Source organism: Neisseria sp. 74A18, assembly GCF_001308005.1.
In the GTDB taxonomy this organism is placed as follows: domain Bacteria; phylum Pseudomonadota; class Gammaproteobacteria; order Burkholderiales; family Neisseriaceae; genus Neisseria; species Neisseria dumasiana.
In genome coordinates, this window is record NZ_LGZA01000011.1 from 1 (window position 1) to 57065 (window position 57065).

At 50.9% G+C, this 57065-nt stretch carries 58 protein-coding genes and 1 other RNA gene (1 of these 59 running past the window's edge); 32 read left to right on the forward strand and 27 right to left on the reverse strand.

Annotated elements, in window-relative coordinates:
• On the reverse strand, positions 1–342 hold a 342-nt coding region (locus tag AKG43_RS05040), incomplete at its 3' end, for a transposase (RefSeq protein WP_197273120.1).
• A 21-nt stretch (positions 343–363) separates the two neighbouring features.
• Positions 364–585: a hypothetical protein gene (locus AKG43_RS05045; RefSeq protein WP_054599478.1), complete on the reverse strand. Its 222-nt coding sequence runs from the start codon at positions 583–585 to the stop codon at positions 364–366.
• 443 nt (positions 586–1028) lie between these two features.
• On the opposite strand from AKG43_RS05045, the gene AKG43_RS13225 reads away from it, so the two are divergent.
• Positions 1029–1214, forward strand: coding sequence for a lipoprotein signal peptidase (locus AKG43_RS13225; RefSeq protein ID WP_231718116.1), 186 nt, complete (start codon positions 1029–1031; stop codon positions 1212–1214).
• A gap of 328 nt (positions 1215–1542) precedes the next feature.
• Here the strand turns inward: AKG43_RS13225 and gltX are convergent, their stop codons facing one another.
• On the reverse strand, positions 1543–2937 hold the full coding sequence (gene gltX, locus AKG43_RS05050) for a glutamate--tRNA ligase (protein ID WP_054599479.1): 1395 nt from the start codon (positions 2935–2937) through the stop codon (positions 1543–1545).
• 283 nt (positions 2938–3220) lie between these two features.
• Here gltX and AKG43_RS05055 point away from each other — a divergent pair, with 283 nt between their 5' ends.
• Entirely contained in the window at positions 3221–3958 is a 738-nt protein-coding gene (locus AKG43_RS05055) for a Slam-dependent surface lipoprotein (protein WP_054599480.1), read from the forward strand.
• Between the two features lie 176 nt (positions 3959–4134).
• A complete protein-coding gene (gene lysS / locus AKG43_RS05060; RefSeq protein WP_054599526.1) occupies positions 4135–5646 on the forward strand; it encodes a lysine--tRNA ligase in 1512 nt (503 codons plus the stop codon).
• Between the two features lie 184 nt (positions 5647–5830).
• Here the strand turns inward: lysS and AKG43_RS05065 are convergent, their stop codons facing one another.
• Positions 5831–6697, reverse strand: a complete 867-nt coding sequence (locus AKG43_RS05065; protein WP_054599481.1) for a Rossmann-like and DUF2520 domain-containing protein — start codon at positions 6695–6697, stop codon at positions 5831–5833.
• A gap of 85 nt (positions 6698–6782) precedes the next feature.
• Between AKG43_RS05065 and minC the strand changes: the two genes are divergently transcribed.
• The 11 genes from minC (at position 6783) to waaA (ending at position 16152) form a co-directional block, all read left to right on the forward strand.
• Positions 6783–7511, forward strand: coding sequence for a septum site-determining protein MinC (gene minC / locus AKG43_RS05070; RefSeq protein ID WP_054599482.1), 729 nt, complete (start codon positions 6783–6785; stop codon positions 7509–7511).
• 29 nt (positions 7512–7540) lie between these two features.
• The gene (minD, locus tag AKG43_RS05075; RefSeq protein ID WP_054599483.1) at positions 7541–8353 is read left to right on the forward strand and encodes a septum site-determining protein MinD; all 813 of its coding nucleotides are present in this window, start codon (positions 7541–7543) and stop codon (positions 8351–8353) included.
• A 3-nt stretch (positions 8354–8356) separates the two neighbouring features.
• Positions 8357–8620 carry a cell division topological specificity factor MinE gene (gene minE, locus AKG43_RS05080; RefSeq protein ID WP_054599484.1) on the forward strand — a complete coding sequence of 88 codons (264 nt, stop codon included), beginning with the start codon at positions 8357–8359 and terminating at the stop codon, positions 8618–8620.
• Positions 8621–8623: 3 nt separating this feature from the next.
• A complete protein-coding gene (locus AKG43_RS05085) occupies positions 8624–9556 on the forward strand; it encodes a hydrogen peroxide-inducible genes activator (RefSeq protein ID WP_054599485.1) in 933 nt (310 codons plus the stop codon).
• A 215-nt stretch (positions 9557–9771) separates the two neighbouring features.
• On the forward strand, positions 9772–11973 hold the full coding sequence (locus tag AKG43_RS05090) for a UvrD-helicase domain-containing protein (protein ID WP_054599527.1): 2202 nt from the start codon (positions 9772–9774) through the stop codon (positions 11971–11973).
• A gap of 277 nt (positions 11974–12250) precedes the next feature.
• Complete coding sequence (locus AKG43_RS05095; RefSeq protein ID WP_197273121.1) at positions 12251–12763, forward strand: Panacea domain-containing protein; 513 nt, start codon at positions 12251–12253, stop codon at positions 12761–12763.
• On the forward strand, positions 12756–13619 hold the full coding sequence (locus tag AKG43_RS05100) for a hypothetical protein (protein ID WP_054599486.1): 864 nt from the start codon (positions 12756–12758) through the stop codon (positions 13617–13619). The genes AKG43_RS05095 and AKG43_RS05100 overlap by 8 nt, the downstream gene beginning before the upstream one ends.
• Positions 13620–13657: 38 nt before the next feature.
• The gene (locus AKG43_RS12965) at positions 13658–13798 is read left to right on the forward strand and encodes a hypothetical protein (RefSeq protein ID WP_197273122.1); all 141 of its coding nucleotides are present in this window, start codon (positions 13658–13660) and stop codon (positions 13796–13798) included.
• A complete protein-coding gene (locus tag AKG43_RS05105) occupies positions 13791–13982 on the forward strand; it encodes a hypothetical protein (RefSeq protein ID WP_054599487.1) in 192 nt (63 codons plus the stop codon). Before AKG43_RS12965 ends, AKG43_RS05105 begins: the two co-directional genes overlap by 8 nt.
• Positions 13983–14203: 221 nt before the next feature.
• Complete coding sequence (locus AKG43_RS05110; RefSeq protein ID WP_054599488.1) at positions 14204–14788, forward strand: 5-formyltetrahydrofolate cyclo-ligase; 585 nt, start codon at positions 14204–14206, stop codon at positions 14786–14788.
• Between the two features lie 107 nt (positions 14789–14895).
• Entirely contained in the window at positions 14896–16152 is a 1257-nt protein-coding gene (waaA, locus tag AKG43_RS05115) for a lipid IV(A) 3-deoxy-D-manno-octulosonic acid transferase (RefSeq protein ID WP_054599489.1), read from the forward strand.
• Between the two features lie 307 nt (positions 16153–16459).
• Here the strand turns inward: waaA and AKG43_RS05120 are convergent, their stop codons facing one another.
• A complete protein-coding gene (locus AKG43_RS05120) occupies positions 16460–16666 on the reverse strand; it encodes a glycine zipper 2TM domain-containing protein (protein ID WP_054599490.1) in 207 nt (68 codons plus the stop codon).
• Between the two features lie 171 nt (positions 16667–16837).
• Between AKG43_RS05120 and AKG43_RS05125 the strand changes: the two genes are divergently transcribed.
• The 3 genes from AKG43_RS05125 (at position 16838) to AKG43_RS05135 (ending at position 19504) form a co-directional block, all read left to right on the forward strand.
• Positions 16838–17284 (forward strand): CopD family copper resistance protein, encoded by a 447-nt coding sequence (locus AKG43_RS05125; RefSeq protein ID WP_054599491.1) that lies wholly within the window; start codon positions 16838–16840, stop codon positions 17282–17284.
• 187 nt (positions 17285–17471) lie between these two features.
• A complete protein-coding gene (locus AKG43_RS05130; protein WP_054599492.1) occupies positions 17472–18449 on the forward strand; it encodes a TerC family protein in 978 nt (325 codons plus the stop codon).
• Positions 18450–18685: 236 nt separating this feature from the next.
• Positions 18686–19504 (forward strand): factor H binding protein domain-containing protein, encoded by an 819-nt coding sequence (locus AKG43_RS05135; RefSeq protein WP_054599493.1) that lies wholly within the window; start codon positions 18686–18688, stop codon positions 19502–19504.
• A 301-nt stretch (positions 19505–19805) separates the two neighbouring features.
• Here the strand turns inward: AKG43_RS05135 and AKG43_RS05140 are convergent, their stop codons facing one another.
• From AKG43_RS05140 to AKG43_RS05175, 8 genes are all read right to left on the reverse strand, one after another.
• Positions 19806–20381: an L-threonylcarbamoyladenylate synthase gene (locus AKG43_RS05140; protein WP_054599494.1), complete on the reverse strand. Its 576-nt coding sequence runs from the start codon at positions 20379–20381 to the stop codon at positions 19806–19808.
• Between the two features lie 205 nt (positions 20382–20586).
• Positions 20587–21858, reverse strand: coding sequence for a phosphoribosylamine--glycine ligase (gene purD / locus AKG43_RS05145; protein ID WP_054599495.1), 1272 nt, complete (start codon positions 21856–21858; stop codon positions 20587–20589).
• 407 nt (positions 21859–22265) lie between these two features.
• Positions 22266–22889 carry a YigZ family protein gene (locus AKG43_RS05150; protein ID WP_054599496.1) on the reverse strand — a complete coding sequence of 208 codons (624 nt, stop codon included), beginning with the start codon at positions 22887–22889 and terminating at the stop codon, positions 22266–22268.
• 1 nt (position 22890) lies between these two features.
• Complete coding sequence (locus AKG43_RS05155; RefSeq protein ID WP_054599497.1) at positions 22891–23943, reverse strand: low specificity L-threonine aldolase; 1053 nt, start codon at positions 23941–23943, stop codon at positions 22891–22893.
• A 64-nt stretch (positions 23944–24007) separates the two neighbouring features.
• Positions 24008–24940, reverse strand: coding sequence for an electron transfer flavoprotein subunit alpha/FixB family protein (locus AKG43_RS05160; protein ID WP_054599498.1), 933 nt, complete (start codon positions 24938–24940; stop codon positions 24008–24010).
• Positions 24941–24953: 13 nt separating this feature from the next.
• Positions 24954–25703, reverse strand: a complete 750-nt coding sequence (locus tag AKG43_RS05165; protein ID WP_054599499.1) for an electron transfer flavoprotein subunit beta/FixA family protein — start codon at positions 25701–25703, stop codon at positions 24954–24956.
• Positions 25704–25873: 170 nt separating this feature from the next.
• Positions 25874–26848: a lipopolysaccharide heptosyltransferase I gene (gene waaC / locus AKG43_RS05170; protein WP_054599500.1), complete on the reverse strand. Its 975-nt coding sequence runs from the start codon at positions 26846–26848 to the stop codon at positions 25874–25876.
• Between the two features lie 60 nt (positions 26849–26908).
• Positions 26909–27544 carry a nicotinamidase gene (locus AKG43_RS05175; protein ID WP_054599501.1) on the reverse strand — a complete coding sequence of 212 codons (636 nt, stop codon included), beginning with the start codon at positions 27542–27544 and terminating at the stop codon, positions 26909–26911.
• 323 nt (positions 27545–27867) lie between these two features.
• On the opposite strand from AKG43_RS05175, the gene tsaA reads away from it, so the two are divergent.
• Positions 27868–28542: a tRNA (N6-threonylcarbamoyladenosine(37)-N6)-methyltransferase TrmO gene (gene tsaA / locus AKG43_RS05180; protein WP_054599502.1), complete on the forward strand. Its 675-nt coding sequence runs from the start codon at positions 27868–27870 to the stop codon at positions 28540–28542.
• Positions 28543–28695: 153 nt separating this feature from the next.
• The gene (locus AKG43_RS05185; RefSeq protein ID WP_054599503.1) at positions 28696–29217 is read left to right on the forward strand and encodes a superoxide dismutase family protein; all 522 of its coding nucleotides are present in this window, start codon (positions 28696–28698) and stop codon (positions 29215–29217) included.
• Positions 29218–29594: 377 nt separating this feature from the next.
• Here the strand turns inward: AKG43_RS05185 and dksA are convergent, their stop codons facing one another.
• The 3 genes from dksA to proC form a co-directional block, all read right to left on the reverse strand.
• Positions 29595–30011, reverse strand: a complete 417-nt coding sequence (dksA, locus tag AKG43_RS05190; protein ID WP_054599504.1) for an RNA polymerase-binding protein DksA — start codon at positions 30009–30011, stop codon at positions 29595–29597.
• Positions 30012–30211: 200 nt separating this feature from the next.
• The gene (locus AKG43_RS05195) at positions 30212–30769 is read right to left on the reverse strand and encodes a YggT family protein (protein WP_054599505.1); all 558 of its coding nucleotides are present in this window, start codon (positions 30767–30769) and stop codon (positions 30212–30214) included.
• 1 nt (position 30770) lies between these two features.
• Positions 30771–31568, reverse strand: a complete 798-nt coding sequence (gene proC / locus AKG43_RS05200; RefSeq protein WP_054599506.1) for a pyrroline-5-carboxylate reductase — start codon at positions 31566–31568, stop codon at positions 30771–30773.
• A gap of 250 nt (positions 31569–31818) precedes the next feature.
• Between proC and AKG43_RS05205 the strand changes: the two genes are divergently transcribed.
• Both AKG43_RS05205 and AKG43_RS05210 read left to right on the forward strand, forming a co-directional pair.
• Complete coding sequence (locus AKG43_RS05205; RefSeq protein ID WP_054599507.1) at positions 31819–33681, forward strand: ribonuclease catalytic domain-containing protein; 1863 nt, start codon at positions 31819–31821, stop codon at positions 33679–33681.
• Between the two features lie 144 nt (positions 33682–33825).
• Positions 33826–35001 (forward strand): phosphoglycerate kinase, encoded by a 1176-nt coding sequence (locus tag AKG43_RS05210; RefSeq protein WP_054599508.1) that lies wholly within the window; start codon positions 33826–33828, stop codon positions 34999–35001.
• On the opposite strand, the gene AKG43_RS13230 is transcribed toward AKG43_RS05210, so the two are convergent.
• Positions 34910–35149 (reverse strand): hypothetical protein, encoded by a 240-nt coding sequence (locus AKG43_RS13230; protein ID WP_231718115.1) that lies wholly within the window; start codon positions 35147–35149, stop codon positions 34910–34912. The two genes, AKG43_RS05210 and AKG43_RS13230, sit on opposite strands and share 92 nt — an antisense overlap.
• A gap of 203 nt (positions 35150–35352) precedes the next feature.
• On the opposite strand from AKG43_RS13230, the gene rsgA reads away from it, so the two are divergent.
• The gene (rsgA, locus tag AKG43_RS05215) at positions 35353–36219 is read left to right on the forward strand and encodes a ribosome small subunit-dependent GTPase A (protein WP_054599509.1); all 867 of its coding nucleotides are present in this window, start codon (positions 35353–35355) and stop codon (positions 36217–36219) included.
• Between the two features lie 102 nt (positions 36220–36321).
• Complete coding sequence (gene truC / locus AKG43_RS05220; RefSeq protein ID WP_054599510.1) at positions 36322–37050, forward strand: tRNA pseudouridine(65) synthase TruC; 729 nt, start codon at positions 36322–36324, stop codon at positions 37048–37050.
• Between the two features lie 159 nt (positions 37051–37209).
• On the opposite strand, the gene rnpB is transcribed toward truC, so the two are convergent.
• Positions 37210–37570: RNase P RNA component class A (rnpB, locus tag AKG43_RS05310), an RNA gene on the reverse strand.
• A gap of 130 nt (positions 37571–37700) precedes the next feature.
• On the opposite strand from rnpB, the gene AKG43_RS05225 reads away from it, so the two are divergent.
• The 4 genes from AKG43_RS05225 (at position 37701) to AKG43_RS05240 (ending at position 41709) form a co-directional block, all read left to right on the forward strand.
• Entirely contained in the window at positions 37701–38180 is a 480-nt protein-coding gene (locus tag AKG43_RS05225) for a hypothetical protein (protein WP_054599511.1), read from the forward strand.
• 115 nt (positions 38181–38295) lie between these two features.
• Entirely contained in the window at positions 38296–40425 is a 2130-nt protein-coding gene (gene dinG, locus AKG43_RS05230; RefSeq protein WP_054599512.1) for an ATP-dependent DNA helicase DinG, read from the forward strand.
• A 173-nt stretch (positions 40426–40598) separates the two neighbouring features.
• Entirely contained in the window at positions 40599–40829 is a 231-nt protein-coding gene (locus AKG43_RS05235) for an exodeoxyribonuclease VII small subunit (RefSeq protein ID WP_054599513.1), read from the forward strand.
• On the forward strand, positions 40813–41709 hold the full coding sequence (locus AKG43_RS05240) for a polyprenyl synthetase family protein (protein ID WP_054599514.1): 897 nt from the start codon (positions 40813–40815) through the stop codon (positions 41707–41709). The genes AKG43_RS05235 and AKG43_RS05240 overlap by 17 nt, the downstream gene beginning before the upstream one ends.
• Before the next feature lie 142 nt (positions 41710–41851).
• On the opposite strand, the gene AKG43_RS05245 is transcribed toward AKG43_RS05240, so the two are convergent.
• Genes AKG43_RS05245 through AKG43_RS05255 form a run of 3 tightly spaced genes read right to left on the reverse strand, consistent with a single transcriptional unit; the run spans position 41852 to position 45099 of the window.
• Positions 41852–42379 carry a hypothetical protein gene (locus AKG43_RS05245; RefSeq protein WP_054599515.1) on the reverse strand — a complete coding sequence of 176 codons (528 nt, stop codon included), beginning with the start codon at positions 42377–42379 and terminating at the stop codon, positions 41852–41854.
• 59 nt (positions 42380–42438) lie between these two features.
• On the reverse strand, positions 42439–42963 hold the full coding sequence (locus AKG43_RS05250; protein ID WP_054599516.1) for a hypothetical protein: 525 nt from the start codon (positions 42961–42963) through the stop codon (positions 42439–42441).
• Positions 42964–43017: 54 nt separating this feature from the next.
• Positions 43018–45099, reverse strand: a complete 2082-nt coding sequence (locus tag AKG43_RS05255) for a hypothetical protein (RefSeq protein WP_054599517.1) — start codon at positions 45097–45099, stop codon at positions 43018–43020.
• Between the two features lie 25 nt (positions 45100–45124).
• On the opposite strand from AKG43_RS05255, the gene AKG43_RS13235 reads away from it, so the two are divergent.
• From AKG43_RS13235 to AKG43_RS05265, 3 genes are all read left to right on the forward strand, one after another.
• Positions 45125–45286 (forward strand): lipoprotein signal peptidase, encoded by a 162-nt coding sequence (locus AKG43_RS13235; RefSeq protein WP_231718117.1) that lies wholly within the window; start codon positions 45125–45127, stop codon positions 45284–45286.
• A gap of 143 nt (positions 45287–45429) precedes the next feature.
• Complete coding sequence (mutS, locus tag AKG43_RS05260; RefSeq protein WP_054599518.1) at positions 45430–48003, forward strand: DNA mismatch repair protein MutS; 2574 nt, start codon at positions 45430–45432, stop codon at positions 48001–48003.
• A 244-nt stretch (positions 48004–48247) separates the two neighbouring features.
• Positions 48248–49228: a glycosyltransferase gene (locus tag AKG43_RS05265; protein WP_082402985.1), complete on the forward strand. Its 981-nt coding sequence runs from the start codon at positions 48248–48250 to the stop codon at positions 49226–49228.
• A gap of 92 nt (positions 49229–49320) precedes the next feature.
• Here AKG43_RS05265 and AKG43_RS05270 read toward each other — a convergent pair whose 3' ends face one another.
• Complete coding sequence (locus AKG43_RS05270; RefSeq protein WP_054599519.1) at positions 49321–50271, reverse strand: D-2-hydroxyacid dehydrogenase; 951 nt, start codon at positions 50269–50271, stop codon at positions 49321–49323.
• Between the two features lie 253 nt (positions 50272–50524).
• On the opposite strand from AKG43_RS05270, the gene AKG43_RS05275 reads away from it, so the two are divergent.
• Entirely contained in the window at positions 50525–50773 is a 249-nt protein-coding gene (locus tag AKG43_RS05275) for a DUF2061 domain-containing protein (RefSeq protein ID WP_054599520.1), read from the forward strand.
• Between the two features lie 206 nt (positions 50774–50979).
• Positions 50980–51306, forward strand: a complete 327-nt coding sequence (locus tag AKG43_RS05280; protein ID WP_054599521.1) for an FKBP-type peptidyl-prolyl cis-trans isomerase — start codon at positions 50980–50982, stop codon at positions 51304–51306.
• 94 nt (positions 51307–51400) lie between these two features.
• Here the strand turns inward: AKG43_RS05280 and murA are convergent, their stop codons facing one another.
• The 5 genes from murA to AKG43_RS12225 form a co-directional block, all read right to left on the reverse strand.
• The gene (gene murA / locus AKG43_RS05285) at positions 51401–52651 is read right to left on the reverse strand and encodes a UDP-N-acetylglucosamine 1-carboxyvinyltransferase (protein ID WP_054599522.1); all 1251 of its coding nucleotides are present in this window, start codon (positions 52649–52651) and stop codon (positions 51401–51403) included.
• A 421-nt stretch (positions 52652–53072) separates the two neighbouring features.
• Positions 53073–53954: a PoNe immunity protein domain-containing protein gene (locus AKG43_RS05290; protein ID WP_054599523.1), complete on the reverse strand. Its 882-nt coding sequence runs from the start codon at positions 53952–53954 to the stop codon at positions 53073–53075.
• 171 nt (positions 53955–54125) lie between these two features.
• Positions 54126–55007: a PoNe immunity protein domain-containing protein gene (locus AKG43_RS05295; RefSeq protein ID WP_054599524.1), complete on the reverse strand. Its 882-nt coding sequence runs from the start codon at positions 55005–55007 to the stop codon at positions 54126–54128.
• Positions 55008–55019: 12 nt separating this feature from the next.
• Positions 55020–56342: a hypothetical protein gene (locus tag AKG43_RS05300; protein WP_054599525.1), complete on the reverse strand. Its 1323-nt coding sequence runs from the start codon at positions 56340–56342 to the stop codon at positions 55020–55022.
• The coding region annotated (locus AKG43_RS12225; protein WP_082402986.1) for a type VI secretion system Vgr family protein crosses the window boundary (this coding region is incomplete at its 5' end): on the reverse strand, positions 56335–57065 show 731 of its 2027 nt. Its footprint extends 1296 nt past the window's final position. The genes AKG43_RS12225 and AKG43_RS05300, both read right to left, overlap by 8 nt.

The following is a 57065-nucleotide window of genomic DNA, read 5'->3' on the forward strand; positions in this document are numbered from 1 at the left end:
ACTTTCCTTTCGGGCATTATTCACTACAACCGTATAAACCTTACCTCCACGTTTAAGGATACCGAAAACCACCACTTTACCTGCTGCTCCCCTACCGCGCTTTCCTTTACGCTTACCGCCGAAATAGCTCTCATCCAATTCTATAGTGCCCTCAAAAACCTGATCTGCTTCCAAAGCCAAATGATGGCTGATAACAAGACGGATTTTACGGTAGAAGAGAATAGCCGTATTGGGCTGAATACCCAAGATATCGGCAGCAGAACGTGCGGTTACTTCCAATACAAAATATTCAAGCAGTTTTCTTTGCAGACTCTTCTTTAACTTACAGTGGGTTATCTTCATTTTGGCAGCCTATCATGACTGCTAATCTACGTCAGCCCCTAAATCTAATATATCAGCAGCAATTTCTGGAGTTTCTCCAAATCCAAACCATTTCACTTCTTCATTAACAATGAAATCAATTGTATATCCTGAATTTCCATTAAATAATTGTGCATAATAGTTTATGAACGAAGACTCCTCCGGGAAAAAAGTCCATATCATTTTTGCAATTTGGGTATAAATTTCTTCCACATACTTATCCATTTTATTTTCCTATTGGTTTGTTATTGAGAATCTGGTTTCTTTCTATAACGTTATTTTCTGCAAAACTTATTACAAAGCCATCAGGCCGTTTGCTATTACCTTTATACCGGTCTTCTACTGTGCCATTCAATTTCTTATTCATAGGAGTGGAATTAATGGCTTCCATCGAGCCACCGAATATGGATGTAATCAGATGCCTGCCACAATCGCCCTCTTTACGACATAAGCCACCCCAAAATACGCTGTTGATATGTATTTTTACTTCAAGGATATACCTTTAAATCAGCACTAACTTTTTTACCCACCTTTGTACATCGGTTGAATACTGGTGGTCTATCTGATTCCATTGGTTTGTATTGCTTGGTTATGATGTGTAATGGAGACAGGCCCTTAAATTCGAATCTCAAGCGCAACACTCCGGCGGAGACCTTCATACTCATACCCTGAGACCTTTGCAAAACTCCCATCTGCGGCGCATTTCTGCGTTGTGCGCTGCTCGCTCGTTTGCCTATCTGTATGATATGTCTGCACTCGCTGCGCTGCTACGCCTTGAACTGCATCCACATCTGAGGGTTTTGCAAAGGTCTCACCCTCTCAAAAAAAATTCTCTAAATTCCCACTCATATTAAGCCTGAGGAATTTAGAGAATTTTTGTTCATGAACAGCTTTTACACACCGGCGCTTTCAAACACCTCGAAAAACACTTCGACCATAACCCTTTTAAGAACTTTGTGATCTACTTGAACTGCTCATCAAACCGAGACCTTTACAAAATCACTGCCTACGGCGCATTTCTGTGCTGGGTGCTACTCCCCGGTTTGCTTATCGTGTGATATGCCTGTGCCCGCTGTGCTGCTGCACCTTGAACTGCATCCATATTCGGTGTTTTCAAAGGTTTCAAACTGTTTTGACGCAAAATGCCATGAAGAACAAACCCGAATCAGTTTTACCTTAATTTCAGCTACGGATACGTTTTAACACTTCTTCTTTGCCGATTAATGCCAGCACGGCATCCACGCTCGGGGTTTTGGCTGTTCCGCACACGGCCAAACGCAGCGGCATGCCGAGTTTGCCCATTTTGATGTTTTCTTCATCGCAGAAAGGCTTGAACAGGTCGTGGATGGATTCGGCATTCCAATCGCCCAGGCCTTCGAGTTTGTCGGCAAAGCGCAGCATGCGCGCGGGAGCCTCTTCGTCCCAATGTTTTTGTACGTCGGCTTCGGCGGGTGTGCCTTTTTGGTAGAAATAAATGCATTCGTCAGCCAGTGTGTTCAAGTCTTGAGCACGGTCTTTAACCAAAGCCAACACGTCTTCCAAAGCGGGTTTGTCGGTAACGTCGACACCGCGCACGGCCAAGCGGGGTTTAACCAATTCTGCCAATTCTTCATTGGGCGTGATTTTGATGTGCTCGCCGTTAATCCAGCAGAGCTTTTTCAAATCCATGCGGCTGGGCGACGGGGAAACGTCTTTCAAATCAAACCATTCGACAAACTGCTTCATGGTAAAAAATTCGTCGTCGCCATGCGCCCAACCCAAACGGGCGAGATAGTTCAACATGGCTTCGGGCAGGATGCCCATCGCGCCGAAATCGGTAATCGCCACGGTGTCGCCGCTGCGTTTGGAGATTTTCTTACCCTGTTCGTTCAAAATCATCGGCAGATGCGCGTATTCGGGCAGGGTGGCGCCCATTGCTTTTAAGATATTGATTTGCTTGGGCGTATTGTTCACATGGTCGTCGCCACGGATAACATGGGTAACACCCATATCGTAATCGTCCACCACCACGCAGAAGTTATAGGTGGGCGTGCCGTCGGCGCGGGCGATAATCAGGTCGTCCAAGGCTTCGTTGGGAATGCTGATTTGGCCTTTAACCAAATCGTTCCATGTGGTTGTACCGTCAATCGGGGTTTTGAAACGCACCACCGGCTCCACGCCTTCGGGTACGGATGGTAGGGTTTTGCCGGCTTCGGGCCGCCAGCGGCGATCGTAAGTGGCCGTGCCTTCTTTTTCAGCTTTTTCGCGCATGGCTTCCAGCTCTTCTTTGCTGCAATAGCAATGGTAGGCATGGCCTTTTTCGAGCAGCTCGGCAATTACTTCTTTATAGCGGTCGAAACGGCGGGTTTGATAAACCACGTTATCGGCATTGTCGTAGTTGAGTCCGACCCAATTCATGCCGTCGAGAATAATATTGACCGACTCGGCGGTAGAACGCTCCAAATCGGTGTCTTCGATGCGCAACAGAAATTCGCCTTTGTGTTTTCTGGCAAACGCCCATGAAAATAGGGCGGTACGCACGCCGCCGATATGCAGATAACCGGTGGGGCTGGGGGCAAAACGGGTACGGACAGTCATGGTTTCGGCTCCGAAAATAGAGAAAGGCGTTATTGTATAGAGGGGTGGGGAATTATGCTACTTTGCAGATTAAGAGAAACCATTTAAATAAGTCGAATTGCACACATGTAAAGATATGCATCAATAAAATCACATAAAAATAAAAATTTTAAAAATTTTCTTGTTTTATTAAGATTAATTAATAAAATACAAAATGTTAACAAATAGGTGATGTTTGTTAAACTTTGAAACGCTTGGATAAGGCAGAAAATATATTTAGTGACCTATCATAAGGAACACAAAAATGAACTTGAAAAAATCATTATTTTTGAGCATGCTGACGTTGGGCTTGGCTGCATGCGGTAGTGGAGGAGGTGGAAGCCCCACCGTTAGCGTTACTTCTACAAATAAACCTAAAGAAGTAAAACCTGTGGAGTTGGGAGGGTTTGCCACATTTGTTAACGCAGATTTAACGTCTAAATCTCAAATGATAACCGGCCCCGGTAATATCAATACTTTGGTTGTCGATGGTAAGTCTATTGAGTTGGTGCCGGAAAACTTTATTACGCCTGTTTTACATTTGAGTAGTCAGTCTGAGGAAAGGGTTATCGGTAATAATTTAAAGTATGCACGTTATGGCTTTTATGAAACGAAAAATAACGGCAAACTGCTTGATAGCTATGTTTTTTATCAAGGGCAAATTACTCCTGAAAAAAGCGTTCCTTCAAAAGGAGCAGCAACGTATAAGGGTATCGCCATCTATGACAGCCTAAAAGTTCACAAAGCAAAAGGAGAAGCTGAATTTAATGTTAATTTTCAGCAAGGTACCATTAACGGCGTGATCTCCTCAGAAAATAAACTGTTCGATCCAGTCAATTTAAGCGGCACCATTACAGGCAACCGCTTTTCCACAGGTAATGTAGATGATGTGAATACTACTATGTCAGGAGCTTTCTACGGGCCAAATGCAGAAGAAATTTCCGGTAGATTTGACATTCTCAATAAAGTAGCAAGCGGTACTTTCGGAGCATCAAAACAATAAGCTCCTATGCTTTATATTTATCAAGGCCGTCTGAAACATTTCAGACGGCCTTTTCCATAGAAAAAACCGTTGAAACCGCGTAAAATACCGCTCCAAACAGCTAACTTACAGGCCGTTTTAGCGAAGCTCGCAAAGTTCGCTTTCAGACGGCCTGCTTATTTTTGGAAAACAACACCATGAGCGAACAGAACAACCCACAAACCGAGCCGCAGCTTGATGAAAACCAAATCATCGCCCTGCGCCGCGAAAAATTAAACGAACTGCGCAAACACGGCACCGCCTTCCCCAACCAATACAAGCGCGATGCCTTTGCCGGCGATTTGCAAGCGCAATACGGTTCGCTGGAAAAAGCCGAGCTTGACCCGCAGGAAATCCCTGTTAAAGTGGCCGGCCGCATGATGCTGCAACGCGCCATGGGTAAAGCCAGCTTCGCCACCATCCAAGACGTGAGCGGCCAGATTCAAGTGTATGTGAACAACCAAGGCGTGGGCGAAGACGTGCACAACGCCTTCAAACATTGGGATTTGGGCGACATCATCGGCGTGGAAGGCACGCTGTTCAAAACCAACCACGGCGAACTGACCGTACGCGCATCCAAGCTGCATTTGCTCACCAAATCGCTGCGCCCGCTGCCCGACAAACACAAAGGCCTGACCGACCAAGAGCAGAAATACCGCCAGCGTTACGCCGATCTGATTACCAACCAAGATTCGCGCGACACCTTTATCAAGCGCAGCAAAATCATCCAAGCCGTGCGCAACTATATGGTCAACGAGCGTTATCTCGAAGTGGAAACCCCGATGATGCACCCGATTCCCGGCGGTGCTACGGCCAAGCCCTTCGTTACCCACCACAACGCGCTCGACATGCCGCTTTACCTGCGCATCGCCCCCGAACTGTATCTGAAACGCTTGGTTGTGGGCGGTTTGGAGCGCGTGTTTGAAATCAACCGCAGCTTCCGCAACGAAGGCATGAGCACCCGCCACAACCCCGAATTCACCATGATGGAATTCTACGAAGCGTTCTGCACTTACGAGCGCATGATGGAAATGACCGAAGGCGTGATCCGCCATGCCGCCAAAGAAGTGTGCGGCACCGCCAAAGTGAGCTACAACGGCAAAGAAGTGGATTTGGAAAGCCCGTTCGAGCGTTTGACCATTCTCGAAGCCATCAAAAAATACAATCCGCAATATACCGATGAGCAGTTGAACGATGCCGAATGGCTGAAAAAAGAAATCGTGAAACACGGCGAAAAAATCCCGCCGTCGCCCGGTATCGGCAGCCTGCAACTGGCCTTGTTTGAAGGCTGTGCAGAAAGCAAACTGTGGAACCCGACGTTTATCATCGACTATCCGGTGGAAGTGTCGCCGCTGGCGCGCGCATCCGACACCAAACCCGGCCTGACCGACCGCTTCGAGCTGTTTATCGTCGGCCGCGAGTTGGCCAACGGCTATTCGGAGCTGAACGACCCCGAAGACCAAGCCGCCCGCTTTAAAGCGCAAGTAGCGCAGAAAGATGCCGGCGACGACGAAGCCATGCACTACGATGCCGACTACATCCGCGCCATGGAATACGGCCTGCCTCCCACCGGCGGCAGCGGCATCGGCTTGGACCGCTTAGTGATGCTGCTCACCGATGCGCCGTCTATCCGCGACGTGATTCTGTTCCCGCAAATGCGGCCGGAATAAGGTTTGCGTTTGGTATGTAAACAGGTCTAAACCTTTTCACCCTGCCATGCAGATGTGCAGGCATATATAGCAAATAAACGTTATCTCTGCTGCCGCGTTGCTGCCCCTTGCCGTATTACTCATACTGTTTGCGCTAGGGCGCCAGCAACGCCGTAGTAAAATTTAAGTTGATTGACTATAACGCTTACGCCTGCCCATACCTTCCCAACACAGCCCGCAGGCTCGAAACCGCCTGTTCGCTTAAACGCGGGGCGCCCAGCTCCAGCGTAGCAGCAGCCAAAGCCAGATAAAACGCCCTCTCTTTATCATTCATACCGGCCAAATGACTATCAACCGTAGAATCGTCTCCCCGTACAATCGGGCCGGTTAATGCATTCTCGGGTGTAAGTCCGGAAAGATTGCCGACACTCTGCCGCATCAAACCCGCCACCAAATCACGCGTTAAATACTCCGGCAAATCCAGCGGTGCCAGCAGGTTTTGGGCAAAAGCCGCCAGTGTTACCGAAAAATTAGATGCTGCCGACAATGCCGCATGGTAGCGCGCCTTATGTTCAGACGGCATCACGAAAGGCCTCAAGCCCGCAGCCTCGGCCAACCCGCGCAACACCGTCATCGCCCGATCACTCTCAGCCTCTAATGCACACAAACTGCCCCGCAACGAGCGCACGGCGTTTTCTACGTCTGCAAACGCGAAAACAGGGTGTAAACTGCCGACTGTCGCTCCGCATTTGACAACGGCATCCAATACCCCTATTGTTTTCGCACCGCTGAAATGTACAACCACAGTTTCCCTGTTCAGCCAACCCAACCGTGCAACGGCTGAAGCCGTTTCCTGCAACGCATTGTCCGGCGTGCACACCAGCACCACATCGGCCGGCGGCAGGTCTCTAACATGGGGAACTATGTCCACACTTCCACAGTCTGCCAAAACAGCCGCACCGGCTCGGCGGGAAACCACCGCAACCGGTTGCCATTTACCGCTTTTCGCAAGCACGGCGGCAAACGTGCGCCCTACGCGCCCCGCACCGACAATATGGAAGCTTTTTTTCATTTCAGACGGCCCTAACAGATTGAATAGCTAAGGTTAACACGGTAAACTTATAACCATTAAATTTTTTTATGACTGTCTTACTAAAATGAAACCAGCTTTTGAAGTTAAATCAGCACGTCTCGACGTGCTTTCCGTGCAGCTGCATACTGCAGATTTAGGGGAATTGGAAGAATTTTTACAGCAGCGGGTGAGCCAGCACAAAGAGCTCGACAGCATGCTGTTTTTATTAGACCTGCAGGAATTCAGCAACCCGGGCGAATTGAGCATTGCCGGCGTTGTATCGCTTTTTGCCCGTTACGGTTTGCAGATTATCGGCCTGCGCCATGAAAACGAAGCTTGGGCACCCCATGCCCAAGCCTACCATTTGGCCTTCAGCCGCAACGACAGCAAACTGGCCGACCCCCAGCCCAAACCCGCAGCGCAACCGGCAGCAGCCGCACCTGCGGCCGAATCCGTGCAGGCCACCGTGATCAGCAAACCTACCGTACTGATCAACACGCCCATCCGCACCGGCCAGCAAGTGTATGCGGAAAACGCCGATTTAATCGTAACCGGCATCGTTAACGAAGGGGCGGAAATCATTGCCGACGGCAACATCCACGTTTACGGCACCATGCGCGGGCGCGCATTGGCCGGCGCCACCGGCAACCGCGACGCACGGATATTCATCCAATCCATGCAGGCCGAATTGGTATCGGTAGCAGGCATTTACCGCAACTTCGACCAAAGCCTGCCCGACCACCTGAACAAAAAAGCCGTGCAGGTATCGCTTCAAGACAACCGTTTGGTTATCAGCGCCATAGACGGCCAATAACCGTTTTTGATTTTAAAAAAGGAAACATCGTGGCAAAAATTATTGTAGTAACTTCAGGCAAAGGCGGCGTAGGCAAAACCACTACCAGTGCCAGCATTGCCTCCGGTTTGGCTCTCCGCGGTCATAAAACCGCGGTTATCGACTTCGACGTGGGCTTGCGCAACCTCGACCTGATTATGGGCTGCGAACGCCGCGTCGTATACGATTTAATCAATGTTATCCAAGGCGAAGCCTCCCTGACCCAAGCGCTGATTAAAGACAAACACTGCGACGACCTCTTCATTCTGCCCGCCTCTCAAACCCGCGATAAAGATGCCTTGAACCGCGAAGGCGTAGGCAAAGTATTGAAAGAACTCACCGAAGACATGGGCTTTGAATACGTTATCTGCGACTCTCCCGCCGGTATCGAACAAGGTGCGCTGATGGCCCTCTACTTCGCTGATGAAGCCATCATCACCACCAATCCCGAAGTATCGAGCGTACGCGACTCCGACCGCATTTTGGGTATTCTGCAAAGCAAGAGCCAAAAAGCCGAAAAAGGCGAAGTGGTTAAAGAGCACCTGTTGATTACCCGCTACTCTCCCGAGCGCGTAGACAAAGGCGAAATGCTTTCCGTACAAGACATTTGCGATATCCTGCGCATTCCATTGATCGGCGTGATTCCCGAATCTCAAAACGTATTGCAGGCATCCAACGCCGGCGCACCGGTTATCCATCAAAACGATGTTGCCGCCGCCGAAGCCTACAAAGACGTGGTATCGCGCCTGCTGGGCGAAAACCGCGAAATGCGCTTTTTAGAAGCCGAGAAAAAAGGCTTTTTCAAGCGTTTGTTCGGAGGTTAAGCCATGTCGCTGATTGACTTACTGTTTGGCAGAAAGCCCAAAACCGCAGCAGTGGCGCGCGACCGTCTGCAAATCATCATTGCACAGGAACGCGCCAAAGAACAGGCTCCCGACTATCTGCCCACTTTGCAGAAAGAACTCTTGGATGTATTATCGAAATATGTTCATGTATCCTTAGAAGACATCCGTATTTCTCAAGAAAAACAAAACGGTATGGACGTGCTTGAACTGAATATCACCCTGCCGGAGCAAAAAAAGGCCGACTAAGCTATGACCTTAACCGAATTGCGTTACATTGTAGCAGTGGCACAGGAGCGCCATTTCGGGCGCGCCGCCCGCCGCTGTTTCGTGAGCCAGCCCACTCTTTCCATCGCCATTAAAAAGCTGGAAGAAGAGTTGGCCGTATCGCTCTTTGACCGGAGCAGCAACGACATCATCACCACCGAAGCGGGCGAACGCATCATCGCACAAGCCCGCCGCGTGCTGGAAGAAGCCGAGCTGATCAAACATCTGGCCAACGAAGAGCAAAACGAGCTGGAAGGCGCATTCAAACTCGGTCTGATTTTTACCGTTGCTCCCTACCTTCTGCCCAAGCTGATTATGTCGCTGCGGAAAACCGCGCCCAATATGCCGCTGATGCTCGAAGAGAACTACACCCAAATTCTCACCGAATCGCTTAAGCGCGGCGATTTGGACGCGCTGATCGTAGCAGAACCTTATCAGGAACCGGGCATCATTACCGAGCCGCTGTATGACGAATCTTTCTTCGTGATTGTGCCTAAAGGCCATCATTTTGAAGAACTCGATACCGTTACCCCCGAAATGTTGAGCCAAGAACAGGTGCTGTTGCTTACCGAAGGCAACTGCATGCGTGATCAAGTGTTGGCAAGCTGCTCCGAATTGGCTTCCCGTCAAAAAATACAGGGCTTGACCAATACCTTGCAAGGCAGTTCCATCAACACCATCCGCCACATGGTTGCCAGTGGCCTGAGCATCAGCGTATTGCCTGCTACCGCCCTCACTGAAAACGACCACATGCTGTTCAGCATTATCCCGTTTGAAGGCGAAGGCCCGAAACGCCGCGTTGTGCTGGCTTACCGCCGCAACTTTGTGCGCCCCAAAGCGCTTTCGGCTATGCGCAATGCTATCCTGACATCGCAACTCAACGGTGTTACCTTTATCGAACCGCAGCAGGCCGTCTGAAAAAACCGCTTTATACCGGCCTGCATTGCTTGCAGCATTTTGTTTCCAAACAGCCGTTTCTTAAAAAAGAAACGGCTGTTTCTTTTGCCTTAATACAAATTAACGCCAAAGAACCCGTCCGCTCGCATCACCATTTTACCCACCGACACTTGCAAACGCCGCCGCCGAATCCATTACAATACAGCCTGTTTCATTTTTTTCAGACGGCCTCTTCTATGTTTCCCGAGCAATCCGCCCCTTCCTTGCTGCAAGGCTTAAACTCCGAACAACTTTCCGCCGTAACTTGGCCGCCGCAATCCGCCCTCGTGCTTGCCGGAGCGGGCAGCGGCAAAACCCGCGTGCTCACCACCCGTATCGCATGGCTGCTGAAAAGCGGCCAAGCAAGCGTGCACAGCATCATGGCCGTTACCTTTACCAACAAAGCCGCCAAAGAAATGCAAACCCGCTTGAGCGCGATGCTGCCCGTTAACGTGCGCGCCATGTGGCTCGGCACTTTCCACGGCCTGTGCCACCGCTTTTTACGCCTGCACCATAAAGACGCAGGGCTGCCTTCTACCTTTCAGATTCTCGACAGCACCGACCAGCTCGCCTTAATCAAACGCCTGCTCAAACAGCTCAACATCGCCGAAGAAATCATCGCTCCGCGCACCTTGCAAGGCTTTATCAACGCCCAAAAAGAAAGCGGCCTACGCGCCTCTTCCCTGCAAGCCCCCGATCCGCACACACAGCGCATGATCGAGTGTTATGCCGAATACGACAAAGCGTGCAACCGCGAAGGCGTGGTCGATTTTGCCGAACTGATGCTGCGAAGTTACGAAATCCTGCAAGCCAACGAAATCCTGCGCCGCCATTACCAAAACCGCTTCAACCATATATTGGTGGACGAATTCCAAGACACCAACAAACTGCAATACGCATGGCTGAAGCTCATCGCCGGCGAACACGCCGCCGTATTTGCCGTGGGCGACGACGACCAATCCATCTACCGCTTCCGCGGCGCACACGTCGGCAACATGACCGCCCTCATGCGCGAGTTTCACATCGAAGCGCCCATCAAACTCGAGCAGAACTACCGTTCAGACGGCAACATCCTCACCGCCGCCAACGCCGTGATAGAAAACAACGCCGAACGCCTCGGCAAAAACCTGCGCACCGATGCCGCCGCCGGCGACAAAATCCGCTTTTACTCCGCCCCCATAGATTCCGACGAAGCCCAATTCATCGTAGACGAAGCCAAATCCCTGCAACGCGAAGGCCGCACACTCGACCAAATGGCCGTGCTCTACCGCAGCAACGCCCAATCGCGCATCATCGAACAAGCCCTGTTCCGCGCCGGCATCCCCTACAAAATCTACGGCGGCCTGCGCTTCTACGAACGGCAGGAAATCAAACACGCACTCGCCTACCTGCGCCTCTCCGTCAACCCCGACGACGACAACGCCCTTTTGCGCGTTATCAACATGCCCCCGCGCGGCATCGGCACCCGCACCATCGAAAACATCCAAGCCGCAGCCGCCGAACAAGGCATCCCCCTATGGCAGGCCGCCTGCGGCATGGGCGCAAAAGCCGCCAAAGTCGCCGCCTTCGTGCGCCTGATAGAAAACCTCCAAGCCCAAGCCCCCAACGTATCCCTGCAAGAAATGATGCTCGGCATCACCCGCGACAGCGGCCTTGTCGAATACTACCAAACCCAAAAAGGCGACCACCAAGACCGCCTCGACAACCTCGACGAACTCGTTAACGCCGCCGTCGCCTTCAGGCCGTCTGAAAGCAACTTCGAAATCCTGCCCGAAAACGCCGCCGAAAACCCGCTCTTCCCCATCCTCGCCTTCTTAAGCAACGCCGCCCTTGAATCCGGCGAAAACCAAGCCGGCGAAGGCGAAGAAGCCCTGCAAATGATGACCGTGCACGCCGCCAAAGGGCTGGAGTTCGACACCGTATTCCTCACCGGCATGGAAGAAGGCCTCTTCCCCAGCGAATACAGCCTCGCCGAACGCGGCGGCCTCGAAGAAGAGCGCCGCCTCATGTACGTTGCCATTACCCGCGCCAAAAAACGCCTTTATATCAGCATGTCCCAACAACGCCTGCTGCACGGCCAAACCCACTTCGGCATCGTCTCCCGCTTCGTCGAAGAAATCCCCGAAGACGTGCTGCACCGCCTCTCGCCCCCGCCCAAACGCTTCAACAGCTTTACCGACGTGCCCAAAACCAAAAACCGCACCGCCGTCGAACACTACGGCCTGCCGCAAGAATACGCAGGCTTCCGCATCGGTCAAAACGTGCGCCACGCCAAATTCGGCACCGGCGTAATCATCGACGCCGTCAACAAAGGCGAATCCGCACGGCTCACCGTCAATTTCGGAAAAGAAGGGATTAAAGAATTGGATACCAAGTTTGCCAAGCTCGAGGCCGTCTGAAAAAGGCCGTCTGAAAGAGATATAGGCAGTTGGGAAGTTTGACGCGCTGTTTTTCAGACGGCCTTGTTGTCTATTTCAGGTAGAGTGTGTGGCGCAAGCGACGCACGTAATTTCAAAGATTCTGATAACGCGTGCGTGCTGATGGCACACACCCTATGCACGCAGGCCACCCTTGCTAAAAATAACTGGTATATGGCTGATTTCTTGGCTTTATTTGAGTATATAATATTAGTTATTAGCAAATTGCTTTTCTATTATATTAAAAAGAGACGTTATTATGACCGAGATGAGAGTGCCGTATAACCCTATTGATGTTGCCAATTACATTGTGCGGCGTGCCAATGAAAAGCAGAATCCTGTAACTCATCTGAAGTTACAAAAGTTATTATATTATGTTGTGGCAATGTACTTTCAAAAATATGATCGACGTTTAATTGATGAAGATGTAGTTAAATGGCAGTATGGTCCCGTAGTTAAGAGTGTTTATCATCAATTTAAAATATTAGGCTCATTAAAAATTACAGAGCTTTCTGAATATATAGAATCAATTGATTCGCCTTTTTCTGTAAAATGGGCTGATGTGCATGACCAGGTGCAGAGATTGGAGAGAGACAATGATTTTAAAATAGTTGCTGATAAAGTCATTGATGATTTGCTTGAATCCAATGCTTTTAAGCTTGTGGATATTACACATGCTGAGCCAGCTTGGTATAACTATAAAGATGAAATTTTACGTGGAAGTGAACCTACTTATTCTGATGCTGAGTTAAAGGCAGCTAAATATGACTAATAATGGTAATAATGAGCAGATTCATGAGCTAGTTAAAATCTATTTATGCATATCATCAACTGTTCCAGAAAAGCATGATGAGTTGGCACAGATGTCATTTGAATTTCATGAAAAAGTTTTCCAGCATGTATTTTCATCATGTGATAGGTCTATTATATTGCCATATAAGGATATATCTGACGTTGTATTTCAAAATGATTGCTTGGTAAGCGGCGATACCCTCAACAATTTTTGTGCAAAGGTCGATGATGTAATAAATACAAAACTTAGAGAAGATTCAAGGTCTGAAAATGAAATCCAACGAGCGTTAGACTGTCATAAGAAGTTGGTTGGGCATATCCAGCTTGCTCAAGCGCAAAAAGAATTTATGCAGAAATCTGCTAAGGAGGCTCGAAAGATTGCAGATGAGGCAAAAACAGTAGCAGATGATGCAAAAACAGTAGCAAATGATGCAAAAACAGTAGCAGGCAAAGCTGATGCCACTTATAAATCCATGTTTGCCAACTATGTTACGATTCTCGGAGTGTTTACTGCCATTATTGTGACAATTTTTGGCGGCTTAAATGTTATTAATGTGGTGATGAGGCAAGATGGCGTCAATTTTAGCCATGTTTTGTCTTTATCAGCTATATCACTGATGTGCGTGGTGCTTCTGCTATATTTATTGGCAAATATGATTATTAAAATTACCCAAAATAGTAAAAATTATTGGTTGGATGTCCCTTCTTTGATAATTGTATTGATCTGTGGCTTTGTTATCTATTGTGGTATGAATAAACAACCTGATAATAATGAGCCTATACAAAAAAACATTAACCAGAAAAAAATACAAACTACTATTAATTCAAAGCAGTAATAAATAATAGCTGCTTATTTAAAAGATAGGCAGTTTTTTTGCAATACAGCATTAAACTACTGCGCCACCAAAAAGCCCTGCTTAACGAAGCCCGCTATTTTTCTGCCATGAAACATCAAATCGAGCTATACAGCGGGCTTGCTCGAAGCTTCGCAACACGCAGCTGCGAGTATGGGTGATACTCAAAAAGCCAACGAATATGTGCAGGAAACCTTTACCCAAATCCGCAACCGCTTGCTGTCGGAGCAGATACGACAAGATTATTCTCAACCGTTAGATGGTAAAGAAGAAGACTTGAGTTCGGATAAAATCATCAATCTGTTGGATAAAATTACCAATTTGGCCAATAAAAAGCCGTCTTAAAAACTTGACTGGGTCGGGCATCCTTGCCCGACTTTTTATTTAGGCATCTTAAACTTAAATCACTATCTAACACGCAAAACTTATCGCGATAAGATTAAAGAGCCAAGTTTTCAGTTACGCTGCTTTTTCAGACGGCCTTCATGGCGGATAACTTGAATTTCGTGCGGGTATGTAGTCAAATCGCGGCATGTTGATGTTTGCTGTTGAAAGGCCGTCTGAAAATGCCGAACCGTGCTGAAAAATCCGAGTTGCGCCGCCGCCTGCGCCGTGCCCGTGCGGCTTTGCCGAAAAAAGAGCGGGCTGCGACCACGCGTGCGGCCAATGGTTTTTTAAAGCGGTTTATCCGCCGCGGCAGCCGTATCGGTGTTTATTGGCCGGTGGGCAGCGAGATGCGTTTGAGCGGTTTTGTTCAGACGGCCTTATCACGCGGGGCGGAGCTTTATCTGCCTTATATCGAGCCTGATTCGCTGCGTTTGTGGTTTACGCCTTATCGGGGCGACGCGGCGCAGGCGGAGCGTAAACGTGGCAGGGGCAGCCTGCATATTCCACAATTCGGCGGCAAAAAAATCCGTGCGCACCGTTTGCACGTGCTGTTTGTGCCTTTGGTGGGCATAGACAGGCAGGGCTACCGTTTGGGACAGGGCGGCGGCTATTATGATGTGTCGCTGGCGGCACTTCGCGGCCGGTTGCGGCCACGCACGGTGGGCGTGGGTTTTGCGTGCCAATTATGTGATGTGTTGCCGCATGAGCCGCACGATATTCAGCTGGATGCTTTTGTGTGCGAGCGGGGTATCATTCGTTTTTAGGCTTGCGGCCGTCAGAACACTGCCGCCATTCTGTTTTATCGCGGGGGTTTAAATGGGCTACAATGTCGGCAGTTTCTGTAAAACAGTTCGATATATATACTAAGTTTATGAATATACGTTGGTTTTATAAGCAGCTTTGGCAGGTTGCGCCTTTTTTTATCCGCCATTATCTGCGCAAACGCGGTGTGAAAGCGTCTGCTTATCTGGAGCACTGGGGCGAGCGTTTCGGCGAGCCGCTTGCCCAAGCGGTGCAGCAGCCGGTGTGGGTGCATGCGGTATCGGTGGGCGAAACGCGGGCGGCACAGCCGTTGATTCGGGAGCTGTGCAAGCATTTTCCCGATGCGCCGCTGTTGGTTACGCAGATGACGCCCACGGGTCGGGCAACGGCGGAAATGCTGTATCCGAACGCGCAATGCCGTTATCTGCCTTATGATAAGCCGGAATATGTGGCGCAGTTTTTACGCGAACACCGCCCGCGTTTCGGAATTTTGATGGAAACGGAAATTTGGCCGAACCTGATGCACGGTTGCGCCGAGGCGGGCGTACCGCTGTTTTTGGCGAATGCGCGTTTGTCGGAAAAGTCGCAAAACGGTTATCTGAAAATCCGCACGCTGGTTGAGCCTGCAATGCAGACTTTGCGCGGTTGTTATGCGCAAACGGCGGCGGATGCGGAGCGTTTGCACCTGATCGGGGCATCGAACGTGCATGTGTGCGGCAACACCAAATACGATATTACGCCCACCGATGCCATGCGTGAGAAAGCGGCTCATTTCCGCAGCCTGATCGGTTCGCGCCCTGTGGCGGTGTGCGCCAGCACTCGGGAATATAAGGGAGCGGACGAGACGGAAATGCTGCTTTCGGCATGGCGTGCCTACCACGGCGATGCTCTGCTGATTATCGTGCCCCGCCACCCCGAGCGTTTTCAGACGGCCTATGATTGTGCGGTGAAAATGGGGTTTAAAACGCAAAAACGCAGCGACGGGCATGAGGTGGCCGCCGATACGCAGGTGTGGATAGGCGACAGTATGGGTGAAATGCTGGCTTATTATCTGGCTTCTGATGTGGCGTTTGTGGGCGGCAGTTTGGTGGATACGGGCTGCCAAAACATTATCGAGCCGGTAGCCTGCGGCATACCGACGCTGTTCGGCCCCTCTACTTATAATTTTGCCGCGGCCTGCAAAGGTGCGGTTGCGGTGGGCGCGGCCAAGCAGATATTCAGCGCGCAAGAATGGCAGTACACCACGGCCAAATGGTTGTCGGAGCCTGCATTGCGCGCGCCGTTTGTAGAAGCGGCGGCGGCTTTTGTGGCACAAAACCGCGGAGCCAGCCGCCGGATTGTGGAGCGCATGATAGAGGCCGTCTGAAACAGGCCATTCTCCATGCCGCTTTGCCGTTATTGCTTTATATATGGTTAATCAACTTATTTTTCATACAAGGCAACAAGCGGCAGCAGCACAGGTAGTACGGAACCGATTCTGTTGCCGCTTCAGCCGCTTACACAATCGTTTTCTTAGAGCTAAAGCGCAGCAACAGCGTAACAAGTTAAGTTTATTTGCGGTATAGGCTCACTTAATGCCTGTGTTATCTCCATCGGCAGAATATGAAAAAGGCCGTCTGAAAATATTTTTTCAGACGGCCTTTGCATAGCGGGAAACCGATAAAACCGACGGCTTATCTGTTTACTTGGCTGCCGATCACGCCGCCAAGTGCAGCACCGCCCAAAGTAGAGCCGGTGTCGCCGCCGATCAGGTTGCCGGCCACGCCGCCGATTACGGCACCGGTAGCCGTATTGCGCTGGGTGCGCGACATGCTTTCACAAGCAGTCAGTGAACCGGCAACTGCTACTAATGCGATCATTTTTACGATGTTTGATTTCATGGTGTCCTCCTAAAAGGGTTGTTTGTATTGCCGGAGTACCCGCTGCCTGAATGGTTTGCGGCAGACAAGCCCCCCGTTGATGCACGCGAAGTATGGCACAGGACTCGGATAATGGTATATTGGCAGGCGTAAAGAGTCTTAAAACTGAGAAAGATTGTGAAAGGCTGGTTTATGAATGCTTATTCTGTTGCACATATCATACATTTATTTTGCGCGATTGCTTTTGTGGGCGGGGTATTTTTTGAAACATTGGTGCTTTCGGTGATTCACAGCAAACGGGTATCACGCGAAGCGCGGCGCGAGGTGGAAAAAGCGATAAGCTACCGCGCGGTACGGGTGATGCCGTGGATTGTAGGCGGGGTGTTTCTTTCCGGGCTGGCGATGGCGCACCGCTATGCCGCGATACTCGCCGACCCGTTTGGCGCGCCGTTTAATATACAGTTGAGTTTGAAAGTGCTGCTGGCATTCGGCGTGTTGGTGCATTTTGTGATTGCCGTTACCAAAATGCGCCGCGGCACACTCACGGCGGCATGGTCGAAATACATTCACGCTGCCGTGCTCGTTCATATGGTTTTGATTGTGCTGTTGGCCAAAAGCATGTTTTATTTCAGCTGGTAAACATTGGCAAATGTTTCGCGGCCGTCTGAATCGCGGGTTCAGACGGCCTTGTTTTCAATAAAGCCGCCTTCTGCGCGCCATTCTGTTACCCGTTCATTCCCTGTTTCTCTTCTACCGGCATTCGGCTATCGGGATTCCTATATGTTAAAATGAAAATGCTTTATGATTTCATTATGTTAGGAATTTTATGGTTGAACATCCCTCTGTCGGCTCCCCGTTGTTTTACGGGGTATTCTTTGCAGCCGTGTTTATTATGATTGCCATCGATATGATGTCGCTCAAAAAAACCGGCGTTCACAAAGTCAGCATGAAAGAAGCTTTGGCTTGGTCGTGCGTATGGGTGGCGGTATCGTGCGCATTTGCCGGCTGGCTGTATTTTGAACTGGCAGGCAACCCGCTCTACGGCCATGTTGTCGCCAAGCAGAAGGTATTGGAATTCTTTACCGGCTATGTTTTGGAAAAATCATTGGCGGTTGACAATATCTTTGTGTTTTTAATGATTTTTTCTTATTTCAAAGTCCAGCCGCAATACCAGCACCGCGTGCTGCTTTACGGTGTGTTCGGTGCGATTGTGCTCCGCATGATCATGATTTTTATCGGTGCGGTATTGGTGAGCAAATTTGAAGCGGTGCTTTATCTTTTCGGCGCATTCCTGCTCTACACGGGCATCAAAATGATCAGATCGGGCGGCGAAGACGAACATGAAGATTTGTCGCAAAACAAAATGCTCAATTGGGTAAAAGGCCACATTCCGGTAAGCAACCACTTCGACGGTGAAAAGTTTTTTACCGTTGAAAACGGCAAACGTATTGCCACGCCCATGCTGCTGGTGCTGATTATGGTTGAAATGAGCGATGTGATTTTTGCAGTAGACAGCATCCCCGCTATTTTTGCAGTAACCACCGACCCGTTTATTGTGCTCACTTCCAATATTTTCGCCATTCTCGGTTTGCGCGCAATGTATTTTCTGCTGGCCGATATTGCCGACCGTTTCGTGTTTTTAAAATTCGGTTTGGCGTTTGTGTTGAGCTTTATCGGCATCAAAATGCTGATTATGTATTTCAACATCCACATTCCGGTAGGCGTATCATTGGCGGTAGTGTTCGGTGCCTTGGGCGTTTCCATCCTGATTTCACTGATGTATAACCGCCGGAAAACCAATTAACTATCCAACCCGTAACAAAAGCAGATGTATTACGCATCTGCTTTTTTTGCATCCGCTAAACTGTTTTAATATCGGAAATGCGACATATTTGGTGCATTTACACTATTCATCTTGCTTATCAGAGTGCAGGTTTGTAAACTTATTAATAAAATAGCTGTTATAAAAACGGCTTCTGTTCGTCTAATCACAAGATAAATCTTATATTCCGTCCAACAACATATGAAGGAAACATTATTATGAAAACGTTTAATATGTTTATGATCGCCGGTTTGTCTGCCTTAACCCTATCGGCCTGTGGTGCCAAAGAAGCCATCGAATCCATCCGTCCTCCCTCCGGAGATACCGAGCCTAAAAGCATCACCACACCGGATTTCAGCAGCACCAATATTAAAAATGTTACGTTAACCATCAACGGTAAAACTTATCAAACCGGAAAAAGTATAGATATTGCTTCAATATCCCCTAATAGCGTTCACAATCAAGATTACGAAATAAACGGGCAAACGCAAAAAGGGGAATATAAAGAAAAAGGCACGCTTCGCATCTATAAAACCGTACAACGTTTCCCTAAAGGGCACGCTGCAATATTGGCTAAATATGCAGAACAACAAACGGAAAACGGCACCGGCAAAGCTGCCAATAAGTTTGAAGTCCTTTCCATACAAGGCAACCCGACTAAATTAGAAAATCTGCCTAAGCAAGGAAGTTACAGTTATCAAGGCTTGGCATTCACAGGAAAAAACGATACCGCTCAATTTATCTACAATATTGATTTTGATAAGAGAGTCGGCTCCGGCCAAATCGGGAAGTCTAAACAATACGACATCATTAAACTAAAAGAACATGATATTACCGCATTGAACGCCTCTTCTAATTTCCACGCAACAACAGGTATCAAAGGTGATGCCGAATACGGCGGCAAAACCGTAGGCAAATATGAAGTAGGCTTGTTCGGCCCCGCAGCCGAAGAGATTGCCGGCAAAGCAAACCTTAACATCGGCGGAAACGAAGTTGATTTCGGGTTCGGTGCCACCAAACAGCCGGGCTCGAAATAAATTCGGTTTATAAAGTTATGGCAATAGAAATGATGGAGCATCAGGCCATCTGAAAAGCACAAAAGGGCGGGGTTCAAACCCGCCCTTTTGTTTTATATAGCCAACCAACTTAACTTTTACTACGGTATTTCTACACCTTAGCTTAAAGAGAACGATGGTGTAAGCCTCGAAAGCGGCAACAGAATCGGTTCCGTATTAGCTGTATTGATTGCTGCTTGGTGGCTTGTATTAAAAATTAAGTTGATTAACGATACACCTTGAACTGCGTCACATCTGGGAATTTTACAAAGACATCCACAAGTTATCGCAACCGTTTACCCGTATCCGCATCAATAATACGGCTGGGTGCCCGATAACCGCCTGTTCGTCCTTCCACCACCCATACATTGCGCCCGAATTGCCTACGGGCTTCACGTTCACTTTTACAAGGTCTGCCCCCCGAACGGTTACACGAAGTCGATACCAAAGGCGTGGCAAGTGAGGCACACAACTGCCGTGCCTGCCGATGTGCCGGCACTCTGACGGCCAGTTTTTTACGGCCTTTTCCACGCAATAATACCGGTTGTTTGCGGCAGGTAAGCAAAAAAGTGGTGGGAGCCGGCCATGTGGTCTCAAGCATATCCACCGTTTTTTCAGACGGCTTCTCAAGCAGCGGCAGAAGCTGCTGCAAACTGCTGCCAATCACAATCATGCCTTTGTTTTGTGGGCGTTTTTTTAAACGGATAAGCTTTTTTAGCGCAAGTGGGTGCTGCGGTAAGCAGCCTATCCCGTAACAAGATTCGGTTGGATAAGCCACCAATCCTCCGCGCTTTAAATGTGCACGCAACCTGCTTTGGGCAGATGCGGCAAGCACGCGGGAATATTTGATTGTGTTCATATTATCCAAACCTTTTATGGCTGATTTTATTGATCAAAGAAGAGCATAGGCCGTCTGAACGCAGTTTCAGACGGCCTGAGACTTGTACAAACACCGACTCATTACCGATTGAGCAATGGTTGCAAGATGTTCTATCTTGCCGCGCCTTTGGTTTGCATCTTCGGAATTGACTAAAAAAACCTCGGCAAACCAATTGCATCATGCTTTAGCCTTTAATGGCTTTGTCGGCAATATCGCTCCGATACTGCATGCCTTCAAAATGAATATGCTCAAGGGCTTGATAAACTTTGGCTTTAGCAGCCGCCACATCCGAACCTAAACCTACCACGCACAATACCCGGCCGCCGTTGGTAAGCACATTGCCGTTATTATCTTGCGCCGTGCCGGCATGAAAGACTTTTCCTATTTGATTGGCTGTGTCCAATCCGGTAATCACATCGCCTTTTTTAGGGGTTTCAGGATAGTTTTCTGCGGCCAACACCACACCGACAGCTGTTTGTTCGTTCCATTCTGCCACGGCCGTATCCAGACGGCCTTCGATGGCTTGATCAACCAGCTCTGCCAAATCGCTGTTTAAGCGGCTCATAATCGGTTGGGTTTCGGGGTCGCCGAAGCGGCAGTTAAATTCAACGGTAAAGGGCGCACCGTTTTGATCTATCATCAAACCTGCGTATAAAAACCCTGTAAACTCATGGCCTTCGGCTTTCATCCCTTCAATGGTAGGAAGAATAATCTCATTCATGGCACGCTGATATACTTCCGGCGTAACCACCGGCGCAGGGCTGTATGCCCCCATGCCTCCGGTATTCGGGCCTTGGTCGCCGTCGAGCAGGCGTTTATGGTCTTGGCTGGTGGCCATCGGCAAAACGTGATTGCCGTCTGCCATCACAATAAAGCTGGCTTCTTCGCCCTGCAGAAAATCTTCAATCACAACACGTGCACCGGCATTGCCCATTTTATTGCCGAGCAACATATCGTCAATGGCGGCATGGGCTTCGTCTTCCGTCATGGCAACAATCACGCCTTTGCCCGCTGCCAAGCCGTCGGCTTTTATCACTATCGGCGCACCTTTGGTTTGCACATATTGATGTGCTTTTTGTGCATCTTCAAAAGTTTGATAAGCAGCGGTGGGAATACCGTATTTCGCCATGAATGCTTTGGCAAAATCTTTGGAGCTTTCCAGCTGCGCGGCATAGCGGGTAGGGCCGAAAATTCTCAAACCGGCAGCGCGGAAATCATCCACAATACCTGCGGCTAAAGGTGCTTCAGGGCCAACCAAAGTAAAAGCTATATTTTCCCGTTTACAGAAATCAATCAAATCGGCGTGGGCGGTTAGTGCCAAATTTTCGAGCTTGGGTTCGGTTGCCGTGCCTGCATTGCCGGGAGCCACGAATACGGTTTCCACATCGGGATTTTGTGCCAACTTCCAAGCCAGCGCATGTTCACGCCCGCCGCTGCCGATAACGAGTAATTTCATGTTATTTCCTTGATTGACGCCTGTTTAAAAGTGTACATATAAACATTGAATTATAGCCGATTTTCTCCATGCCGCGCAGGTTCGGCAGGGTGATGGCTTTGCAAAACCTTCGCATTCACATGCGCTTCAAATTGAAGCTGCACAGCGAATGCAAACATATTCGAGCGGTCGCGGCGCACAATGCCAAATACGCCGCATATGGGTTTGATAACGAATAAGCTTTGTTTCAGCTACAGTGTCGCTGCGCCTTAGCGCAAAGAAAACGATTGCCGCTAAAGCGGCAACAGAATCGGTTCCATACTGCGTGCACTGTCTGAGGCTTGCTGCCTTGCATTCAAATTAAGTTGATTGACTATATGTTATATAAAGGTCTCTCAGGCTTTCAGACGGCCGCACACCGTGCTTATTCAAACGATGTCGTGCTCGCTGTCGGTATGCACTTCGATATTTCTGGTATGCTGCCATGCTGCCACACATGCTTCGTAATGTGCAAAAGGGATACGAACGGTTAACCGGCAATCCAGCTGCAAATCTTGGGCTACAACGCTGGCCTGATGTTGCTTGGCGATTCGGATTGCATCGTTGAGATAAGGATAGGCACAACGCAGCCATATTGTTTTTTCTATATTTTTTTCAACCGTTTCCGCTGATTTCAAAGCTTCGGCAGCGGCTGTTTTATAGGCATGAATCAAGCCCGGCACGCCCAACAGGGTTCCACCGAAATAACGCACCACCACAATTAAAACATCGGTTAAGCCTGCCGAATCAATCTGACCCAAAATCGGCCTACCCGCGCTGCCGGAAGGCTCTCCGTCGTCATTGGCGCGGAACAGGTTACCGTCTGTGCCCAAACGGTAGGCATAACACCAATGTCGGGCTTTATGATGTGCTTCCCGCAAGGCTTCAACATGGTTTTTGATTTCTGCCGTGCTTTGCACCGGATACGCATAAGCGATGAAACGGCTGCCTTTGTCTTTAAACTCGGCCTCAACCGGCGCGGCAATGGTGTGAAAAGTTGTTGTTTCGGCCATTTCAGACGGCCTCTACGCTTTTTTGGGCTGCGGCTATCAGCGCATCGACATCGGATTCCTGCGTATCGAAACTGCACATCAGGCGTACGGTTCCTTCATTGTCCCAATCATAAAAAACAAACTGTTCATGCAGTTTTTCTGCAACGCCTTTGGGCAAACGAACAAATACTCCGTTTGCTTCAACGGGCGAAACAAATTCAATGCCGTTTATTGCCGACAAACCACGCGACAACCTTGCTGCCATTGCGTTGGCGTGCTGCGCCGCGCGCAACCACAGGCCGTCTGAAAGCAACGCAACAAATTGTGCCGATACAAAACGCATTTTAGAAGCCAACTGCAAATTGAGCTTACGCAGATAGGGCAGGCCGTCTGAAACTTTTTCAGGGTTCAGCACGATCACACATTCGCCAAACATCAATCCGTTTTTGGTGCCGCCAAACGACACGATATCCACGCCGACATCAGAAGTGATTTCACGCAGCGAAACCCCTAACGACGCAGCAGCGTTAGATAATCGGGCACCGTCCATATGCAATGCCATTCCGCGCTCACGGCAATACTCACCAATCGCTTGTATTTCAGACGGCCTATATACCGTGCCTAATTCCGTACACTGGGTAATGCTGACTGCCAAAGGTTGGGCACGATGCTCGAAACCGTACCCATAAGCCTCCCGGGCAATCAGCTCAGGGGTTAACTTGCCGCCAAGCGAAGCCACAGGCCACAATTTAAATCCGCCCACGGCTTGCGGAGCGGTGCTTTCATCATGATGAACATGCGCCGTGTCGGCACATATTACCGCTCCCCAACGCGGCAAACATGCCTGCAAAGCCAGGACATTTGCGCCCGTTCCGTTAAAAACAGGAAACGCTTGGACTTTATCACCGAAATGCTCCCGAACCAGCGTTTGTAATTTTTCGGTATAAGGATCATTTCCATACGCTCCCGCATGGCCGCCGTTTGCTGTTGATAAAGCATCCATTATTTCAGGCAACACGCCCGAATAATTATCGGAAGCAAAAGAAATGTATTGAGGATTATGCAGCGGCTTCATAACAGGCTTTCAATGAGAGAAGGCCGTCTGAAAAACTTCAAACGGCCTGTTTCACGTGAAACATTTAACTTTTTAATGCGTCGGTAAGCTGGGGAACAATCTCAAATAAATCGCCCACCAAACCGTAGTCCGCCACATTAAAAATAGGTGCGTCCGGGTCTTTGTTGATGGCAACAATCACTTTGCTGTCCTGCATACCGGCAATATGCTGAATCGCACCTGAAATGCCCACTGCAACATACAGTTGCGGCGCGACTACCGTGCCGGTTTGACCCACCTGAAGGGCATTGGGCGCATATTCTGCATCAACCGCCGCTCGAGACGCACCGATTGCACCTCCGAGCGCATCTGCCAAAGGCGTAATCAATGCGTTGAATTGCTCGGCACTGCCCAAAGCCCGCCCGCCGGATACCACTACTTTAGCCTGCGTGAGCTCGGGGCGATCGGATTGAGCCAGCTTTCTTTCCACGAAACGGCTTAAATTTTGAGCAGGAGCGGCTTCAACACTCACCACTTCTGCATCACCGCCTTTTTCCGCCGCATCAAAAGAGGCGGCTCTAAAGGTCAAAACCAGTTTGGGGGCGTCAATTTGAATGGTTTCAAAAGCATTGCCTGCATAAATAGGGCGGGTAAATGTTTTGTTATCAACCACTTCGGTTAAATCTGAAACTTGGGGCACATCCAATAACGCAGCAACGCGGGGCAAAAGGTTTTTACCGAAAGCAGTAGCCGTTGCACCGACAGCTTGATAATGTTCAGCCAGCTTCACAACCAACGGAGCAAGTTCCTCTGCCAAACCTTCGCCATAATGGCCGGCTTCTACCGATAAAACTTTTGCAACGCCCTTGATGTGTTTTGCTTCTTCTACAACTGCAGCCGCACCGCTACCGGCCACTAAAATATGCACTTCGCCCATTTTAGAAGCTGCGGTAACGGCATGAAGGGTGGCGGGGTTTAACTGCTGATTATTGTGTTCTGCAATAATTAAAATATTCATTTTGCCTCTCCCGTCAGATAACTTTAGCTTCGTTTTTCAGTTTTTCAACCAATTCGGCGACGCTGCCTACTTTCACACCGGCTTTCCGCTGCTTAGGCTCGGCTACTTTCACGACATGCATAAGGGGTTTGATATCCACACCCAAATCTGAGGGCGAAAACTTCTCCAAAGGCTTTTTCTTTGCCGCCATAATATTGGGCAGCTTCACAAAACGGGGTTCGTTCAAACGCAAGTCTGCACTGATCACTGCAGGCAATTTCAAGGCTACGGTTTCTTCCCCGCCGTCAATTTCACGGGTAACCAACACTTCGTTATCAACCAGCTCAACTTTGCATGCGAATGTGCCTTGAGAGGCATTTAATAGCGCAGCCAGCATTTGGGCGGTTTGGTTGGCATCATCATCAATAGCCTGCTTGCCCAACAGCAACAACTGCGGCTGCTCTTTATCTGCTATTGATTTGAGCAGTTTGGCCACGGCCAAAGGCTCGAGCTTGCCGTCGGTTTCAACATGAATGGCACGGTCTGCACCCATTGCCAGTGCCGTGCGCAGGGTTTCTTCGCTTTTTTTGCCGCCCAAAGAAACGGCTACGATTTCACTCACTTTGCCTACTTCTTTGAGGCGCACGACTTCTTCAACGGCAATTTCATCAAACGGATTCATCGACATTTTTACATTGCCGATGTCCACATCCGAACCATCTGCCTTGACGCGGACTTTTACGTTGTAATCCACCACTCTTTTTACTGCCACCAGTGCTTTCATGAACGCTCCTTAAACCCGGCCGCCACTTGGGGCGACAGGTAAATTGATAAACATGTTTTTGTAAGAAACCTGCTTTGAACTTCCTTACAGAAACAGTCTGTCGGTTTATATTCCCAACTTGTCGAACGGATGATAAACGGCTTACCAACACCTAGCGGCTTTTTTATTTTTCAGACGGCCTCATTTTTGTTATGCACACAATCAATCAATGCCGTATATACCTTATCCACAGCGGGGATATTTCCGGCTCTTCCCAAATTTACCGCCCAAGCAGAAGGCTGAACACCGGTTTTTGCAGGGTCGGTATCGGTGTAAATCCCCACCACAGGACGATCCAACGCATTAGCCAAATGCAGCAAACCGGTATCCACACCAACGACACCTTGAGCCCGCTCCAAAAGACAGGCCGCCTGAAGCAGGCTTAATTTATCGCACACCTTTGCAAAAGGCAGCTTGGCGGCGATATTTTCCGCTCTGAGTTTTTCGGTTTCATTGCCCCAAGGCAAATAAACGGCGCATTCTTCCCGATCATGAAGTTTTTGCAGCAACTCCACCCAATGCCCGACCGGCCATAACTTGCTGTCGCGGCTGGTTGCATGAAGGGCAACATAATACCGGGGCGGCAATCCGTTTAACGCACCTTCTTGCGGCACAACCAATCCGAAACGCTGTTCAGACGGCATCTCATAACCAAAGGCTTGTGCAAATAAAACACGGTTGCGCCAAACCGCATTTTGACCTTTAGGAACCGTATAAGTTTGGTTATACATTAAGGCCGCCCACCGTTCGCGGGCACTTCCGAAACCCAAGCCTTTCACGGGTGCCTGAGTGATTTTGGCAAAAACCGCGCTTTTTACCAAACCTTGGCTATCCAACACAAAATCAAAGCGTTGTTGCTGAAGATCGTTTTTCAGACGGCCTATATCCTGCCACACCGAGTATTGCGCCAACTCTTTGCGCCATTGCCGCCAGCGCATAACATGAACCTTTTTGACAAAAGGGTGCAGTCGGGCGATATCGGCAAAAGCCGCTTCACTCAACCAGTGCAGCTCCACATCCGGACGCATGCGCGACAAGTCGTCCACCGCAGGCAGCGTATGGATTAAATCGCCCATACTCGACAGCCTAACCAGCAAAACTTTCATCGCGCACCTCATCTTTTCAAACCGATGTTTCACGTGAAACATCTTAAATAAAAGCACAACCTATTGATTTTTAATATAATCTGAAACAGATTCAGCATTTTCGAGCACCACGGCACCGGCATCCATCATTTCGTTCCACGCCAATTCAACCGTTTCGGGCGCAATGCCGCGGCAGGCAGCCGCATTAACCAATACTTGCCAATTGCCGCCTTTAATCAGCTGCAACACCGTGGTTTTCACACAATAATCGGTTGCCAAACCGCCAACAATAACCATTGTTGTGCCTTTGCTGTGCAACCACTCCAACAAACCGGTGCTGAGTTTTTCTCCAATATCGTGAAAACATGCGCCGTAAGGGTGGTATTCGGGGTCAACGCCTTTCCATACGCAATAATCATAGTCTTGCGCAGACGGCAAACCGTCGAGCAATTCATAGCCTTTTGTGCCGACCATTGCGTGCGGCACCCATGTTAAGTCGGCTTCCGGCATACCCGTCGGCCGGAGCATATCGGCAGCGTCTTGCACTATCCATTTCGCAAACGGGCTGTGCGCGTCTTTCGTCATCACGCGCAAATCCGCCAATGCCGCTTGTGCGTTCAATTCCGCCACAATCGTATCACCTTCCGCCACCGGCAATTCATCCGGACACAACGGGGAAAAGGTTTTCTGTGCATCAACGTCTATCGACACAATCATATATATGCTCTCAGTCTTAAAAGGCAGCCGACATTATAGCCGAAAAATCAGATGCCCAGCACCGCCCGCCACCCTTTCAACGCACTACATTTTCCATACTGCCCGTACTGCAAAAACAGCGGCAGACATTTGCTTACCGAGCGCAACACAAAGGCCGATACCTTTGCGAACACCCGATATGGGTACGGTTAAAGATATATATAGCCAATCAACTTATTTTTAATACGAGGCAGCGAGGCGCAGCAACACCACAGCAGAAATAAAGTTTATTTGCTGTATCGGTGTTATCATAGCCGCCTTTCAAAGCCTTTCAGACGGCATCTATGCAATACACCATAACTTCCATCGGCACCGTACATTCACCCTACAAACAAAAATTCGGCATCGCCCGCCAACCCGGTTTGGTACCTGCCGCCGAAGTCTGCATCGAATTAAACAACAGCTTCACTGCCGACAGCGTGCGCGGTTTGGAAGCATTTGATTATGTGTGGGTCAGCTTTATTTTTCACGACGTATTGGAAGAAGGCTGGTCGCCGCTGGTGCGCCCCCCGCGTTTGGGCGGCAAGCAGAAAATGGGCGTTTTTGCCACACGCAGCCCCCACCGCCCCAACCACATCGGCCTCTCGCTATTGAAACTCGAACGCATAACCTCCGGCAAACCCGTGCGCCTTTATTGCAGCGGTGCCGATTTGCTCGACAACACGCCCGTTATCGACATCAAACCCTATATTCCCTTTGTAGAAGCCAAACCCGATGCCGCAGGCGGTTTCGCCGCCGTTAAGCCCGAAGAACTCAGCGTAACGTGGCAGGCCGATTGCAGCCATACCGCGCTAACATCCGCCGAACGCAACCTGATCAGCCAAAGTATCGCCCAAGACCCGCGCCCCGCCTATCAAGATATTCCCGAACGAATCTATGTGATGCAGGTTGCACAATACGAAGTAACTTTTCAAATCAACGGCCGCCAAGCCCTGATATTAACCGTTACACCTGCCTGACAAACATCGGAAATATTTCAGACGGCCTGAAACCTTTCGCATGAAACGCCAACAGAACCATCCCATTCTTTCATATCATTAAACGAATACACAAACTTTAATATTTACTAAGTATTCCAACCATTTATCCCAACACAAATCGAAGGAAACCACATGAAAAAACTCATTGCAACTTTATTGTGCTGCCTGTCTGCCCATGCTTTTGCACAAAATCCGATTATCGTACCGGTGTCGCTGCTCGACCTCGAAAAAGGCGACACCCCGATAGGCGAAATCCACATCAGCCAAAGCAAGCACGGTGCCGTCTTCACTCCGCACCTGAAAGGGCTGAAAGCAGGCATTTACGGCTTTCACGTTCACGAACACCCCAGCTGCGCTCCCGCACCAAACAAAGGCAAGCTCGTTGCCGGCCACGGAGCGGGCGGCCATTGGGATCCCCACAAAACCGGCGCACACAAAGGCCCGTGGGATGACAGCGGCCATTTGGGCGACTTACCCGCATTGGCAGTAGCCGCCAACGGCCATGTGCAACCCGTTGTCGCTCCCCGCATCAAAAACATCAACACCCTGCGCGGCCACTCGCTTATGATTCATGAAGGCGGCGACAATTACAGCGACCACCCCTCCGCTTTGGGCGGCGGCGGCGGACGCATGGCCTGCGGAGTGATCCGTTAGTAAACGGCACAATACCTTTGCCCCCGGATAGGAATGGTGTTCAAAGCTTATAGTCAATCAATTTAATTTTCATACGAGGCAGCAAGCCCAAGCAGCACAGCTAATACGGAACCGATTCTGTTGCCGCTTCAGCGGCTTACACCATTGCTCTCTTAGAGCTAGGGCGCAGAAACGCCGTAGTCGAAGTTAAATTGGTTGATTATATATAACGCCATGTTTTGCCTGTGCCGGTAAGGCCGTCTGAAAAACCTCAACGGGCAAGACAAAACCGAAGGCCGAACCTTAGTTAAAAGGTTCGGCCTTCGGTTTAAATCAAACAGGTTTCACGCAACTTTTTCAGACGGCCTCAGCAGCCTGAATCGCCGGTTTGACACGAATCAATCGGCAAACTGTTTCTTCATTTGCTCGCGGCGCTCTTGCGCTTCTACCGACAGGGTTGCGGTAGGACGCGCCAAAAGGCGCTTCAGGCCGATGGGTTCGCCGGTGTCGCGGCAGAAACCGTAGTCGCCTTCGTCGATGCTGCGGATGGAGGCTTGGATTTTGCTCAACAGTTTACGCTCGCGGTCGCGGGTGCGCAACTCGAGGGCATATTCTTCTTCCTGAGTGGCGCGGTCGGCGGGATCGGGAGCGGATTCGTGCTCTTGCAGATGGCCGGTGGTGGCATTGGCATTGGCAATCAGTTCGTCTTGCAGTTTTACCAACAGCTCACGGAAAAAAGCCAGTTGGTCCGCATTCATGTAGTCTTCTTCAGAGCCGTTCCAATTAAGGATGTCTTGTTCTGTGAGCTTTGCCATGGTAGTTCTTTCTTTCTCTGTTGGACGGTAGGCTTCGATTCAAAGCCCGCTTTTAGGTTTGTTGTTGATTTTTCGATGATTTAACCTTTTTGTGCGGGGGCATCATATCACGGTTTTATGAATATGCCTTATTTTCAGCCTGCGCCGCGCCCGGTGTTTTTGTTCAGACGGCCTCTCTAACGGGTTAACTCATTGATATATCAATTCAACAGCCATAAATTCAATTTGGCGCTCAACTGTGGCAGGATTGCACTTAACCAAAACCACAGCATCAATGCCAGAACGCTGCCCGAAAAATCGTAGCGTCCGAATTTTAAAAAGACAAAAGGCCGCGACAATGGTTCAAATATTTTATGCAAAGATACTTGTAAAAATGAGTATGGATTTTGAAAACTCAGCACCATTCTCAATACCAAACCCAACAGTAAAACATAGGCAACGGCTTTAAACATGCTTAAAACTGTGAAAAACAGGTTGGCGGCGATCACTTTTATGCCGAACCCGCCCGGCAGCGAGATTAATGAAATCAGCGTAAAAGCGGTGTAATAGAGCAGCACGCAGGCCAAAATGCAGGCGGTATCCCAGCGGCCTAACGGCGGGGCGGCCTTGCGCAGCGGCTTCACCAGCCAATCGGTGGTATGGGTGCAGAATTGGGCAAACGGATGGCGGTAATCGAGCTTCGCCCATTGCAGCAGGCAGCGCGCCAAACACACGATGGCCAGGCCGTCTGAAAACAGAATCAATAATTTAGACAACATTTCAGACGGCCTCGAATTGGCGGGTAATTTCCCGTGAACGCGCCACGCACGCATCAACGCCTTCGCCTATCGCTTCGGCTACCGAGCGGGCTTTAAAAGTTTCCAGCGCGGCAAACGTGGTGCCGCCTTTGGAGGTAACGTTTTGCTGGAGCACGCTGAAATCTTCGCCACTGTGTTCGGCCAACGCAACCGCGCCTTTAAAGGTGGCCAAGCTGAGCTGCTTGGCGGTTCCTTCATCGAAACCCTGCATAACGGCGGCTTTCTTCAAGGCATCGAGCAGATAAAACACATAGGCGGGGCCGCTGCCGGTAATGCCGGTAACGGCGTGCAGCTGGGCCTCGTCTTCCACCACCATCACTTGGCCGACCGCAAGCATAATCTGCGCCGCCAGCTGTTTGTCGGCCTCAGTGGCTCCGTCGCCCGCAAACAGGCCGGACACGCCCAAACCGACCCCGCTGGGCGTATTCGGCATCACCCGCACGATACGGCGCGTGCCGTTGAGATAGCGGCTCAAGGTATCGACACTCAATCCGGCCGCCACCGATATGACCAATGCGCCGTTGGTTTCCACGCCCGCACACGCTGCCTGCATGTCTTGCGGCTTCACGGCCAACACCAGCACGTCTTCGGCATGAAGCTCGGGCAGGGTTTCCGACACCGGCACGCCCAACTCGCGCGCGAGCCGTTCGCGTTTTTCCGCACCGCGGTTCACAATGTGGACGGCGTATCCGCCCTGTCTTGCCAAACCGCCTGCAATCGCCGCCGCCATATTGCCGCCGCCTAAAAAATAAATGGTCATCGTCCGCTCCTTTCAAACGTGTCGAGCCGCCAGTATATAGCGAAACCGCCTGCCACCGTTACCGCAGCGAGAGATTGCCACTATCACGGCAGAAAATATTTTGGAAAAGGCCGTCTGAACGCCACAACGCCGACAAGCCTAAGCGATTCCTGTTAAAATCACGCCTTTTCAGCAATTTGATAAGCCATACACCCGCGCCGTTTTTTCAGACGGCCTCCGAGTGCAAGCTTATCGCCCATCTATTTTATTTATGAACATATTTTACGAAGAATCCGGCCAATTCAAAGTGGCAACCGTCGTTCAGAAAAACGATGCCAACTATCAGGCCGACACCCAGCACGGAAAACGCACCAAAGTCAAAGCCGCCAACGTATTTGTCGAATTCGACACCCCGCTCGACGACTTCCTGAACAAAGCCCAAGCCGAAGCCGCCGACATCGACACCGATTTGCTGTGGGAAGTGTGCAGCGAAGAAGAATTCACCGCCGAAGCCATCGCCGAAGAATATTTCGGCCACGCACCCGCCAAAACCGAGCTGGCCGCCACCCTGATCGCCCTCTACGCCGCGCCGATGTACTTCTACAAAAAGGCCAAAGGCGTATTCAAAGCCGCGCCCGAAGAAACCCTCAAGCAGGCGCTGGCCGCCATCGAGCGCAAAAAGCAGCAGGAAGCGCAAATCGAAAGCTGGGCCGAAGCCTTGAAACAAGGGCAGATGCCGTCTGAAATCGCCGCCGACTTAAAAACCATCCTGCACGCGCCCGACAAACAGGCGCTCACCTACAAAGCCTTCACCAAAGCCGCCGACGCGCTCAAACTCGCACCGCTCGCGCTCGCCATGCAAACCGGCGGCGTGGCTTCGATTCCGCAATACCTGTACGACGGCTTTGAAATCAAGCATTTCCCCAAAGGCACCGGCTTTCCCGATGTCGCCGTCCCCGCTTTGGCCGACCTGCCCAAAGCCGGCGTGCAGGCGTTTTCCATCGACGACGACAGCACCACCGAAGTGGACGATGCCATCAGCGTTACCGATTTGGGCAACGGCAGCAAACGCGTCGGCATCCACATTGCCGCGCCTTCATTGGCCGTCGAACCCGGCAGCGGCATCGAAGGCATCATCATGGAACGCCAAAGCACCGCCTATTTTCCCGGCGGCAAAATCACCATGCTGCCCGACAACTGGATTGCCTCTTTCAGCCTCGATGCCGGCGCATACCGCCCCGCCGTGAGCATTTATTTCGATGTGGACACCGATTTCAACATCAGCGCACCCGAACACAAAATCGAAGCCGTGTATATCGCCGAAAACCTGCGTATTCAAGCCATTGAGCCGCATTTCAATACCGAAACCGGTTTGGATGCCGAAGAGCAGGCCATGTTCAACCACCACCGCGATTTAATCTGGCTGCACCGATTTGCCGTCGCCCGCCAAAAAGCCCGCGGCAAATACGAGCCGGAGCGCGCCGTACAATACGATTACAGCATCGAATTGAACGCAGACGGCAGCGTAGGCGTGGCTCGCCGCGAGCGCGGTTCGCCCATCGACACACTGGTAAGCGAAATGATGATTCTCGCCAACAGCACATGGGCCGAAATGCTCGATGCCAACCACCTGCCCGGCCTGTTCCGCGTGCAGCCAGGCAACAGCAAAGTGCGCATGAGCACCAAATCCGAACCGCACAGCGGCATGGGCGTGCAGCATTACGGCTGGTTTACCTCGCCGTTGCGCCGCGCCGCCGACTACATCAACCAAAAACAGCTTATCAGCCTGATTTCAGACGGCCTGCCGCTGTTTGAGCACAACGATGCCGACCTGTTTGCCGCCTTGCGCGATTTCGATTCGGCCTATACCGCCTATGCCGATTTCCAGCGGCAGATGGAAAGCTATTGGAGCTTGGTGTATGTGCAGCAGGAAAACATAAAAGAGCTGAAAGCCACGCTGTTGAAAGAAGACTTGGTGCGTATCGACGGCCTGCCGCTGGTGGCCCGCGCCACCGGCATTCCGTTCGACGCGCTGCCCAAATCGCAGATGCTGCTGTCGGTAACGGAAGTGGACGCAGACAAACAGTTTATCGCGCTGAACTACCTGAAAACCGTTGTGCCTGATGCGGCTTGATGCGGATCAGTTTGCAAGGTTTTGCGTAATCCATTGTAATCATGACGCAAATCAACCGTTGGGGCTGCGCGCCTTTACCGCTTTTTCCGCTTCCCGCATAATGCGGCTGATTGCTTTCATTTACTTCAGACAAGGAAACCGAACATGGCATTTTTGAAATTGACCGAACAAAACGTACAAGGCAAAACCGTATTGATCCGTGCCGATATGAACGTGCCGTTTAAAGACGGTGCCATCAGCGACGACACCCGCATCCGCGCATCGCTCGCGTCGATTCAATACTGCTTGGACAACGGCGCATCGGTGATTGTGATGTCGCATCTGGGCCGTCCCACCGAAGGCGAATTCAATCCGGAAGACGACGTGGCTCCGGTTGCCGCCCACTTGGGCAAATTGTTGGGCAAAGAAGTCAAAGTGTTGAACGACTGGCGCGAAAACAAACCCGTTTTGGCGGCAGGCGAAGTGGCCATGCTGCAAAACGTGCGCATCAACAAAGGTGAAAAGAAAAACGATTTGGAATTGGGTAAAGCCTATGCCGCGTTGTGCGATGTGTTTGTGAACGACGCATTCGGCACCGCCCACCGCGCCCAAGCCTCTACCGAAGCCGTGGCCCAAGCCGCACCGGTGGCATGCGCCGGCGTGTTGATGGCAAACGAGTTGGACGCCTTGGGCAAAGCCCTCAAAGAGCCCGCCCGCCCCTTGGCGGCGATTGTGGCCGGCAGCAAAGTATCGACCAAACTTACCATTCTCGAGAGCTTGGCCGACAAAGTCGACCAATTGATCGTCGGCGGCGGCATCGCCAACACCTTCCTGCTGGCTGCGGGCAAACCCATCGGCAAATCGCTGGCCGAGCATGATTTGGTGGAAGAATCGAAAAAAATCATGGAAAAAATGGCAGCCAAAGGCGGCGTGGTTCCGCTGCCGACCGATGTCGTGGTGGCTAAGGCGTTTGCCGCCGATGCCGAAGCGACGGTAAAAAATATCGACGACGTGGCCGAAGACGACATGATTCTCGACATCGGCCCGCAATCCGCCGCAGCCTTGGCCGAAGCACTGAAAAAAGCCGGCACGGTGGTGTGGAACGGCCCGGTGGGCGTGTTCGAGTTCGACCAATTTGCCGGCGGCACCGAAGTGCTGGCCAAAGCAATTGCCGACAGCAGCGCCTTCTCGATTGCCGGCGGCGGCGACACTTTGGCGGCGATTGCCAAGTTCGGCATCACCGACCAAATCAGCTACATTTCCACCGGCGGCGGTGCGTTCCTTGAGTTTTTGGAAGGCAAAGAGCTGCCTGCCGTGGCGGTTTTGGAAAAACGCGCTTAATCCCGGCAGAATGAGACCTTTGCAAAACCCTCAGATGTGGATGCAGTTCAAGGCGTAGCAGCACAGCGAGTGCAGACATATCATATAGATAGGCAAACGAGCGAGCAGCGCACAACGCAGAAATGCGCCGCAGATGAGGGTTTTGCAAAGGTCTCAGAATGTGAAAACAGGGAAAGCCCGTGCTTTCCCTGTTTTTGTTGAATGCCCGTTGCAGGCCGTCTGAAACCGTTTATTTAAGTGAATTGACCATAAACGGTTTCAGACGGCCTGCGGCCTTGGCAAACTCAAGCCGGCCTTAGATATAAAATCCTGTAAAATAAACCGCTTTCCCCATCCGAGTATCCCAAACCTATGCCAGACACCGCCCAGATTACCGCCAGCTACGGCCGCCGCTATACCGTGCGCACCCCCGGCGGCATTCAATATGATGCCACCACCCGCAAAAAACGCGTTGATTTTGCCTGCGGAGATTGGGTACACATCAGCCCCATCAATCACGAACAGGCGGTTATCGAAGATTATCTGCCGCGCGAAAGCCTGCTCTACCGCCAAGATGCTTGGAAAACCAAACTGATTGCCGCCAATGTCGATAAACTGTTTATCGTTACCGCCGCCGTGCCCGGCCCCAACGAAGCCTTGATCCAGCGTGCACTGCTGGCTGCCGAAGCCGCCGGTATCGAAGCCGTGATCGTGCTGAACAAAGCCGACTTACCCGAAACCGACGCTTGGCGGCAAAAACTCGGCTTTTACGAATCATTGGGCTACCCCGTAATCGAAACCTGCGCGCTCGACCACGCCGACGCACTCAAACCTTTGATGCAGGGCTGCACCAATATTTTTCTGGGGCAGAGCGGTATGGGCAAATCCACGCTCACCAACGCTTTACTCGGCAGCCAGACTGCCCGCGTGGGCGAAATCTCCACCGCGCTCGATTCCGGCAAACACACCACCACCCATGCCCGCCTGTATGATATTGATGCCGAAACCAAATTAATCGATTCGCCCGGTTTGCAGGAATTCGGCCTGTTTCATCTCGAAGCGCCCCGCCTGCTCGAATATTTTCCCGATTTGCGCCATTTGTCGGGACAATGCCGTTTCCACAACTGCACCCACCGCGCCGAACCCGGCTGTGCCGTGAAAGCGGCAGCCGAAACAGGCGCAATACGCGAATCACGACTGGCGTTTTTACAGCGCATTACCGACGAACTGCTGCGCTAACCGTATGCAAAGGCCGTCTGAAAAACCGATTCTCACACTATACAGCCAATCAAACTTTTTCAGACGGCCCGAAACCTTTGCCCAATCCATCCGGCCATCCCTATGCTCGACATCCTTTACCGCGACACCCTCTGCATAGCCGTCAACAAACCTGCGGGCATGTTGGTGCACCGCAGCTGGCTCGACCGCCACGAAACCCGCTTTGTGATGCAGACCCTGCGCGACCAAACCGGTCAGCATGTTTATCCCGTCCACCGGCTCGACCGCCCGACCTCGGGCGTACTCCTGTTTGCCTTCGACAGCGAAAGCGCACACTTGCTGTCGCGGCAATTCGAGCAGCAAACCGTACAGAAAACCTATTGGGCGGTTGTGCGCGGCCATCTGAACGGCAGCGGCCGCATCGACCATCCGCTCAAAGAAGAAGCCGACAAAATCGCCGACCCCTTTGCCGACCCCGACAAACCCGCACAACATGCCGTAACCGACTACCGCTGCCTTGCCCAAACCGAACAGCCGTTCCAATCTGCCGCCCGCTATCCCACCTCGCGCTATTCATGGGTAGAGCTCACACCGCATACCGGCCGCAAACACCAGCTGCGCCGCCATCTGAAACACATCTTTCATCCGATTGTGGGCGATACCACCCACGGCGACAATGCCCAAAACCGCGCCGTCGCCGCCCATACCGGCAGCACGCGCCTGATGCTTCATGCCCGCACGCTGGCATTCAATAAGCCCGACGGTAGCGGCAGAATCACCGTCTGTGCAGACGTTGACGGTCAATGGCAGCAGCTCGCCCGCGCTTTCGGCTGGCAGATACCGCCGCCCTAAAGCCCTTGGTGCAGACAAACCGGTTGCCGGCACCGCCCTTTATCGTCAATCCGCTTGACTTTTATTACGGCGTTGCTGCCTTGCATTAAAGCTAAGTTATTGACCATAAAAATAAATAGGCCGTCTGAAACATTTCAGACGGCCTATCCGTTATGGGGGCATACAGGTCGGGCGGTAAGCCGGGTTCTGTCGTCGGACAGCCATTCCTCTAGGCGCACCATTGCTGATACGCTCCAGCAACCTACCCGAACGCTCGGCGAGCAGCGTCAATGCGTTCTGTTTGGTCTTGCTCCGAATGGGGTTTAGCCTGCTGCGCCTTGTTACCAAGTGCACGGTGCGCTCTTACCGCACCTTTTCACCCTTACCTGTGCTGCCGAAGCAGCCATCGGCGGTATTGCTTTCTGTTCCACTTTCCGTCGCATTACTGCGCCCGGCCGTTAGCCGGCATTCTGCTCTTCGGAGCCCGGACTTTCCTCCCCGCAGGCTTTATGCGTTGCGCGGCGGCTGTCTGCCCGGCCTGTATGCACGGCGGATTATAACACGGCAGATGGCGCGGCAAACTTCATCAAAACAAATAATAAGAGGTATAATTGTTGGCGCAGTAACGATAAAACCCGCTCGATTTCATTCATCTACAAGGAAAATCAATCATGCACAAAAGCGTTTTACTTTGCCTGTTGATGGGCAGCGCGGCGGCTTTTGCCTCCGCCACCGACATCCATATCGCAGAAACCGTTCCTTATGAAGACGAAAGCCGTATCGATAACCGCATCACCTCCGAATGCACCGAAATCGGCAGCCGCTTGTCTCAAGCCGTTGAAAAATATGCACGCGAAAATCAAATAACGGTTATACGCGACGGCAACACCGACCCCGAGGTATCTTATGCCAAGCTGCACATCACTTCGGCCATGAGCGCAGGCAATGCTTTCATCGGCCATGCAAAAGGAATGTCGGTTTACGGCGAGCTTTACCGCAACGGCCAACCCGTGCATAAAACCACGTTCAACCGCAACTCCATGGGCGGCATGTTTGCCGGTTTCAAAGGTTCGTGCACCGTACTTTACCGCACCGCCAACGCCTTGGGCAAAGACATTGCCGCTTGGCTGGCCACACAAAACCGCCCCTAAGCCGCCGCCTGTCATAAAAGTTTCAGGCCGTCTGAAAACAGCATTTCAGACGGCCTTCTCCTTAATCAATGCTAAAATACGCTTTTCCCTTGCCAGCTATGTTCAGACGGCCTCAATGCTCACCGATTTAGAAAAAAACGCCATCCGCGACCATTACCAAAACATCGGCAAAAACCTGCCCAACTTCCGCCCGCGCGCCGCGCAGCGGGAGATGATTGCAGCCATTGCCAACGCCTTTTCGCGCACGCAAACCCGCGCCGAAGGCGAAGAAGCGCCCAAACGCGAAGGCGAGAGCATTGTGGTGGTGGAAGGGCCGACCGGCGTGGGCAAAAGTTTGGCTTATCTTCTGGCCGGCGGCATCATGGCGCAAACGCGCGGCAAGCGGCTGATTGTGAGCAGCGCCACCGTTGCCCTGCAAGAGCAGTTGGTTGACCGCGATTTGCCGTTTTTGGTGGAACAAAGCGGCTTGGAATTAACCTTCGCGCTTGCCAAAGGGCGCGGACGCTACCTCTGCCCCTACAAACTCTACCAACTCACCCAAAGCAACGCCCAGCAAAACCTGCTCGGCTTCGAAGCCCCCGCCGTGCTGTGGGACAGCAAACCCAAGCCCGAAGAATTGAAGCTGCTGCGCGACATCGCCGACGAATTTTCCGCCCGCCGCTTCAACGGCGACCGCGACACTTGGCCGGAAAAAATCGACGACGCCATCTGGATGAAGGTGAACAACGACAACTACGGCTGCCTCAAAGCCGCCTGCCCCAACCGCCCCGAATGCCCGTTTTATCTCGCCCGCGACACGCTGGAAACCGTTGATGTCGTCGTGGCCAACCACGACTTGCTAATGGTCGATATCAGCATGGGCGGCGGCGTGATTCTGCCCGCCCCCGAAAACAGCTTCTACTGCATCGACGAAGCGCACCACCTGCCCAAAAAAGCCCTGAGCCAGTTTGCCGCCGAGCATTCGTGGAACCAAGCGGTGTGGGCGCTGGAAAAACTGCCGCCCGTTATCGCCAAAATCTCCATGCTAACTGACAAAACCGAGCTGGCGAACCTTGCCGACGAAGCCGCCGCCGCGCTGCTCGAAAGCCTGCACGAATGGCAGTTCCACTTATCCGAAGAACCCGAACTGAGGCCGTCTGAAAGCAACGAATCGGTGTGGCTGTGGCAAGACGGCAAAATCCCCGAAGCGCTCGAATTGGCCGTATCCAACACCGCCATCGCCGCCCGCAGCCTGTATAAACACGCTAACAGCTTGAACGATGCCCTGTCTGCCGCCCGCCGCGACAAAGACCAAAACAGCGCGCAAATAGACCGCCTGAGCACCGAATTCGGCGTATTCCGCGCCCGCATCGAACAAATCACCGCCACATGGGATTTGCTTTCCACCGTGCCCGCCGAAGGCGAAGAACCGCTGGCCAAATGGATAACCCGCCGCCTCGACGACAAAAACGACTACTTTTTCCACGCCAGCCCCATCAGCAGCGCATCGTATCTGGCCAACAACCTGTGGCGGCGCGCCGCCGGTGCCGTGCTCACCTCCGCCACCCTGCAATCGCTCGGCAGCTTCAACCTGATTCTGCGCCAAACCGGCCTGCAATGGCTGCCCGAAACCACCACGCTCGCCCTGCAAAGCCCGTTTGATTTCGACGCCCAAGGCGAATTGTATATTCCGCCCGTACACGCCAGCCCCAAAGACCCCGCCGCGCACACCGCCGCCATCGTCGAATGGCTGCCCAAGCTGATTTCGCCCGCCGAAGCCATCGGCACGCTGGTGCTGTTTTCCTCGCGCAAACAAATGCAGGATGTCGCCCTGCGCCTGCCCGAAGACTACCTGCCGCTTTTGCTCGTACAAGGCGAATTGCCCAAAGCCGTGCTGCTGCAAAAGCATTACCAAGCCATTTCAGACGGCCGCGCCAGCATCATTTTCGGTTTGGACAGCTTCGCCGAAGGTCTCGACCTGCCCGGCGAAGCCTGCGTACAGGTCATCATTGCCAAACTGCCGTTCTCCATGCCCGACAACCCCATCGAAAAAACCCAAAACCGCTGGATCGAACAGCGCGGCGGCAATCCGTTTATCGAAATCACCGTGCCCGAAGCCAGCATCAAACTGGTGCAGGCCGTCGGGCGGCTGATCCGCACCGAGCAGGACTACGGCCGTGTAACCATACTCGACAACCGCGTCAAAACCCAAAACTACGGCCGTCAAATGCTCGCCTGCCTGCCGCCGTTTAAGCGGATAGGTTAAGCCCGTTTCAGGGCTTGAAGCCGGAAAACCAAAACAGGCCGTCTGAAAAATCCTGCTGTTTTCAGACGGCCTTATAACAGCATTTCAATTCACGGTATTTGCTTCTCTATAACCACACAATCCATCTACGCAAAAATGTTACAATACCGCCTTTATTCCACAAGCCTAGCGATATGAAAAAATTTGCCGCACCCAAATCGTTTGAAGAAGCCCTGAAACGTTTAGAAACCCTCACCCAAGCCATGCAGAGCAGCGAAATGCCGTTGGAAGACGCGCTGGCCGCCTATCAGGAAGGCAACGAACTGGTGAAATACTGCCAAGCCAAGCTGGCCGAAGTAGAGCAGAAACTGCAAGTGCTTGATGCGGGCGAACTGAAGGAGCTGAATCTTGAACAAAGCGAATAATCTGCAAGCATGGCAGCTGAAAGCACAGACGCAAACCGAACTGGTGCTCGAGCGCGTGATGCCGTCTGAAAATATTGTGCCGCACACCCTGCACCAAGCCATGCGTTACGTTACCCTCGGCGGCGGCAAACGCCTGCGCCCGCTGCTGGTGCTGGCCGCTTCCGAATTGGGCGATGCCGATACCGAAGCGGTAGAACAGGCCATGGCGGCGGTAGAACTGATACACGTTTACTCGCTGGTGCACGACGATATGCCCGCAATGGACAACGACAGCCTGCGCCGCGGCAAACCCACCTGCCACGTTCAATATGACGAAGCCACCGCCCTCTTAACCGGCGATGCCCTGCAAACATTGGCCTTTGACGTATTGAGCCGTCCTACCTCTCTACCCGCCGCACGCCAACTGAAAATGACCGCTTTATTGGCACAAGCATCCGGCAGCCTCGGCATGGCAGGCGGGCAGGCCATTGATTTGGCCAACGTAGGCAAACCCATGAACCGGCACGAATTGGAACACATGCACAGCCTGAAAACCGGCGCCCTTATCCGCGCCGCCGTAGGTTTGGGCGCACTGGCCTGCCCCGATTTGAACGACGCAGATTTGCAGCGTTTAGACCAATATGCCGCCAAGCTCGGATTAGCGTTTCAAGTGATAGACGATGTGCTCGACTGCGAAGCCGACACAGCCACACTGGGCAAAACAGCGGGCAAAGACGCAGACAACGACAAGCCGACTTATGTAAAACTGATGGGCTTGGCCGAAGCCCGCCGCCACGCCGAAATACTGATAAGCGAAGCGGTGGAAATGTTAGAAGGATTCGGCGAAAAAGCAGAACACCTGCGCGAATTGGCACAATTTGTGGTTGCGCGAAAAAACTGATTGGGCAAGCCCCCCGCCGGCTTGATTGCATCACCGCTTAATCGTATCCGCACCGCCAATAAGCAATATATAAAGGGTGCAGACAAATATTCGTGCGTTATTGATATTCGAGCCCGTCTGAAAAGTTTCAGACGGCCTCGGGTTATTTTCTGATTTTATCTATGTAATAAAGCATAAGAGAAAGGGGCACTCTGATACCTGCATAAATACATACCTGTTTGACAATCATCATAAATAAAAACAAAACCGGATTATTGTGGAACGATTCGCTGGTACCGAAGCTGCGCCTGAATGTGGGTTCTCTAAATTCCTGAGGGTTCAAACTTAAGAAAAATGTGGCTATACCCAATCCCAACATGACTAGGCAGGCAAACCAAAGAGATTTGGATACATATTCAATTCCGTCTTTACGTAAAATTCCTACAAATACGCCTGCAATGATGGCCAATACGACTGAAAAACTATTAGTGATTTTGGCTGCAAAAGGATAATACGTAGGAGAGTAATAACCGTTTCCCAATAAGTAATGATCAATCAGATTGTTTAACATATGGTCGAACCTGTTGTTGGGGTCGATGTATGCAGGAGAAATGATAAATATCACTACCGTAGAAGCAAGAAGCGGATAAAAAATATAATTTTCCGCTTTCTTTTTTTGTTCTTTATTCATAATCAAGCTCCAAAGGCCGTCTGAAAGTTAAAGTTTCAGACGGCCTCATCAGGTTATTTTTAATCTGTGCTTTTTTTCGGCGAAGATAAAAGATAAAGAGAATATGTGATTGAGGCTCTTAAAAACACATAAATAATGACACTTTTCGATACCATTAAAAACAGAAACAGTACCGGATTGTTGTGGAAACTTTCCGTTACGCCGAAGCTCCTGCCGCTCACAACCTTAAACTCCTGTGGGGTAATGCTAATCCAAAACATATAGCAACTAACTACAAATAATGCCGCCATAATCAGCCACAAATTCTTAGGAATTTTGCTTCTGATAACGCTGTCTCTGCGCCAGATACCCATCACAATACCGCCAATTACTGCACACACCACCGAAAAAGCATTCACTACCCGCGCCGCAAACGGGTAGCGCGGCGGTTTGTAGTAGCCGTCGGCAAATATCGATCGGTCTATCAGGCTGTTGAGGAAAAAGTCGAATCCGCTTTCGGCATGTGCCGGCAATACGGTAAATACCAATATCGGTAAGATAAACAAACCACATATAAGATAATTTTCTATTTTTGCTTTATTCATGATCCAATCCTTATGAGGCCGTCTGAATTTCAGACGGCCTGTTTTTACCAAAACTTACAGTTGCGTGTTTTCCTGCATATCGGGAAGCGGTTGGCTTGGCGGAATCTGGGGATAGGCCGGATCTTCCTGCCCGATAAATTTAAAAGCATCTTCTATGGCATTGTCTCCGAATATTCTTTCCAGCTCTTCATTTTGATATTGAATGATGGAATCATACAGATCGGGAAAAGGCAGCTCGGCAGCATTAATCGGCTCAAGCAGGCCGCTGACGTATTCTTTTACCGTACTATTGTCGGCATCTGCCTGGGCTTGGGCATATTCAAGGTTGATGGCGGGTTCTTCGGTTAAGACAAAGCCGCCCTCTTGCTGCACACTTGGTTCAGGAGCGGTTTCGGGCGGAGCATGCTCGGCAACGGTTTGCCCAGTTTGTTTCAGCTGCTCTGCAAATTCGGGGGAAACATTCTCCGGGGCTATGTTTTCGTAACGATCGGCTGCTACATTAAGATTTCCCGCCACATTGGCTTCGCCGATAACGGTAAAACTCTCAGCCTTAAGCTCAAGGTTCTGAAAATTCTGCCTGCCTATAACGGTAATATGGTCTGCTTCGAGTTTTACATCGTCTTGATGGTTATAGTTGCCTGCCAAAACCAATTCAAGCGGTCGGCTTTGCGAAGTTTCGCCAAAATCGAACTTACCCGATTCTGAAATTTCTTTATCCAGTGAATCCAGCGGCTGGATTAGTAGATAAGTAGTACCGGCACTTACAACAACTGTTATACCGGTTGCTATAGCAGCAGGAACGCCCATACCTGCAACAAGGAACCCCGCACCTGCGCCTACCAGCACGCCGCCCGCCACGGCAACGGGCGTTAAGGCAATTTTGGCCAAAGAACCCGCCACGGGATCCCAGTTGTCGGTTTCAACTGCCGTTTTGATCCGGGAGCCCAACTCCCACATATCTAAAGCGATTCCGACAAACCCCAAGGTTTTGGCAATACCTTTCAAATAGTAGAGTTTTCCGGCCAATTCGCCTTCAGCTTTTACGATTTCTGTGGTCTCGGTGCGCAGTTTTTCTGCCAGTTCGCTCAAGGCTTCTTTATTTTGGGCATAAAATTCCCGACGTTCGCCGTAAAGGTGGCCTTCTTCCAATTGAATAATGTTTTTGGAAAGCTCGGCAGCGGTATTGTGGCTGAAAGAAGATTCAACCTTGAGCTGATCCAATTGCTTCATCAATTCTTGGTGCGGATTTTTCAAGGCAGCTTCAGTATAAGTAACGGCATCACCGAGTGCGCCTAGGGCTTGGCTTTCGGGGTGTGGCTCTGCGGGTGCGGTTTCGGCGGTTTGCGGAGGGGGTTTCTGAGGATTTTGAACTGCCACATCGGGCGCGGGTTTGAATTCGGGCGGGTTGCGTGGAATATCGCCGGTAATGATGTTGCTGCCTATAGACGATAGCCGCTCTATAGAAGGCTTTTCCTGCGGCACAGGCAGAGGGGAAAGAACAACAGCACCGCTGTCTGACGACACGGACGGAAGTTCTTCGGGCTTGGGCAGCTCGGGCGGCAAGGGGTTGTTTTGCTGCTGGATCACTGCGGCAATTTCGCTGCCGCTCAGTTGTATTTCCCTTTTGGCGGCTACTGAAACACCGGGAATACTTTCTGAATTGTCGGAGGTCGATACCCGCGGGGCAGTGCCGACGATTTGCCAAAAACCTTTGTTTTCACCATATGAAACATATTCTTTATCGGGCAGTGCGGGGTTGGTGTAAATTTTTAATACATGGCCGTCGACACTGGTGTCTTGCTGAATGGTAGTACCGTTGAGGTTTTGGAAAAATCCGGCAATTTCGCGGGGAGAGCTGCTGCCTATTTTTTGAAGCTCCTGTACGCTGTAGTCTTTTGATCCGTTGATGGTTTTCGGTGTAGTATCGATAATGGCAGATACCGACGGGATGGCAGGCTGCTCGGTTTTGGAAATGGGAACGTAATCCGAAGGTTTGGGTAAGGCCGGCGGAGACGTTCGAACGTAATCCGATGCCTTCGGTGTAGAAATAGGCCGCCAATCGCTTGTACCAAAGTTTTCTTTCGGGTCAATTCTCCAGCCGCTGAAATGGCGGTCAATCGGGCCGTATAAATTCATTTTTCTGCTCCTGAGATAGAACACTATCGGGTTGAGACCTTTGCAAAACCCCCATCTGCGGCGCATTTCTGCGTTGTGCGCTGCTCGCTCGTTTGCCTATCTATATGATATGTCTGCACTCGCTGTGCTGCTACGCCTTGAACTGCATCCACATCTGGGAGTTTTGCAAAGGTCTCGGGTTAGTTAAAAACAGGCGATCAAATCATAAATAAAAATCATTCTTAACTGAATTCAGACTAAACGCCGTCTGAAAAGTTTCAGACGGCCTCAACCCTTGCCCCGTTTGCTACAATACGCCTCTTCAAGATTCACACCACAAGGCCGTCTGAAATGACCAAACCTGCCGTTTCCCCGATGATGCAGCAATATCTCGACATCAAAGCGCATCACACCGACAAGCTGGTGTTTTACCGCATGGGCGACTTTTACGAGCTGTTTCTCGACGACGCAGTGGAGGCGGCCAAGCTGCTCGACATCACGCTGACCACGCGCGGGCAGATGAACGGCGAGCCGATCAAGATGGCGGGCGTGCCGTTTCATGCCGCCGAGCAATATCTGGCGCGGCTCGTGAAAATGGGCAAAAGCGTGGCGATTTGCGAGCAAACCGGCGAAGTAGGCGCGAGTAAAGGGCCGGTGGAGCGCAAAGTGGTGCGCATCGTTACCCCCGGCACGCTCACCGACAGCGCGTTTCTCGAAGACAAAGAAACCAACCGCATCGTAGCCGTGTGTGCCGACAAAAAGCACATCGGCTTGGCGTGGGCATCGCTGCAAAGCGGTGAATTCAAGGTCAAACTCACCACCGCCGACAAACTGACCGACGAGCTTGCCCGCTTGCAGGCCGCCGAAATTCTGCTGCCCGACGGCAAAAACGCACCGCCGCTTCAGGCGGCCAATATCACGCGGCTGAACCATTGGCAGTTTGCCGCCGATACCGCAGCCAAGCTGCTCACCGATTATTTCGGCAGCCAAGATTTGCTCGGTTTCGGCTTGAATTTGGACGACCATGCCGCCGCCATCGGTGCAGCCGGTGCGCTGCTCAACTATATCCGCCTTACCCAAAACCACTTGCCGCAGCATCTCGACGGCCTCTCGCTCGAAACCGAAAACCAATATATCGGCATGGATGCCGCTACCCGCCGCAATCTGGAAATCACCCAAACGCTTACCGGCAAAAAATCGCCGACGCTGTTTTCCGTGCTCGACGACTGCGCCACCCATATGGGCAGCCGCCTGCTGGCTTTGTGGCTGCACCATCCGTTGCGCAACCGCACCCATATTCAGGCGCGGCAGCAGGCGGTGTTGGAATTGCAAAACCATTATGCAGACCTGCAAGGCCGTCTGAAAAACATTGCCGACATCGAACGCATCGCCGCCCGCATCGCCGTGGGTAACGCCCGCCCGCGCGATTTGGCCGCATTGCGCGACAGCCTGTTTGTTTTGGCCGAAACCGAACTGCCCGCCGGCGGCAGCAGTTTGCTGCAAACCCTGCAAAACGTGTTCCCCGAAACCCTGCCGATTGCCGAAAAACTGCAAGCCGCGATTCTGCCCGAACCCTCGGTTTGGCTGCGCGACGGCGGCGTGATCAACGAAGGCTTCCACGCCGGATTGGACGAACTGCGCCATATCCAAAACCACGGCGACGAATTTTTGCTCGCCCTCGAAGCCCGCGAACGCGAGCGCACCGGCTTATCTACCTTAAAAGTAGAGTTCAACCGCGTGCACGGTTTTTATATCGAACTTTCCAAAGTACAGGCCGAACAAGCACCGGCCGATTACCAACGCCGCCAAACGCTGAAAAACGCCGAGCGTTTTATCACACCCGAACTCAAAACCTTTGAAGACAAAGTGTTGACCGCGCAAGAGCAGGCGTTGGCATTGGAAAAACAGCTTTACGAAACCCTGCTGAAAGAACTTCAGACGGCCTTACCGCAGCTGCAAAAAGCCGCCAAAGCCGCCGCCTCGCTGGACGTGTTGTCCACCTTTGCCAAACACAGCGAAGAGCGCGGTTACGTTTGCCCCGAGTTTGTCGATTACCCCTTAATCGAAATCGACAACGGCCGCCATCCCGTGGTCGAGCAGCAAGTGCGCCACTTCACCGCCAACCACACCGCCCTCGACCACAAACACCGCCTGATGTTGCTCACCGGCCCCAATATGGGCGGTAAATCCACCTACATGCGCCAAGTGGCCTTGATTGTGCTACTGGCACACACCGGCGCGTTCGTGCCTGCCGACGCAGCCAAAATCGGCACCATCGACCAGATTTTCACCCGCATCGGCGCGTCCGACGATTTGGCCGGCAACCGCTCGACCTTCATGGTGGAAATGAGCGAAACCGCCTACATTCTGCACCACGCCACCGAACAATCGCTGGTGTTGATGGACGAAGTCGGCCGCGGCACCTCCACCTTCGACGGCCTCGCCCTCGCGCAAGCCATCGCCGAACATCTGATTCAGAAAAACAAATCGTTCAGCCTGTTTGCCACCCATTATTTCGAGCTGACCCGCCTGCCCGAAGCCCATGCCACCGCCGTGAACATGCACTTGTCGGCACTCGAAGAAGGGCAGGACATCGTGTTCCTGCACCACATCGAACCCGGCCCCGCCAGCAAAAGCTACGGTATCGCCGTCGCCAAACTTGCCGGGCTGCCCGCCCGCGCGTTGAAGTCCGCCCACAAACATTTGAACGAACTCGAAGCCCAAGCCGCCGCCAACCGCCCGCAGATGGATATTTTCAATATGATGCCGTCTGAAAACGAAGATACGGCATGGGAGGAAAACGAAACCGAACCGGCATCCGCGCCTAATCCCGCATTAGAAGCACTCAAAGCCGTCAACCCCGACGAACTCTCGCCGCGCGAGGCTTTGGAATGGGTGTATAAATTGAAGGGCTTGGCCGGTTAAAACATGTGGCCGATTCGCTTGCGAAACGGTGTTTTTGGTTAAAGTTTGCCCGCCAAGCACACCGGCAACGCACCTCAAGGAACTATTTTCCCGTACAAGGGTCATTCGAATAAATAAGCCTCTATGAAATAGTTGCGTGTTATGCGGTATGTGTTCCCCCAATTTCTCAAACCGCATCTGCATCCGGCTGTTTCGGGAGGTTTTTTCAATTTATAGTCCGTAACCGGTTGCAAGGATTTTCATCATGAATTTATCTTTTATCATTCCGATTTATAACGGGGGGAAGTTCATTGAAAATTTGGGCAGTAACATCAAAAACATTTACCAAGCCATTGATGATGTGGAATTTATCATTGTGAACGACGGCTCTACCGACGACACTTCCGAAAAACTGCACCGCTTCTTAAATGACCATCCCGAAATATCGGCCCGTTGCCGGCTGATCGAATGCGAAAACGGCGGAGTCAGCCGCGCCCGCAATCAGGCTTTGGATCAGGCCGTAGGAAGATATGTGATGTTTATGGATCACGACGATAACGTCGATGCGGTTAAATTGGGCGGCTTGTTCAACAGCCTGTGCGTGCAGGATGCCGATATTCTGCATTTCAACTGCCGTTATCCCGTAAGCGGACACAGCCAAACCGTCGATACTAACCGCTTTATGGTTGATTTTCCGTTTGTATCGTATGTGTGGAGCTATATTTACAGACGCAGCCTCATCGAAAATATCGGCCTGCGTTTCAACGAAAACATGAAATATCTCGAAGACGGCCTGTTTGTGCTGGCGTATCTCTTCCAAACCGATAAAATCATGGTGAGCGACGAACAGGTTTACGATTATGTAGATAATCCCGATTCGGCTATGCGGGCGCAACGCAGCGACGCACAAAATAAAAAGTTTCTTGATGATGTGTCATCAGCCGTAAAAGGCTACACCGAGTTGGCAGAAAGCCGCAGCAACTCACCGGTTTACAGCCGCTTGAAAGAAATACGCGATTCGTTTTTGTTTATTTATATTGTGAACATGTTGAAACTGAATCTCGGCAAAAAAGAATTTTTCAGCCGCCTGCAAAATGTCGGCTACGATTTCAAGATGGCCAATTATCCGAGCAAATTCAATAACCGCCTGCCGGTAAGAATGCTGTGCGGTTTATTCAGAAGCAAGCCGCTGCTGAACCTGACCCTGCAAACCGGTGCATTCAACCTGTTGAGAAAATTTGTATAATCCGTATCAATATTGGAGGCCGTCTGAAAAACATATTTCAGACGGCCTCCAATTTTATGTTTTTCCGAAACCTTCCGATTTATCGCTTTCGGTCAAACCAGATTCTGCGGATGCGCCGCCACAAACCGATTGATGTTTTCCGTCAACATATCAAACAGGCGGTTACGCGCTTCCAAACTGCCCCAAGCCATGTGCGGCGTTACAATCAAATGCGGCAGGCGCGCTTTTAGCAAGGGGTTGCCGTGGCGCGGCGGCTCTTCGGTTAATACATCCACCCCCGCACCGCCGAGCTGGCCGTATTTCAACGCGGCCACCAAAGCCGCTTCATCTACCAAACCGCCGCGCGCGCAATTGATCAGCAGCGCGCCCGGTTTCATGTGTTGCAGCTCCGCTTCGCCTATCATACCGGCGGTTTCGTCGGTTAGCGGGCAATGCAGCGACACCGCATCGGCACAACCCAGAGCCTCGTAAAACGGCAAATAACCCTCGCGCACGCTGCGGGCATGTTTATGTTCGCCGAACACCACGTTCATACCGAAAGCCCGCGCGTAACCGGCCAGCTTGACGCCGATGCCGCCCTTGCCGAATATGGCCAGCGTTTTACCGTTCAAATCCCGCATGGGCGCACCGAAATGGCAGAAAAAAGGCGACCGCTCCCAAATGCCTGCCGATAAATCCCGCTGATAGGCGGGCAGGTTGCGCATCAATGCAATCATCAGCATAAAAGCATGTTCGGCAACCGAATCATTGCCGTAATTGCGGATATTACACACCGCCACGCCCGCTGCTTTGGCCGCCGCAACGTCGATGTTGTTGACGCCCGTAGCCGATACCGCAATCAGTTTTAAATTCGGGTTGCCGGCGATATGTTGCGAATCAATAACAGTTTTATTGGTAATCACAATATCGGCGCCTTCGATACGGGCGGCCACATCTTCGTTTTCGGTATAGGCATATTCTTGAATTTCGTGGCTAAAATCAAACGCAAAAGGCCGTTCTACCAAGGTTCCCTGATCCAGAACCACAATTTTCCATGTCAACATAATTACTCTTTGCTATTAGTAAATGATAATTAATAAAAAATAGCTAAATAAACATTGTCAGAATCAAATTCATCATCTGCCGGTTCATTATTTAAGATACTTCGCATTCTACAGATTAAAATTTTTTCAGACGGCCTCGAACCGTATAACCGAATTTTTAAGCGTCTGTTCCCAATATTCCTGCCCAACAGTTTTTCAAAACAAAACCGCAGGCAACAGACGGAAACTTTGAACAGACCCTAAGGACATACCCATGTTGAAAACCATTACCTTCGCCATTCTACACTTCGGCGTAGCCTTCAGCGTAACCTATATACTCACGGGCAGCATCGGCATTTCCGGTGCGGTTGCCCTTATCGAACCGATTGCCAATACTTTCGTGTTTTATTTTCACGAAAAAGCATGGAACCGTTACGAGCGCAAGAAAAACATCCGTTCCCAAAGCAGCCCCTTTCCGCTTCACCAATGCGTAGGCGCAGACACATACAGCCAATCAACTTAAGAAAAGCACATTCCAACCTTCACACCGCCCGACGCGAAGCAAAGGTTTTCCCGCAAGTCGGTGCTATGTTATTCTTGCCACTCCCAACCGAGACCTTCGCACCATTATCCGAGGCGTATTTCAGCGTTGTGCTGCCACGCCTTCAACTGCCCGCAGATGGGCGTTTTGCAAAGGTCTATAACCTAAATCAAAGATGAAAGAAAAACATGAGCCTGATTATTGAAGATATCCAAACCGGCCACGGCAAAGAAGCCGTAAAAGGCAAAGAAATTACCGTACACTACACAGGTTGGCTGGAAGACGGCACCAAATTCGATTCCAGCCTCGACCGCCGCCAGCCCTTAACCATTACCCTCGGTGTGGGCCAAGTGATTCAAGGCTGGGACGAAGGATTCGACGGCATGAAAGAAGGCGGCAAACGCAAACTCACCATCCCGCCCGAAATGGGCTACGGTGCCCACGGCGCGGGCGGTGTGATTCCTCCCCATGCCACACTTGTTTTTGAAGTGGAATTATTGAAAGTGTATGAATAAGCCGGCAGGCAGAAAATAACAACAGGCCGTCTGAAAAACATTTTTCAGACGGCCTGAGATTTTTAATCCAATCCGGATGCTTATCCAATAAGCATTAAGAAATACGCTCGATTTTCGCACCTACTTGACCGAGTTTGGTTTCAATGTGCTCGTAACCGCGGTCAAGATGGTAAATACGCTCCACAACCGTTTCACCGTCGGCAACCAAACCCGCGATAACCAAGCTGGCAGAAGCACGCAAGTCGGTAGCCATCACCGTTGCGCCCGAAAGCCTTTCAACACCTTTCACAATCGCCGTATTGCCTTCCGCAGAAATATTCGCACCCATACGGTTCAACTCCGGCACATGCATAAAACGGTTTTCAAAAATCGTTTCCACCACCTTGCCCGTGCCTTCGGCAATCGCATTCATCGCCATAAACTGCGCCTGCATGTCGGTAGGAAAACCCGGGTGCACAACCGTGCGGATATCCACAGCTTTCGGACGCTGCTGCATATCGATAGAAATCCAATCGTCGCCCGCCTCGATAACCGCACCCGCTTCAACCAGCTTGTCGAGTATCACTTCCATGGTTTTCGGCGCAGCATTACGCAGCACCACTTTACCGCCCGTCATCGCAACCGCACACAAAAACGTACCCGCTTCAATACGGTCGGGAACCACGCTGTGCTCGCAGCCGTGCAGCTCTTTCACGCCCTCAACCGTCATCACAGAAGTACCGATGCCGCTGATTTTCGCACCCATTTTGACCAAACATTCGGCCAAATCCACCACTTCAGGCTCAATGGCGCAATTTTCCAAAACCGTTGTGCCTTCAGCCAAAGTAGCAGCCATCAACAGGTTTTCCGTGCCGCCGACCGTTACCACATCCATCACCACCCGCGCACCTTTCAGACGGCCTTTGGCTTTCACATAACCGTGTTCAATGGTAATTTCGGCTCCCATCGCTTCCAAACCCTTCAAATGCTGATCCACAGGCCGCGAACCGATGGCACACCCGCCCGGCAAGCTCACCTGAGCCTCGCCGAAACGCGCCAACGTAGGGCCGAGCACCAAAATCGAAGCACGCATGGTTTTCACCAATTCATAAGGAGCAACCGTATTGTTTACCGTGCCCCCGTTGATTTCAAATTCATGCACGTTATCAGTCAACACCCGCGCACCCATGCCTTGCAACAGTTTTTGGGTAGTTTTCACATCGCGCAGCATGGGCACGTTTTTCAAACGCAACGTATCAGCAGTGAGCAAACCGGCACACATCAGCGGCAAAGCAGCATTTTTGGCACCGGATACAGTAATTTCGCCGTTTAACGGCCCGTTGGCAGAGATTTTGAGTTTATCCACAATCGTTCTTTCGGTAATTCAGCTCCGGTTCGGCAAAACCGCAACCGGCGCGGTCAGTGTTTCTGAATGGTTAGTATGAGTTAGAAATAAATCGCGGATTATAAAGTATTCCGCCCGCCGAGTATCGCCCCAAGCTAATTTTAGCTGACGGTTTTTAAGTAAAAATACAACCGGAAAAAGCAAAAAATTGCACACGCTCCCAACCTTTGCAAGTGAAAAGCAACTTCGGTATATAACCGTTTATAAATAACTGACCGATTTTCAGATACTGGCCAATCTATATGACTGTAATTCAGCAAAACCAAATCAAAACAAGATAGCTGATTTCTACCGAACATCACTTAGAAACTCTATTGTTGAATCATTGTCTCTCGATTAGGCCGTCTGAAAAAGTTTACTTCTTTTCAGACGGCCTTAGATATTATTTCAGTGTAGCGAATCCGTGTGTTCGTGCGTATTCGACATAGTCTTTCGGATAAAACGACATTTCTTTAAAAGGTTTGGAGAAATAAGGCAGATCAAGCAGCACCGACAACATACCCGCTTCAAACGACCAATAGCCAAAGAAATTTTCTCCATCACGTTTTTTATGGCGATCATACCAATAAGTATCTTTACTGGTTTTATACCATCCGCGCAGATACTGCTGCATCAGTTCGGTGCGCCGCTGTGTTGGAGAAACAGACGGCTGCCCCTGCTCGCGTGTCGGGTTGATGATTTCGGGTATCAGCATATACACACTTTTCGGGAAAAACGGCTCGGCATCAACCTGTACTTTGCCCGTATAGCCGATGAAATCCAATAATGCTTTCAGCGGTTCATCCACCAAAGGCGCGCCGCCTTTGATCCAGTCGCCGTTTTCGTCCAAATCGGGAGCCAGCCAATTGGGGATGCGCTCCAAACTGGGTTTGTGGTTGGACAATACCGCCAATCCTAGCAGCCACAGGATATAGGCGTAGGTGTCCGGCTCCCACAGTTGTAGTTTTCTCTCGGGAAAATCAACACCAAAATGCTTGTGGAAGCGTTCGAGCATATCGTGGGTGGCGGCGATGACTTCGGGCATCGGGTGGCCGGCGGAGTAGAGAAGTTGGGTGTATTCCATTGCTTCTGATATTTGATCCCAACTCATTCTGCGATAGTAAGTCTCGACATCTTCAGGATCATTTAAATCCCATCCGTCTTCGGCAAGTGGTTTTTTGTCGAAAATATTTTTACTTAATTTATTTTTAGCATATTCCTGGTTTTCAAGATAAAATTTTTCCTGTAAAAAAATAGCTCGTTTATTTTTTTCAAATTCGCACATATCCAATCCTTTCTATTTTTTAACCTTGTCGATTACTTTGGCATTTTTATCCGGTTTGTAGATTTTCACCACTTCGCCTTCGGGACCGACTATCATCCGCAGGCTTTTGCAAATGCCTTTTACTCGCCAATCCGACAAAGGCCGTCTGAAATTTTCAGACGGCCTTAGATATTATTTCAGCGTGGCGAATCCGTGTGTTCGTGCGTATTCGACATAGTCTTTCGGATAAAACGACATTTCTTTGAAAGGTTTGGAGAAATAAGGCAGATCAAGCAGCACCGACAACATACCGGCTTCAAACGACCAGTAGCCGAAAAACAGTTCGCCGTCACGCACTATGTGGTAGTCATACCAGTAGGTATCTTTACTGGTTTTATACCATCCGCGCAGATACTGCTGCATCAGTTCGGTGCGCCGCTGTGTTGGAGAAACAGACGGCTGCCCCTGCTCGCGTGTCGGGTTGATGATTTCGGGTATCAGCATATACACACTTTTCGGGAAAAACGGCTCGGCATCAACCTGTACTTTGCCCGTATAGCCGATGAAATCCAATAATGCTTTCAGCGGTTCATCCACCAAAGGCGCGCCGCCTTTGATCCAGTCGCCGTTTTCGTCCAAATCGGGAGCCAGCCAATTGGGGATGCGCTCCAAACTGGGTTTGTGGTTGGACAATACCGCCAATCCTAGCAGCCACAGGATATAGGCGTAGGTGTCCGGCTCCCACAGTTGTAGTTTTCTCTCGGGAAAATCAACACCAAAATGCTTGTGGAAGCGTTCGAGCATATCGTGGGTGGCGGCGATGACTTCGGGCATCGGGTGGCCGGCGGAGTAGAGAAGTTGGGTGTATTCCATTGCTTCTGATATTTGATCCCAACTCATTCTGCGATAGTAAGTCTCGACATCTTCAGGATCATTTAAATCCCATCCGTCTTCGGCAAGTGGTTTTTTGTCGAAAATATTTTTACTTAATTTATTTTTAGCATATTCCTGGTTTTCAAGATAAAATTTTTCCTGTAAAAAAATAGCTCGTTTATTTTTTTCAAATTCGCACATATCCAATCCTTTCTATTTTTTAACCTTGTCGATTACTTTGGCATTTTTATCCAGCTTGTAGATTTCCACTACTTCGCCTTCAGGGCCAACTATCATCAGCCAACTTTCATATTTTTTACTGAAGACAACATCAGCTTGATCTTTACCTATTTCCTTAGGCAATCTCCTTTTAATCCACTCTTCACTCATCTGTCTCCCGTCTCGAGTCTTGCCGAGCAAATCCTCCACTTTCTTGGCTTTGCTCAGCGAACCGTCGCTGTCTGCATATTCCCCCGCCGCCGTTCTGAATTTGGTTTCCGTTACCACATAGGGCGGAGGCGGCTTAGGATTGCTGTATATCCCGTCTATGCCCCGGCCTTTGGGCATATCTTCCAAGCTGCGAACCTGCCTGTTTTCCGGCAGCATGTTGGTAAAGCCTTTTTTGCGCATATGGTCGTCGCTGATGATTTCTCCATAAAGGCCTTTTTTGGCATTGCTCCACCCTCTGACGATTCTGGGATCGTGCCGGACAAGGGGCACCGGTGTTTTTTGGCTCATCCGTGCCGCCTGCAGCCCGCCTGCTTCTTTTTCCAGCTCGTCGGCGATTTCGTTCAGAATCTTTTTCACTCTCTCTACGGCATCTTGCAGAGGACGGGCGGATTTGGCAAGCAGGGATCGGGAATCGGCCAGCAAGGTACGGATATAGGTAGCTGCATCATTCGGTATCAGGTGGCGGTATGTGTCTAGGTAGCCGCTCAATCTGTCGTTCAGTTCCTTCCATTGGTTGATAATGGTTTGCGCATTGATGCTGCCCGCCCAAGAGCGGCATTTGCTGATGGTTGCTCGATAGACTTTGTTCAGGTTGTTATGCCCGATAACCTGAATCACTTTCTCGTCACGCATTAAACCCTTAATCGGTTCAATCGAGGCTTTAATGGCTTTGCTCAGGTTGTTGGCACCGAAACGGCGTATTTTCAAAAAAATGATTTTCAGCACCGCTTTGGCAACATCACCTGCGCCGGGAATGGTTCCTAAAATGGCCAAAACCAAATCTATCCATTTGTAAATTTGCCCGTTGGAATCTTTTTCATTGGTTAGTGCGTAAATACAGGCAATCAAATCCCGTACATCCAATACTTGACCCACAAATGGAACAAACCCTAAAGCAGCATCGGCAATAATCTGGCTGTCGCTACGGTTCGGTTCCCAGTTGCCTTTGAGTGTCCCCCAAATCCAAGTTACGCTTCCGTCGGTTTTTTCTGCAACCCATTTAGCTCCGTTCTTAGCAGCATCAGCTAAATTGTTATAAACCTTACTAAAAAACCTATTGGCTGCGTCTGTGAATGAATCAAACATTTTTTTTCTCCATAGAAGCAGCTATTTCCAAATAATCGAATATGCTGTCTTGTTTGATTTCAACCGGTTCTCCCTCGATAACCAGATTAACAATATCGGATGGCGGATTGTGGATTTCATAAAAGCCTTTTTCATCCGTATTGCCTTGAATAACCTCTCCTGTTTCAAAATAGGCTTTGTATTTAACAGACGGCATGGGCTGCATATCTCCATCCAAATATTGGAAAGCCAGCCAAGTCGGCTCTTTATCTGGCAGCTTGACGAAATGATTAATGTGATTCGGCCCCATCACCTGAAACCCCGCACACTTCACCCACACCATCTTCGGGCAGCCCAGTTCGATGTTGCCGTCTTTAATCTTGATGTACCCCCCGCCGCTGGTGAGCAGGATTTCGTCTTTTGCCGCCACGGTCACTTTTCCCGCGCTGCTGGTGATGGTGGCATCTTTGAGGGCATTGATCTGCATCTCGTCGTTCTGTGCCTGAATCTCCACTTTGCCCTGATTGGCCTGTAACTTCGCGCCGCTGCTTTGGGCAAACAGGTTGACGCTTCCGACCGCATGGGCGGTAAAGTTGCGGCCGGTGCTGATGTCGGTGTCGCCGCCGCTGATATGGTGGATGTGTTGGCCGGCGGTGTGCAGTTGGCTTTGCGGGGTGGCACTGGCGATGCCGTCGGGGGCGGATTGGATGATGCCGGCGCGTTGCAGTTGTTTGAGGCTGTCGT

Bases quoted from the DNA above. Each gene is read 5' to 3' on its own strand.
- AKG43_RS05245 (WP_054599515.1), bottom strand. From the start codon at position 42,379: ATGAATAAAGAACAAAAAAAGAAAGCGGAAAATTATATTTTTTATCCG.
- AKG43_RS05085 (WP_054599485.1), top strand. From the start codon at position 8,624: ATGACCTTAACCGAATTGCGTTACATTGTAGCAGTGGCACAGGAGCGC.
- AKG43_RS05105 (WP_054599487.1), top strand. From the start codon at position 13,791: ATGGGTGATACTCAAAAAGCCAACGAATATGTGCAGGAAACCTTTACC.
- minE (WP_054599484.1), top strand. From the start codon at position 8,357: ATGTCGCTGATTGACTTACTGTTTGGCAGAAAGCCCAAAACCGCAGCA.
- AKG43_RS05205 (WP_054599507.1), top strand. From the start codon at position 31,819: ATGAACATATTTTACGAAGAATCCGGCCAATTCAAAGTGGCAACCGTC.
- AKG43_RS05150 (WP_054599496.1), bottom strand. From the start codon at position 22,889: ATGGCCGAAACAACAACTTTTCACACCATTGCCGCGCCGGTTGAGGCC.
- AKG43_RS05225 (WP_054599511.1), top strand. From the start codon at position 37,701: ATGCACAAAAGCGTTTTACTTTGCCTGTTGATGGGCAGCGCGGCGGCT.
- rsgA (WP_054599509.1), top strand. From the start codon at position 35,353: ATGCCAGACACCGCCCAGATTACCGCCAGCTACGGCCGCCGCTATACC.
- lysS (WP_054599526.1), top strand. From the start codon at position 4,135: ATGAGCGAACAGAACAACCCACAAACCGAGCCGCAGCTTGATGAAAAC.
- AKG43_RS05255 (WP_054599517.1), bottom strand. From the start codon at position 45,099: ATGAATTTATACGGCCCGATTGACCGCCATTTCAGCGGCTGGAGAATT.
- AKG43_RS05130 (WP_054599492.1), top strand. From the start codon at position 17,472: ATGGTTGAACATCCCTCTGTCGGCTCCCCGTTGTTTTACGGGGTATTC.
- waaC (WP_054599500.1), bottom strand. From the start codon at position 26,848: ATGAAAGTTTTGCTGGTTAGGCTGTCGAGTATGGGCGATTTAATCCAT.
- proC (WP_054599506.1), bottom strand. From the start codon at position 31,568: ATGACCATTTATTTTTTAGGCGGCGGCAATATGGCGGCGGCGATTGCA.
- waaA (WP_054599489.1), top strand. From the start codon at position 14,896: ATGAATATACGTTGGTTTTATAAGCAGCTTTGGCAGGTTGCGCCTTTT.
- AKG43_RS05250 (WP_054599516.1), bottom strand. From the start codon at position 42,963: ATGAATAAAGCAAAAATAGAAAATTATCTTATATGTGGTTTGTTTATC.
- AKG43_RS05155 (WP_054599497.1), bottom strand. From the start codon at position 23,943: ATGAAGCCGCTGCATAATCCTCAATACATTTCTTTTGCTTCCGATAAT.
- AKG43_RS05055 (WP_054599480.1), top strand. From the start codon at position 3,221: ATGAACTTGAAAAAATCATTATTTTTGAGCATGCTGACGTTGGGCTTG.
- AKG43_RS05185 (WP_054599503.1), top strand. From the start codon at position 28,696: ATGAAAAAACTCATTGCAACTTTATTGTGCTGCCTGTCTGCCCATGCT.
- gltX (WP_054599479.1), bottom strand. From the start codon at position 2,937: ATGACTGTCCGTACCCGTTTTGCCCCCAGCCCCACCGGTTATCTGCAT.
- AKG43_RS05195 (WP_054599505.1), bottom strand. From the start codon at position 30,769: ATGTTGTCTAAATTATTGATTCTGTTTTCAGACGGCCTGGCCATCGTG.
- AKG43_RS05125 (WP_054599491.1), top strand. From the start codon at position 16,838: ATGAATGCTTATTCTGTTGCACATATCATACATTTATTTTGCGCGATT.
- AKG43_RS05165 (WP_054599499.1), bottom strand. From the start codon at position 25,703: ATGAAAGCACTGGTGGCAGTAAAAAGAGTGGTGGATTACAACGTAAAA.
- dksA (WP_054599504.1), bottom strand. From the start codon at position 30,011: ATGGCAAAGCTCACAGAACAAGACATCCTTAATTGGAACGGCTCTGAA.
- AKG43_RS05295 (WP_054599524.1), bottom strand. From the start codon at position 55,007: ATGTGCGAATTTGAAAAAAATAAACGAGCTATTTTTTTACAGGAAAAA.
- truC (WP_054599510.1), top strand. From the start codon at position 36,322: ATGCTCGACATCCTTTACCGCGACACCCTCTGCATAGCCGTCAACAAA.
- AKG43_RS05235 (WP_054599513.1), top strand. From the start codon at position 40,599: ATGAAAAAATTTGCCGCACCCAAATCGTTTGAAGAAGCCCTGAAACGT.
- AKG43_RS05045 (WP_054599478.1), bottom strand. From the start codon at position 585: ATGGATAAGTATGTGGAAGAAATTTATACCCAAATTGCAAAAATGATA.
- AKG43_RS05100 (WP_054599486.1), top strand. From the start codon at position 12,756: ATGACTAATAATGGTAATAATGAGCAGATTCATGAGCTAGTTAAAATC.
- AKG43_RS05175 (WP_054599501.1), bottom strand. From the start codon at position 27,544: ATGATTGTGTCGATAGACGTTGATGCACAGAAAACCTTTTCCCCGTTG.
- AKG43_RS05210 (WP_054599508.1), top strand. From the start codon at position 33,826: ATGGCATTTTTGAAATTGACCGAACAAAACGTACAAGGCAAAACCGTA.
- mutS (WP_054599518.1), top strand. From the start codon at position 45,430: ATGACCAAACCTGCCGTTTCCCCGATGATGCAGCAATATCTCGACATC.
- AKG43_RS05290 (WP_054599523.1), bottom strand. From the start codon at position 53,954: ATGTGCGAATTTGAAAAAAATAAACGAGCTATTTTTTTACAGGAAAAA.
- AKG43_RS05110 (WP_054599488.1), top strand. From the start codon at position 14,204: ATGCCGAACCGTGCTGAAAAATCCGAGTTGCGCCGCCGCCTGCGCCGT.
- AKG43_RS05095 (WP_197273121.1), top strand. From the start codon at position 12,251: ATGACCGAGATGAGAGTGCCGTATAACCCTATTGATGTTGCCAATTAC.
- AKG43_RS05065 (WP_054599481.1), bottom strand. From the start codon at position 6,697: ATGAAAAAAAGCTTCCATATTGTCGGTGCGGGGCGCGTAGGGCGCACG.
- AKG43_RS05140 (WP_054599494.1), bottom strand. From the start codon at position 20,381: ATGAACACAATCAAATATTCCCGCGTGCTTGCCGCATCTGCCCAAAGC.
- AKG43_RS05280 (WP_054599521.1), top strand. From the start codon at position 50,980: ATGAGCCTGATTATTGAAGATATCCAAACCGGCCACGGCAAAGAAGCC.
- purD (WP_054599495.1), bottom strand. From the start codon at position 21,858: ATGAAATTACTCGTTATCGGCAGCGGCGGGCGTGAACATGCGCTGGCT.
- dinG (WP_054599512.1), top strand. From the start codon at position 38,296: ATGCTCACCGATTTAGAAAAAAACGCCATCCGCGACCATTACCAAAAC.
- AKG43_RS05135 (WP_054599493.1), top strand. From the start codon at position 18,686: ATGAAAACGTTTAATATGTTTATGATCGCCGGTTTGTCTGCCTTAACC.
- tsaA (WP_054599502.1), top strand. From the start codon at position 27,868: ATGCAATACACCATAACTTCCATCGGCACCGTACATTCACCCTACAAA.
- AKG43_RS05300 (WP_054599525.1), bottom strand. From the start codon at position 56,342: ATGTTTGATTCATTCACAGACGCAGCCAATAGGTTTTTTAGTAAGGTT.
- AKG43_RS05120 (WP_054599490.1), bottom strand. From the start codon at position 16,666: ATGAAATCAAACATCGTAAAAATGATCGCATTAGTAGCAGTTGCCGGT.
- AKG43_RS05160 (WP_054599498.1), bottom strand. From the start codon at position 24,940: ATGAATATTTTAATTATTGCAGAACACAATAATCAGCAGTTAAACCCC.
- AKG43_RS05090 (WP_054599527.1), top strand. From the start codon at position 9,772: ATGTTTCCCGAGCAATCCGCCCCTTCCTTGCTGCAAGGCTTAAACTCC.
- AKG43_RS05265 (WP_082402985.1), top strand. From the start codon at position 48,248: ATGAATTTATCTTTTATCATTCCGATTTATAACGGGGGGAAGTTCATT.
- AKG43_RS05275 (WP_054599520.1), top strand. From the start codon at position 50,525: ATGTTGAAAACCATTACCTTCGCCATTCTACACTTCGGCGTAGCCTTC.
- minC (WP_054599482.1), top strand. From the start codon at position 6,783: ATGAAACCAGCTTTTGAAGTTAAATCAGCACGTCTCGACGTGCTTTCC.
- AKG43_RS05270 (WP_054599519.1), bottom strand. From the start codon at position 50,271: ATGTTGACATGGAAAATTGTGGTTCTGGATCAGGGAACCTTGGTAGAA.